Raw genomic sequence first — 55,653 nt, 5'->3', positions numbered from 1 at the left:
CGCGCACGCGCGGAACTCGGCGGGCCTCGCCGCGCTCCCGGCGGAGGTCCGGCTGCGCGGCGTCAAGCACCGCGCCGAGCGCGTGACCTGAGCGGGCCGGTCAGAACCCGCTGCGCATCCCGCCGTCGACCGGGACCATGATGCCGGTCAGGTACGAGGCGGCGGGGGAGAGCAGGAACGCGGCCGTCCTGCCGAACTCCTCCGGCGTGCCGTAACGGCGCAGCGGGATACGCGACTCGTTGGCCGCGCGGGTGGCCTCCGGATCGGCCGACAGACCGTCCAGCTCGCGGACGCGGTCCGTGTCGATGCGCGAGGGCAGCAGCCCGACGACACGGATGCCGCGCGGGCCCAGCTCGTCCGCGAGCGACTTGGCGAAGCCCGCGAGGCCCGGACGCAGGCCGTTGGAGATGGTGAGCCCGCCGATCGGCTCGTACACCGACCCGGAGAGCACGAAGCCCACGGCGCCGCCCTCGCCGAGTTCCGCGGAGGCCGCGCGGGCCAGCCGTACCGCGCCGAGGAAGACCGACTCGAAGGCGGCCGTCCACTGCTCGTCGGTGTTGTCCGCGGCGAAGCCCGGCGGCGGGCCGCCGACGCTGATGAGGATGCCGTCGAAGGCGCCGAAGTGCTCCCGGGCGGCGGCGATCAACCGGTCCGGGGCCTCCGGGTCGGCGTTGTCCGCCGCCACCCCGACCGCGTTCGGGCCGAGCGCGGAGGCGGCGTCGGCCGCGCTCTTCGCGTCGCGCCCGCTCAGGACCACCTTCGCGCCGTCGGCGACCAGTTCCCGCGCGGCGGCGTTGCCCAGGCCACGGGTGGCACCCGTGACGACGTACACACGATCCTTCAGTCCAAGATCCATGGCGCCCATCCTCTCCCATGCCGGAACCCGCCTCCAGGGCGGCGGCCCACCGCCCTACGGCGCCTCCAAAGACGCCGGGTCCTCCCCGCCCTCCGGCGGCTTCGCGGGCCGCACCCCGAAGAGGCTGAGGGCGCTCACCACCAGGCCGATGTGGCTGAACGCCTGCGGGAAGTTGCCGAGCTGGCGCTCCGCGACGGGGTCGTACTCCTCGGACAGCAGACCCACGTCGTTGGTGAGACCGACCAAGCGCTCGAACAGCTCGCGGGCCTCCCGCGTACGGCCGGTCAGATACAGCGCGTCCGCGAGCCAGAACGAGCAGACGACGAAGGCGCCCTCGTCGCCCGGCAGCCCGTCGACGTCGTTCGTCGCGGCGCTGTAGCGGCGTACCAGAAGGCCGTCGGGGGCGAGTTCGGCACGGACCGCGTCGACCGTGCCGACCACCTTCGGGTCGTCGGCGGGCAGGAAACCGACGCGGGGGATGAGCAGCAGGGCGGCGTCGAGTTCGGCCGAGCCGTAGGACTGGGTGAACGTGTTCCGCCCGGCGTCGAAGCCGCGCTCGCACACCTCGCGGTGCACCTCGTCGCGCATCGCCCGCCAGCCCTCCAGGTCGCCTTCGAGCGACGGGTCCTCCTCCAGGGTGCGCACGGCGCGGTCGGCGGCCACCCAGGCCATCACCTTGGAGTAGACGAAGTGCCGGCGCGGGCCGCGGATCTCCCAGATCCCCTCGTCCGGCTGCCGCCACGCGACGCGCAGGAAGTCCATCATGGCGCACTGCACCCGCCACATGTGGGGCCTCGACGGCAGGCCCGAACGCCGCGCGAGCCACAGCGAGTCGATGACTTCGCCGTACACGTCGAGCTGCAACTGCTCCACGGCGCTGTTGCCGACCCGGACCGGCGAGGAGCCCGCGTATCCGGGCAGCCACGGGATCTCGTACTCCGACAGCCGGCGTTCGCCCGACAGGCCGTACATGATCTGGAGGTCCGACGGGTCGCCCGCGACCGCGCGCAGCAGCCAGTCGCGCCAGGCCTCGGCCTCCTCCAGATAGCCCGCCGCGAGGAGCGCTCCCAGGGTGAGCGTGGAGTCGCGCAGCCAGCAGTAGCGGTAGTCCCAGTTGCGGACACCGCCGATTTCCTCGGGGAGCGAGGTGGTCGGGGCGGCCACGATGCCGCCGGTCGGCGCGTAGGTGAGGGCCTTCAGCGTGAGCAGGGAGCGCACGACGACATCCCGGTGCGGTCCGTCGTACCGGCAGCGGGCCGCCCATGCCCGCCAGTCCTTGACGCTCGTCTCCAGTGACTCGAAGGGGTCGCTGAGCGGCGGGCGCGGCCGGTGCGAGGGATGCCAGGTCAGGACGAAGGCGACCTTCTCGCCGGCCTCGACGGTGAACTCGGAGTAGGTGCGGAAGTTCTTGCCCCAGGTGGGGACGGGCGGTTCGCTGCGCAGCCACACCGAGTCCGGGCCGGCGATCGCCACCCGGTGACCGTCCGACCGGCGCATCCAGGGCACGACCGACCCGTAGTCGAAGCGCAGCTGGAGCCGGCTGCGCATCCGCACCCGGCCGCTGAGCCCCTCGACGACGCGTACGAGATCGGGGGCGTGCTCGCGCTGCGGCATCAGGTCCGTCACCCGGACGGACCCCTCGGCGGTGTCCCACTCGGTGTCGAGCACCAGGGTGTCCGGGCGGTACGCGCGCCGGGTGCACACGTCGGCACCCTCGGGCGCGATCCGCCAGTGGCCGTTGTCCTCGTCGCCCAGCAGGGCCGCGAAGCAGGCGGCGGAGTCGAAGCGGGGAAGACACAGCCAGTCGACGGACCCGTCGCGGCCCACCAGAGCGGCGGTCTGTTCGTCCCCGATGAGCGCGTAGTCCTCGATGCGTCGGTGCACGCAGGACGGGTTCCCGACCGGGGCGGGCGCCAATCGGGCCGCCGGAGTGGCAGGAGCGGCCGGGGTGACCCCGGGCGGGCGCCGCTAGACGCTCGCCGGCTCCGCTTCCGCTTCCGGCGCCGTCTCCGCGGCCGCCGCCTCCAGGCGGTCGCGGCGCTCACGGCGGACCAGGACCACCCAGCCGAACGGGATGCCCGCGGAGAACAGCCACCACTGGATCGCGTACGCCATGTGGGGGCCGATGTCGCTGTGCTCGGGGTCCGGGATCAGTTCGGGGGAGTCGCCCTTGGGGCGCGGTGCCGTCTGCTCGACGTAGCCGCCGAGGACCTGCCGGCCGAGCCGCTGCGCCTGCTGCTCGCTGTTGATCAGCATGACCTGACGGTCGGGCAGGCCGCGGACGTTCTTGATGCCGCTGTCGGCGGTCGTCTGGTCGGCCATCAGCCGGCCGGTGACGGTGACCTCGCCGCGCTCGGGGGCGGGGATCTTCGGGAAGGCGGTCTGCGCGCCGTCCGCCGGGACCCAGCCCCGGTTGACCATGAGGACACGGCCGTCGGCCAGCACGAACGGCGTCAGGACGTGATAGCCGACCTCGCCGTCGGAGTTGGTGCGGCGGCGGACGACCTCTTCGTGCGCGGTGTCGAAGTGGCCCTTGGCGCTGACCCGGCGGTACAGGTCGTCGTGCCGGATGTGCTGTCCCGGCGCGGTGAGCGTCTCGGCGGGCACCGGCTTCGCCGCCAGCGAGTCGGAGATCACCGTGTTCAGGGCGACCTTGTGCTCGTGCCGGTGGAGCTGCCAGAAGCCCAGCTTGATCATCGTGGGGATGAGCGCGAGGGCCACGAGGGTGAGGATCACCCACTGCCGGGACAACAGGAAGCGGTACACCCCATTGACGGTACTCGGCACGGTTTCGGCCCCCGACGGGAGGGTCCCGCCGAGGGCCGCGCCCGGCCTGTTCCCGAGGTGGTCCGGGGCTCAGACCTTGTCGACGATCCCCGCCCTCCCCTCAGCGCGGGCGCAGTGCCCGCCGCAGTACCAGTGGCCCTCGACCTCGACGCCCTGGCCGATGACCTGCACGCGACAGTGCTCGCAGATCGGGGCCATCCGGTGGATCGCGCAGGAGAAGCAGTCGAAGACGTGCACCGCGCCCTGCGCGTGCACCTCGAAGCTCATTCCGTAGTCATTGCCGCATACTTCGCATCTCGCCATGCGCCACAGGGTGGGGTGCCGTCGCGGCGCGGGCGAGCGGGGGCGGGGCGAGTCGCGCGTCAATCACCCGTACGCCCGTCACCCTCCCGTGCCCGTTCGGTCACCCGTACGTCCGTCACCTCCGCGACGCGGGTTCGACGTCGCGCAGCAGCTGTCCGAACGCGGCCTCGTCGATCACCGGTGTGCCGAACTGCCGGGCCTTGACGACCTTCGACGTGGCGGCGTCCGGGTCGTTCGTCACGAGCAGGCTGGTGAGCCGGGACAGGCTCGTCGCGACGTGCAGTCCGGCCTCGACGGCGCGGTCCTCCAGCAGTTCGCGGTCGACGGAGGTGTCCCCGGAGAACGCGACGCGCATGCCCTGCTTGAGCGGTTTGCCCGCGTCGTACCGCCCCGGGTTGGGATAGGGGCATGCGGGACGCTTGCGGGAGGGGCGCCAACTCCCCGAGGGGTAGCCGCCGGACGCGTAGCCACCGGCCTGGCGTCCGATCCGGGGTGCCGAGGTGCTGCCGGCCCACTCCTTGAGCGGCAGGCATTCGAGGAGCGGCAGGCGCACCCCGTCGCGTGCCGCGGCCCGCAGGCTCGGCCGGAACGCCTCGGCCAGCACGCGGGCGTCGTCCAGCGCGTGGTGCGCGCGCTGCTGGACGACCCCGAAGTGCGCGGCCAGCGACTCCAGCTTGTGGTTGGGCAGCGGCAGACCCAGCTCCTTGGACAGGGCGATGGTGCACAGCCGCTGACGCACCGGGGCCTCGCGCTCGGCGCGCGCGTACTCGCGGGCGATCATCGACCAGTCGAAGACCGCGTTGTGCGCGACGAGTACACGGCCGTCGAGCCGAGCGGCGAATTCCTCGGCGATCTCCGGAAAGAGGGGGGCTCCTTCGAGCATGTCGCTGGTGAGCCCATGGATCCACACCGGGCCCGGATCGCGCTCCGGGTTGACCATCGTGTACCAGTGGTCCTCGACCTCGCCGCGCGCGTCCAGCCGGTAGACGGCGGCGGAGATTATCCGGTCGTCGCGGGCCAGCCCTGTGGTCTCCACGTCAACGACCGCGTATCCCTGCGGATACGCGGCCGGCCAGGAGGCTGGGGACGCTGCGGTCGTGAGGTCTTCGAGCATGGTCACTGAGGATACGGGCCGTGACTGACAGCTCCGCTGCCGCCTTCCCGGAACACGGGACCTCCCGGGCCCCGGACGTGCCCCGTGCGCGTGGGTCCCTCGCAAGGGCGCCGCACGCCCCCGAGTTGACGCCGCCGCCCGCTCGCGGCGGCCTCTCGGCGGGCGGGCGCCGCCTCCCCGCCGAGAGGCCGCGCCCCTCAGCCGAGCGCCGCCACGAGGTCCCCGGCCGTCAGCGGCTCCAGACCGCAGCCGTCGACCGGTCCGGGCAGCAGCCGGTACACGGACCCGGTCGCGCCCTCCGGAGCGACGCCACCGTGCACGAGGGCGAGCAGCGCGTGCCGCTTCGCGACCGCCCCCGCGGCCGTCGCCTCCGCGTCCGGTGAGGCGCACCGCCGCTCCGGGGCCGCCAGGGTCCGCACGCGCACCGCGAAGGCCAAGTCGGTCTCACCCGCGTGGCGGTGGTAGTGCCACAGTTCGTCGGACGGGCGGGCGCGCCGGAGCACGACGACCTCGTCCGTCCGGGCCGCCGCGTGCCAGACGGCCAGATCCCACAGCGTCGTACGTCCGGAGGCGAAGTACTGGAACAGGTCCCTGCCGATCCGCCCGAGGTCGTCGCTGTGCCGGTGGACGCTGTGGAAGCCGTCCGAGGGCGGCAGGTGCAGGTCCGTCCACAGGAACGTCCGGCGCTCCAGGTCGACCAGCATCGGGATGTGGACGCGCGACTCGCCCTCCAGGTCGTAGCGCTGGCGCACGGTCCGGGGGTCGTACGAGGCGTCCCGGTCCTCCTTCGAGGGGAGCGCCATGAAACCGGCGAAGGCGTCGAGGAGTTGCTCGAAGGGGACGTTGTTGAAGCTCAGGACGACGGGTACGGCGTAGCGCACCCGGCCGTCGGCGAGTGACCCCAGGTCGAGGTCAACGTACTCGGTCGCTCCGTCCGGCGCGGGAGCCGAGGTGAGGTCCCCGGAGTGCACGGCGGCCCGGTCCCCGTGCACGAGGTTGGTGTAGTCGCACACGCCCGCGAACGTCCAGTCGTCGTCGTACAGCGCGACGGACAGATCGAGGTCCACGCGTGTCCTGTCGGGCTGTGTCCAGTGAAGGAAGAGCCGCAGGATGTCGCCCGCGGGCAGCGGCTGGCTGCTGCCGCGCGGTACGGAGACGAGCCCCTTCGCGGACGCGCGTTCCGCCGAGGGGACGGCGAGGCCCGCGAGATCCGCGTCGAGGACGGCGACGTCGAAGCGCCCTGCCGTGGACAGCCGGCGCAGCGCCTCCGCCTCCAGGAGCGCGCACACCCCCTCGGTGACCGCCTCGGCCAACGGCGCCCGGGTGTCGTCCATGGTGAAGGAGTGCGTCACCTGTCCGCGCGGGAAGAACACCCGTCGCTCGCCCGGGCGGTGCCGGTCGCGCAGCCGTCCCAGCGCCGCGAGCAGCGGGCCGGGACCGGCCTGAGGCAGCACCCGCCGCACCGTGTCCGCGAACCCCTCCGGCAGCGCGCTCAGCTCGTTCAGACGCAGCAAGTGGTCCATCCGCCGCAGCAGTTCACCGGGGCGTCGGGCCAGCAGGGCGAGCGCGGCGGCGGCATCGCCCTCCCGCAGGGTCTGTTCGGTTCGCGTGCCCCAGGTGTCCGCCTTCAGACGTGTGCCGTCGACGCGTACCGCCTCGGGGTGCGCGGCCGCCGTGCGCAGCAGGGCCTCACCGAGTGGTGTGCCGGAGGTGTCCGTGGCGCGCAGGACCGCGAAGGCGAGCGCCGCCCGTGGGTGACGCGCGTGCTCCTCGTACGGGTGCAGGATCTGTGCCGCGCGCTTCCAGGCGGCCGGATGCCGCTGGACGTCTTCGACCAGCGACGGGACGTCCAACCCGTCGAGCACGACGAGGAGTTCGCGGCGCAGCGCGCGGGGCAGGGAGCGGAAGCGCCGCAGCTCGAGCAGGTCGGCCTCGCCGCCCGACCAGACGTGCAGCAGCCGCAGGACGTCGGTCGCGGTCGTGAGGTGTGCGCCGAGCAGTGGGCGCACGGCCGCGCGGGTGCGCCGGTCCAGCAGGAGACAGCCCAGGACCAGCGCCTTCGTCTCGCGGACCGGGATGTCTCCGGGCAGCCAGTCCAGTGCGCCGGAGGTGTGGGCGAGCAGCAGCTTCACGTCGTCGCGGTCCTGCGGCGGCAGCGGTGTACGCCGGGCCAGCAGCCGCAGCAGTGCCTTCGTGGCGTCGGCGTTCCGGTCGGTGCCGAGGGCGAGCGGCTTCAGTGGGCCGGTCGGCACGTCGAGGCGGCGGCGGGGTTCGGCCGGCTTCAGGAACGGGTCGCCGCCGTCGAGGCGCCGGTGGCACAGCGGGCAGCCGGCGTAGTCGGCGCCGTCCCAGCAGGTACGGCACACGAGGTGGGCGCAGGGCGACACCGGGTGCACGCTGCCGACGGTGCCGCACAGAACGCACGGCTGGGCCGGCCACTGGAGCAGCAGGCTGAAGACGCGGTCCACGTACAGCTCGAAGGTGTCGTCCGGCACCGAGGCCGGGAAGCTGCGGAACAGCGGCATGTGCGTGCGGTCGGCGCCCAGTTCGGCGTCGAGCTGCCGGATCAGGGAACTCCCCGCGTCCGCGAGTCCCGCGGGACCGAGCCAGGCGAGCGCGGTGCGCAGCGCCGCCGTCGGGGCGAAACCCCGGTCGAGCAGCTCGGCCTCCAGGGCGGTCAGCCCCTCGGTGGTCGCCCTGTCACCCGGGCGTGGTCCGGCCTGGTCGACGTAGACGGTTCGGAGGCGGCGGAGCAGCACGGACGACAGCACGGACAAACGGAATTCCCCCCGGAGAAAGTGTGTGAGGCGGGGGCGGGGAGTGAGCGCGCTACGGGTTTCATAGAAAGAGAGAGAAGGAAGCACGCTTGCGGAGCCGCCCCCGCGGTCACGGAGTCTAGGGAGACGGCGGTCCGGCGCACCACCGATTATTCTCCGCGTCCCGGTCGGGGGCTGAGCAGCGCATCCACCAGCGCCCTCACGGACATGACGAAGAGCCTCTCCGGGTCGACCGGGCGGCTCAGCGCGCGGGCCAGGGCCGGGTCGCCCTGTGCGGTCCGCGCGTCCCACAGCTCCTCCTCGGCGGGCCGCTGCACGGGCGCGCGCTCCCGGTTGCGCTCGACGAGGACGAAACCGACGACCTGGAACAGCACCGCGCGGACGACCTCGGCGGCCCGCGGACCGCGCAGCCCCGCCGCGTGCACCTCGCGCACCAGGGCCTGCCGCGCGGGCAGGAACATCCGCTCGGTGAGGCCGCGTTCGTGGACCATCGCGACGAGGTGGGGGTGCTCGCGCAGCTGCCGGCGCAGGGTCCGGGCGACCGAGACGACGCGGGCGGCCGGTGTGCGCCCGGCGGGACGGATCTCGCCGAGGTCGGCCACGGTGCGGTCGACGAGGGCGTCGAGGAGCGACTCGCGGTTGCCGACGTGCCAGTAGATCGAGGTGACGGCGGTGCCCAGCTCGGCGGCGAGCCCCCGCATCGTCAGGGCGTCAGGACCGTGCCGCTTCACCAGACCCGCGGCCGTCTCCAGGACCTCCTCGCGGGTGAGCGCGGGTCTTCCCATGGTGCTCCCCAACTCCGTGCTGCACGAGTATTCACCCTTCGAGCAGTCTGCTGTAACTGTGTTACAGGCGCCAGTGACGGACCATCAGAAAGCTGCTGCTTCCCCCGCGAAGGGCGGTACGACATGGCACGAGTGAGGTACGGGGCACGCACCGAGGCGGAGATCGCCGCCGCGCGCACCGCGAACTCCCGGCTCCCCGACATCTGGTCCACCGGCGTGGTGGCCGTCTGGGAGAGCGACCCGGACGCGGTCGCGGCGGTCCTGCCGCCCCCGCTGAAGCCCACCGCGCGGCCGCTGGTCCGCGTGAACATCAGCAAGGTCGATCTGCCCGGATATCCCCTGGGCGCGGGCTCGTTCGCCGTCGCCGCCGCGCACGACGGCGTCGAGGGCTGGTACCCGCTGGTCATGCCGATGACCCACGAACGGGCCCTCACCGGCGGGCGCGAGGTCTTCGGGGAGCCCAAGAAGCTGGGAGAGGTGACGGTCGAACGCGACGGGCTCGTGGTGCGCGCCGTCCTCGCCCGGCACGGCATCGCCTTCGTCGAGGTGCGCGGCGCGGTGAGCGGCGACCTGCCGCTGCCGCAGCCCACGCGGAAGACCGACTTCTACTTCAAGTTCCTTCCCGCGGTGGACGGTTCGGGATTCGACCTCGATCCCGTCCTCGTGCACTGCGTACGCAACGAGAAGGTCCGCCGGCTGGAGCGCGTCACCGGCGACGTCGTCCTGCGCGAGTCGATGTACGACCCGGTCGCCGACCTCCCCGTCCGCCGGCTCGTCGAGATCACCATCGGCGAGAAGACCACCGACCAGCAGGGCAGGGTCGTCGAACGCGTCAGCGCGCAGGCCCTGTTGCCCTACGTCCACCAGCGCTACGACGACCCGCGGCAGATCCTCGACGGGCCGCCCGAAGGGAGCCTGTGATGGAACTGCGCGCGGGACAGGTCGCCGTCGTCACCGGAGCGGCGGGCGGCATCGGGCTGGCGATGGCACGACGGTTCGCGGCCGACGGTCTGAAGGTGGTCCTCGCAGACGTCGAGGAGGGCGCCCTCGGCAAGGCCGCCGCGGAACTGCGCGAGGAGGGCGCCGACGTGCACGCGCGGGTGGTGGACGTCGGGGAGCGTTCCGAGGTCGCCGCGCTCGCCGAGGACGCCTACACCACGTACGGCGCGGTGCACGTGCTGTGCAACAACGCGGGTGTCGGCTCCGGCGCCGAGGGCCGTATGTGGGAGCACGATCCGAACGACTGGAAGTGGGCCTTCGCCGTCAACGTGTGGGGTGTCTTCCACGGCATCCAGGCGTTCGTCCCCCGGATGATCGCCGCGGGCGAGCCGGGCCACGTGGTCAACACCTCGTCCGGGGACGGCGGGATCGCCCCGCTGCCCACCGCCTCCGTCTACGCCGTCACCAAGGCGGCCGTGGTGACGATGACCGAGTCGCTGTACGCCCATCTGAAGGCGGAACGCGCGCGCGTGGGCGCCTCCGTGCTGTTCCCCGGACCCCACATGCTCCGCACCGGCCTGTGGGAGTCGCACCGCAACCGTCCCGAGCGCTACGCCAAGGCGCGGCCCCGCAGAACCCCGTACCGCAGCCTCGACCAGTGGGAGGCCGCGATGAAGGAGGCGGGCCACGACGTCCAGTTCACGCCCGTCGAACAGGTCGCCGACCTCGTCGCCGAGGGAATCCGCGACGACCGTTTCTGGCTGCTGCCCGAGAGCGAGCACAGCGACCGGCAGATCCGTGCCCGGTCGCAGTCGATGCTCGACCGGGCCGATCCGTCCTACCTGGAAAGCTTCATCCTCGACTGAGGGGGCGCGGTGACCGCACAGGACCCGTATCTGATCATCTCCTCCGACTGCCACGCCGGACTCCCCACCGAGGAGTACCGGCCCTACCTTGACTCCCGGTTCCACCGGGACTTCGACGAGTTCCTCGCGGGCCAGGGCCGGCGCCGCGACGAGATGACCCGCCTCGGCATCCGCAACGAGACCTTCGCCGACAAGTGGTTCGAGGACAACGAGGAAGGCCTGCGGGGCGGTTGGGACACCGCGCAGCGCCTCAAGGAACTCGACGGCGACGGAGTGGCCGCCGAGGTCGTCTTCCCCGACGCGGACGCCGTCGACAGCCGCACGGCCGCGCCCTTCGGCGTCGGCCTCGGCCTCTCCGGCGACCAGGACCCGGACCTCGGCATGGCCGGCGCGCAGGCCCACAACCGCTGGCTCGCCGAGTTCGTCTCCGAACACCCCGAACGGCACTGCGGGGTGGCGCTGCTGCCGATCACGGGCGAGACCGGCCGGGTCGTCGCCGAGGTGTACCGGGCCAAGGAGTCGGGCCTCGGCGCCCTGATGATCCCGTCCATGTGGGTCGACAAGGAGCCCTACCACGACCGGCGTTACGACCCCGTGTGGGCGGCGGCCGCCGAGTGCGGCATGCCCGTGGTCACCCACTCCGGAGCGGCCCCCCGCCACGAGTACGGCGACCACCTCGGGATCTACGTCTCCGAGGTCACCTGGTGGCCGGCACGCCCCCTCTGGTTCCTGCTCTGGTCGGGAGTCTTCGAACGCCACCCGGGTCTCCGCTTCGGCGTCGCGGAGTCCGGCTGCTGGTGGCTGCCCAACCTGCTGTGGTTCATGGACCGGCTCTACCTCGGCGCGCACGGCGGCAAGAAGCTCTCACCCTTCGCCGAGCTCGAACGGCCCCCGCACGAGTACCTGGACCGGCAGGTGTTCGTCTGCGCGACCAATACCAAGCGCCGTGAACTCGCCCAGCGCTACGAGATCGGCGTCGACAACATCCTCTGGGGCAGCGACTTCCCGCACCCCGAGGGCACCTGGCCCGACACCCGGGCCTGGCTGGCGAGGACCTTCCACGACATCCCGGTGGCCGAGAGCCGCCGCATGCTCGGACTCGCCGCGGCCGAGGTCTTCGGCTTCGACGTCACCCAACTCGCCCCGCTCGCACGGCGGATCGGACCCACACCCGCCGAACTGGGCCAGCCGGAGGACCAGTCGGCGGTCGAGGCGTCCTGGGCGCGCTCGCGCGAGGTCGGCCGCCACTGGCTGACCGACCACGACTTCCCCGACCTGGGGGTGACCCCGTGAGCGCCGACGACCGCTACACCGTCATCTCCGCCGACTGCCACGCGGGCGCCGATCTCCTCGACTACAAGCCGTACCTGGAACGCGCGCACCACGACGACTTCGACACCTGGGCGGCCGGCTACGTCAACCCCTACGAGGACCTGCTGGCCGACACCGCCGACCGGAACTGGAACTCCGGGCGGCGCCTCGCGGAACTGGAGGAGGACGGCATCGTCGCGGAGGTGGTCTTCCCGAACACCGTCCCGCCCTTCTTCCCCTCGGCGTCCCTGATGGCACCGGCCCCGACGGCAGCCGAGTTCGAACAGCGCTGGGCGGGCCTGCGCGCCCACAACCGGTGGCTCGCTGACTTCTGCGCGGCGGCACCCGGCCGGCGCGCGGGCGTCTTCCAGATCCTCCTGAACGACGTCGGCCGGGCGGTCGAGGAGATCCACCGGGCCGCGGACGCCGGCCTGACGGGCGGCCTGCTGCTGCCCGGCACACCCCCCGGCTCCGGCCTGCCCGAGCTGTACTCGACGGCGTACGACCCGATCTGGGCGGCCTGCGCCGAACGGGGCGTCCCGGTCAACCACCACGGAGGCTCGGCCTCACCGCCCCTGGGAGACGAACCGGCCGCCCGCGCCGTCTTCATGGTGGAGACGACCTGGTTCTCCCACCGGGCCCTGTGGCACCTGGTGTTCGGCGGGGCGTTCCGCCGCCACCCCGGCCTGCGCCTGGTCCTCACCGAACAGGGCTCGGGCTGGATCCCCGGCGTGCTCGACATGCTGGACTACTACCACCGCCGGCTGGTCGCGGCGGCCGGCCGGGCGGCGACGGCCGAGTCCAGGTTCGGCGCCGGGCTGGGCGAGGCGATGGGCGAGGGCCCCTCCCAGGTGTGGCGGGACCACTGCTTCGTCGGCGCCAGCTTCATGCGCCCCCACGAGGTTCCGCTGCGTGAGCGCATCGGCCTCGACAAGATCATGTGGGGCAGCGACTACCCGCACGACGAGGGCACCCACCCCTACACCCGTGAGGGCCTGCGCATCGCCTACGCGGGACTGCCCCGCGAGGAGGTCGCGGCCATGGTCGGCGGCAACGCGGCCCGCGTCTACGGGTTCGACCTCGCCCACCTCGACGAGATCGCCGCGAAGGTCGGCCCCACGGTGGCCGAGATCGCCGAGCCGCTCGTCACCCCGCCCGCCGACGCGACGAGCCCGACGTTCGCGAGAGGAGGCTCGGTCCGCGTGTGGTGAGGGCCGCGGCGACACCCCGGCGGCTCCCCGGCGCCGTACGGACCGGCGGACCACCGGGTCGGTACGGCGCACCCCGCCTCCGGGGTGCGATCCGCCCCGTGTGACGGAACCGACGCACGACGAGGCCCACGGCGGCACACTCGGCTCGCGGCTCAACTGGCTCCGGGCCGCTGTCCTCGGCGCGAACGACGGCATCGTGTCCACCGCCGGCCTCGTCGTCGGTGTGGCCGGTGCCACCGACGACCGCGCCGCCCTGCTCACCGCGGGCCTCGCGGGACTGCTCGCCGGGTCGATGTCGATGGCGGCGGGCGAGTACGTGTCCGTCTCCACCCAGCGCGACTCGGAACTGGCCGCGCTGGCCATGGAGCGACGCGAGCTCAGGGACGAGCCCGAGGCGGAACTGGAGGAGCTGACCGAACTCCTCGAACAGCGGGGCCTGTCACGGCAGGTGGCCCGCGAGGCGGCCGAACAGCTCACCGAACGCGACGCCTTGAAGGCCCACGCGTCCGTCGAACTCGGCATCGACCCCGACGACCTCACCAACCCGTGGCACGCCGCCTGGGCGAGCTTCCTCGCGTTCACCGTCGGCGCGCTGCTGCCGCTGCTCGCGATCGTCCTGCCCCCGGCGGCCTGGCGGCTCGGTGTGACCGTGGTCTGTGTGCTGGCCGCGCTCGCCCTCACCGGCTGGAGCAGCGCCCGCCTCGGCGCGGCGCACCCGTGGCGTGCGGTGCTGCGCAACATGGCCGGGGGAGCGCTCGCCATGGCCGTGACGTACGCGGCCGGAGCACTGCTCGGCGCGGCGGGCGTGTGAGTGCCCGGGCCGGCGCCGGAGGGGCGTGAGCGCCCGCGCCGGGACCGTGGCGCCGCGCGGCGAACGCGGGCGCTGCTGAGGGGTGATCACCGCGAGGCCTGCGCGTACCGCCGGTCATACTTGTCGGTAACAACCCCTGGCGGCAGGCGGCCGGCGCCTCTACGGTGCATCCATGCCGAACCTGCCCGACGTCGTGCTGTGGTCGATACCCGCCTTCGTGCTGCTCGCCGTGATCGAGATGGTGAGCGTCCGGATCCATCCGGACGACGACGCCGCGGGCTACGAGCGGAAGGATGCCGCCACCAGCCTCGGTATGGGCCTCGGCAGCCTCTTCTTCGACTTCCTGTGGAAGATCCCGATCGTCGCGGTCTACGCGGCGCTCTACGAGCTGACACCGCTGCGCGTACCGCTCCTGTGGTGGACGGTCCCGCTGATGCTGCTCGGGCAGGACTTCCTCTACTACTGGGCGCACCGCGGACACCACGTCGTCCGCGTCCTGTGGGCCTGCCACGTCGTCCACCACTCCAGCCGGAAGTTCAACCTCACCACCGCACTGCGCCAGCCCTGGACCGGCTGGACGTCCTGGCCCTTCTACCTCCCGCTGGTCGCGCTCGGCGTGCACCCCGCCGCCCTCGCGTTCTGCTCGTCCGTGAACCTCGTCTACCAGTTCTGGATCCACACCGAGCGCATCGACCGGATGCCCCGCTGGTTCGAGTTCCTCCTCAACACGCCCTCCCACCACCGCGTCCACCACGCGTCCCAGGGCGGCTACCTGGACCGCAACTTCGGCGGCATCCTCATCGTCTGGGACAGGCTCTTCGGATCATGGGTCGCCGAGACCGACCGGCCCGTCTACGGGCTCACCAAGAACATCACCACCTACAACCCGCTGCGCGTGGCCACCCACGAGTACGCCGCCATCGCCCGGGACGTGAGGGCGGCGACGACCTGGCGCGAGCGCGCCGGACGCGTTCTGCGGGGCCCCGGCTGGCAGCCCGCGCCGCCTGCCACGGCCCCCGCCGCCTCCGCCGCCACGACCTCCGCCGCCACGACCCCCGCCCCGGCCCCGGTGACCGAGCCCGCCGCGTGACCCCGCGCACCGTCCGGCTCCTGCTCGGCTCCCTCGCCCTCGCGGCGGCCGTGGACGTCCTCTCCCTCGCCGTCGGGTTCGAGCCGGGGCATCTGATCGCCAAGCCGCTCCTGATGCCCCTGCTCGCGGGGTACGCGGCCCTCCGCGGCGGACCACGGCTGCTGATCGCCGCACTGCTCCTCGGCTGGGCCGGCGACCTGGCCCTCCTCTCCGACGCCGACACGGCCTTCCTCGCCGGCATGGCCTCGTTCGCGGCGGGGCACGTCTGCTACCTCGTGCTCTTCCGGCGGACGGCCCGAGCCCGCGGTCCCTGGCCGCCCGGCGCGTACGCCGTCGTCCTCGCCGTCCTCGTCGTCCTGCTGTGGCCCGGGCTGCCCGCGGGGCTCCGCGTGCCCGTCACCGGCTACAGCCTGCTGCTGACCGCGATGGCCTGCGGAGCCACCCGCCTCGGGCCCGTCGCCGGGCTCGGCGGCGCCTTCTTCATGCTCTCCGACACCCTCATCGCCACCGGTGTCGCCGACTGGCCGCAGCCCCCGAACCCGGCCTTCTGGATCATGCTCACGTACGCGGCGGCCCAGTTCCTGCTGGTCCGAGGCGTGCTGGAACCCCTCGGCGGCTCAGCCGCGTCCGCGGCGGCGTACGGTGGTATGCGCTCAACCACCCCCTGAGCCGACCCCGCACACCGCACGAGAGGGACCCTCGCCATGCGCGCCACCACCATCCACGCCCCGTTCGACATGCGGGTGGAGGACGTGCCCGAGCCGATGGTGCAGCTGCCCACCGACGCCGTCGTGCGCGTGCTGCGCTCCTGCATCTGCGGCAGCGACCTGTGGGCGTACCGCGGCGAGGCGGCCCGCCAGGCCGGCCAGCGGATCGGGCACGAGTTCCTCGGCATCGTCGAGGAGACCGGCTCCGAGGTGACCGGCGTCCGGCGCGGCGACCTGGTCGTGGCGCCCTTCATGTGGTCCGACGGCGTCTGCGACTACTGCCGCGAGGGACTCACCACCTCGTGCGAGCACGGCGGCTTCTGGGGCGCCGTCGGCTACGACGGCGGCCAGGGCGAGGCCGTCCGCGTCCCCTTCGCCGACGGCACGCTCGTCCAGCTCCCCAAGGAAGCGGCCTCCGACGACCACCTGCTCTCCGCGCTGCTGACGCTCTCCGACGTTCTCGGCACCGGCCACCACGCGGCCCTCGGCGCGGGCGTCCGCAAGGGCTCCACCGTCGCCGTCGTCGGCGACGGCGCTGTCGGTCTGTGCGCCGTGCTGGCCGCCAAGCGCCTCGGCGCCGACCGCATCATCGCCCTCGGCCGCCACGAGGCGCGGACGGACATCGCGCGCCGCTTCGGCGCCACGGACGTCGTGGCCGAACGCGGTGACGCGGCCGTCGAGGCCGTGCGCGAGCTGACCCGCGGCCAGGGCGCCCACTGCGTCGTCGAGGCCGTCGGCACCGAGCAGTCCATGCGGACGGCCGTCAACATCACCCGCGACGGCGGCGCCATCGGCTTCGTCGGTGTGCCGCACGGCAGCGGAACCGGCCTCGACCTCGGTGTCATGTTCGACCGGAACGTCGCCCTGCGCGGCGGCGTCGCCCCGGTGCGCTCCTACATCCCCGAGCTGCTTCCCGACGTCCTCGACGGCACCATCGACCCGTCGCCGGTCTTCGACATGACCGTCGGCCTGGAGGGCGTGCCCGAGGGCTACAAGGCGATGGACGAGCGGACCGCGCTCAAGGTCATCGTCACGAGCTGAAGCCGCCGGCCGGGCTCGCCGCTCACCAGCGGATGGGCAGCGGCAGCGCCGTCAGCAGACCTGACACCGCGACGACCACGCCCAGCACGACGACCTCCGCGCGCGCGGGCGAGCGGGCGCCGAGCGGATCCCGCGCGCGGCGCAGCCGCAGCCGCGCGCAGAGCGCCAGGACGGCGACGGCGGTCACGAGGAGCACCTTCGCCAGCAGGGTGCGCCCGTACGCCGTCGTCGTCAGCTGGTCCATGACCGTGCCGGCCGGCATGCGGCGCAGCGAGCTCCAGACGCCGCTGGCGGTGATCACCGCGAACAGGACGGCCGCCACGCGCGCGTAGCCGCCGAGCAGCGCTGCACCGGCCGCCGAACCCGCCGAACCCGCCGCGGTCCCCGGCCCTGCGCCGCCGCCGGCGTCCGCCGCACGCCAGGCGCGCAGCAGCCGCAGGACGTGCAGCAGACCGCCCGCCCACAGCGCGGCGCAGATCACATGGACGAGCGTGAGACCGGAGCCGGTCAGCGCCGCGTGCTCGGCCGCCGGATGCGCGCGCAGCGCCTCCGCGAGCGCGACCGCGGCCAGCGGCCACACCTGTGCGCCGTACCGGCGCGACCGGGCGCAGAACCAGGCCACCGCGAACGCGTTGACCTCCAGGAGCGCCAGCCGCCCGTCGCGGCTCGCGTAGAGGCCGCCCAGGTCCAGGTCGGCGACATGACGCGGCACCAGATTGCCGGTCGCGACCACGGAGGCGAGCCCCAGCGCGGCGACGAACCCGGCGACCGCCGCGTACGCCGCCCAGCTTTGCGGAGCGTCCACCCGGGGCGCTCCGGGCACCCGACGGGCCAGCCGGGCCGCGAACAGTTCCCCGGCGGGGACGCACAGCGCCGCGAACAGCACCGCGCGCAGCAGGGCGATGCCCGCGACCCCCGGTGCGGCGGCCTCTCCCGTGCCCGTCAGCGCGGTGCGCGGGCCGAGCAGCGGGATCAGGGCCGCGACAGCCACCAGCGCGAGCAGGGCGAGGGCCCTGCGGGTGGCCTGCCGCCGGGCCGCCGCCCCCGCGTCCGCCGCGTCGGCCGTCGGTCGTGTCAACGTCACCTCACGATGCTCACCAGCCGCCGCGTACCCGGCAACTCACGTTAGCCCGTCCGACGTTGGAGGTCCGGACACCGGGAGAACCGGCGTACGGGGGCCGCTTGCGGTGTACGTGCGGGCTCTCGCGCCGTCTCCTCGGTCCCCCGTCACAGCCAGCGCGGTGCGTCCGTTCCCCAGGGGCCCGGCGGGCGGGACCAGTCGGTGGGGCCGTCGGTGAAGGCGATCGGGGGGAGGGCGTACCGGAGGTGGCCGATCGGGCTGTCGCGGTCGGAGAGCCGGCTGTCCGGGCTGTCGTGGGCGAGGCCCGTCATCCGGTTCTCCGTCCCGGGTTCCGCGGGGCCGCCGGTGTCCTGCCCGATGCCGTCCGTCAGCCACGCCGCCGTCCGTGCCAGTGCCAGGCGTACGAGGCGGCCCCGGCCGTCCTCGGACCGCTCGGTCAGGGCCCGCAGGACGGCCGCCGCCAGCAGGTAGCCGGTGCCGTGGTCGAGGGCCTGTGCGGGCAGCGCACCGGGGTCCTCGGCCGAACCCTGGGTGACGGCGATCCCCGTCGCCGCCTGCACCAGGCTGTCGAAGCCCCGCCGGCCGCCCCAGGGCCCGTACGCGCCCCACGCCGACAGCTGGGCCACGACCAGGCCCCGCCCGCGCTCGGCCAGCGCCTCGGGGGTGAGCCCGAACCGGTCGAGCGCGCCCGGCCGGTACCCCGTCACGACGACGTCGGCCGTCGCCAACAGTTCCTCGAACCGACGCCGGTCGACGGCCAGGTCCAGCGTCGTCGACCGCTTCCCGAAACCGGTGTCGGCGTGCGCGTCGGCCGACTCGGGCAGACGCGGCGCGTCCACGCGCAGCACGTCGGCGCCCAGCAGCGCCAGCGTGCGGGTGGCGACCGGGCCCGCGATGACCCGGGTCAGGTCCAGCACCCGCACCCCGGCGGCGGGCAGCAGCGGGCCACTGCCGACATCGAGCGGGGCGAGGGCACGCGCGGGCGCGCCGTCGAGCAGGCCGCGTTCGATCAGCGGCCGGGCCGCCACCGAGCGCCCTTGCGCGTGGGCGGCCCACTCCGCGGGCGTGCGCACAGCGACGGCGAGGCCGCCGGCCGCGTACACCGTCTCCTCGACCTCCGGCGCGGGCCGCTCCGCGAGCGCCGCGGCCACGTCCCGTACCGTCGCGTCGTCCGCCAGATCCAGCGCCGTGAGCAGCCGTGCCCGGTGATGGGGATAGTTCGCGTGCGTGCGCACCCAGCCGTCCGCCGTCCGCCAGAAGCGGGACAGCGGCGCGAAGGACGCCGGCGCGCGCCCGTCGACGAGCAGATGCCGCTCGCTGACGAACGCCGTGGCGACGGAGCCGTCGTCCACCGTCACGTGCGGGACCCCGGCGCGTCCGGTCCGCCGAGCCGCCAGCTCGGCGGCGGCCAGCGCGCACCCGCCCACGCAGGCCCGCGCCATCTCCCGTACGGGCAGCCGGGCCTCCAGCGCGTTCGCCCGCACCACGGTCGAGACCCCTTGAAGCTGGGCGGAGTCCCCGCCCAGCTCCCGCCACACGGCATCTATCGGTGATTGCGTCATACGGCCACTGTGCGGCGTGGACCGGATCAACATGTGCGCCGGGCCCCCGAAGGGTGGCGGGCGGCGGTCGACCGGTGAGGGCGGCGCGCAACGACGTGGCCCCGGCCGCCGCGACGGGCGACGACCGGGGCCACGGAGGCGTCGGTGGCGGCTACTTGACCGCCCGCAGCGCGTTGACGATCCCGAATCCGTAGAAGCCGTTCACGTGCTTGCCGCCCACGCAGGTCGCGTCGACGACACCGTCACCGTTCCCGTCGTACGGCTCGGCAGGGCAACCTGGGTTGTCCGCCTGGGCCTTGAGGAGGATCTGGAGCTGGGCGGGTGTCGCCCAGGGGTACTTGGACTTGAGCAGCGCGGCCACACCGGCGACGTGCGGCGTCGCCATCGAGGTGCCCTGGAGGTAGCCGTAGGTGTTGTTCGGCAGCGTCGAGAGGATACGGCCGTTCTGCGACGGCGTGTCCGGGATCTGGTAGCGGTCGCCGCCCGGCGCCGCGACGTCGATGACGCCCTCGCCGTAGCTGGAGAAGTACGACTTGGCGCCCTTGACGCCGGTCGAGGCGACCGTGACGACACCCGGCAACTGGGTCGGGATGTCGAAGCACTTGTGCGGGTCGACCGTCCGCGTCGTCGCCGTCGAGTCGTCGGGGCTGGACGCGTCGGTCAGCGCGTCCGAGTCGAGGTCGTCGTTGGAGTTGCCCGCCGCGGCGACGTTCAGCGTGCCCTTGTGCTGCGCGTACAGCTGGGCCCGGTTGACCGCGTCGACGATCGCCTTCTGGTCGGGGTCGTCGACGCAGTTGTACAGCCACGGGTCCACGTAGTAGCTGTTGTTGGTGATCTCGACGCCGTGGTCGGCGGCGAACACGAAGGCGCAGACGACGCTCTCCGGGTAGAACAGCTGGGTGGAGTCCGGCTGGGCCACGGTGATGCCGGCGACCTTCACGCCGGGCGCGACACCGGCGACGCCGACGCCGTTGCGGGCCGCCGCGATCTCACCGGCGACGTGGGTGCCGTGGTAGTGGTCGGCGTCCACCGGACGCCAGGAGCCGTACGTCGTGTCCGGCTTGCCGCCCACGCAGTTCGCGGACTGCGAGGCGGAGAAGTTCGGCGCGATGTCCGGGTGCGTGTCGTCGACGCCGACGTCGATCACCGCGACGGTGACCTTCTTGCTGCCCGGGTTGACCGCGGCCGCCTTGTCGGCGCCTATCGCGCGCAGATCCCACTGGTCGGCCTCCAGCGGTTCTTCGCCCGGGGCGGCCGTCTTCGCGACCTTGGCGGCCTCCGCGGCCGACAGCACCTGCGCCGCGCCCTCGTCCGTCGTTCCGGCGGGCGTCAGGGCCGAGGTGCGCGTGGCACCGGCCGACTGCACTCCGCGCGCCGCCCGGATCTGCCGCCCGAAGTCCGGGTTGGCGGAGTGGACGACGATCACACCGATCTGCTCGTACGCGATGACGACGCTGCCGCCGGCCGCGGTGATCGCCCGCTGCACCGACGCGATGGTGCGGTGGTCCGCCCGCGTGTTGACCACGTAGGAGAGGTTCGGCCCGTCCGCGGCCGTCACGGCGGGCGCGGTGGCGGGAGCGGCGGACGCGACACCCGGCAGGAAGCCCAGCGAGGCGGTGAGCGACAGAACGACCGGCACGGCGAGGGCGAGACGGCGTCTGGAACGCAGATGAGCCATGGGATCTCCACATCATCCGGAAAACGGAGCTGCCCGAACACAGGTGGTGCCCGGGCAGGTACATGACGGAAATGGCGCAGGCTGAAGCTATCCTCCCGCCGCCCGGGCCAGCAATGACTTCCGGCGACGACTTCCTGGAGAAGGCGACTTCCCGAAAGAACTCAGGGGAGTTGAACCGGTCCACGCGTGGCGCCGTGACCTTGGGCAGGAAGCCCGTGGACGATCGGGCTCCCTGCTGGATCACGGAACAGAGTCGCGACATCGCACCCCGTCACGTGATCCACGTCACTGTGAGGTCAGCCGCATGTCCGTACCCGAACCGTCCCCGTCCGCGAGCACCGGCTCGCCCCCGCCCGCCGTCGCAACCGCACCCGCAACGCGAGGAGACACCGTGGCCACCGACGCACCGCCACCCGCGAACGACGCCCCTCCGCCCGCGAGGACCGGCGCCCCTCTGCCGTCCACCGAGGAGTTCATGGAGGTCCAGCAGAGCGCCGAATTCGGTGAACTGCGCCGATCCCACCGCTCGTTCGCCTTTCCGCTGACCATCGGCTTCATCCTCTGGTACCTGCTGTACGTCCTGCTCTCGAATTACGCGGGCGACTTCATGGGCACCAAGCTGGTCGGCAACATCAACGTCGCCCTGGTGCTCGGCCTCGGCCAGTTCCTCACCACGTTCCTCATCGCCTGGTGGTACTCGCGGCACGCCGCCGCCCAGCTCGACCCCAAGGCCGACGCCATCAAGTCCCGGATGGAGGGCGGCGCATGAGCTCCGTACAGACCAGCCTGCACACGACGGTGCTGGCCGCCGGCGAGGCCAGTGAGCACCGGCCGCTGATCATCACCCTGTTCGCGGTGTTCGTCGCCGCGACCCTCGTCATCACCGTCTGGGCGGGCCGCCAGACCAAGGACGCCGCCGACTTCTACGCGGGCGGCCGCCAGTTCACCGGCTTCCAGAACGGCCTCGCCGTCTCCGGCGACTACATGTCCGCCGCGTCCTTCCTCGGCATCGCCGGCGCCATCGCCCTCTTCGGCTACGACGGCTTCCTGTACTCCATCGGCTTCCTGGTCGCCTGGCTGGTCGCCCTGCTCCTGGTCGCCGAGCCGCTGCGCAACTCCGGCCGCTACACGATGGGCGACGTCCTCGCGTACCGCATGCGCCAGCGCCCCGTCCGCACCGCCGCGGGCACCTCGACCATCGTCGTGTCGATCTTCTACCTGCTGGCCCAGATGGCCGGCGCGGGCGTCCTCGTCTCGCTGCTCCTCGGCATCACCAGCGACAGCGGCAAGGTCGGCATCGTCGCGCTCGTCGGCGTCCTGATGATCGTGTACGTCACCATCGGCGGCATGAAGGGCACCACCTGGGTCCAGATGGTCAAGGCCGTCCTGCTGATCATCGGCGCCCTGCTGCTGACCTTCCTGGTGCTGCTGAAGTTCAACTTCAACATCTCCGACCTGCTCGGCAAGGCGGCCGAGAACAGCGGCAAGGGATCCCCGTTCCTGGAGCCCGGCCTCAAGTACGGCGCCACCTCCACCACCAAGCTGGACTTCATCTCGCTCGGCATGGCGCTGGTCCTCGGCACCGCGGGCCTGCCCCACATCCTGATCCGCTTCTACACCGTGCCCACCGCCAAGACCGCGCGGAAGTCCGTCAACTGGGCCATCGGCCTCATCGGCGCCTTCTACCTGATGACCCTCGCCCTCGGCTTCGGCGCGGCCGCGCTGATCAAACCGGACGAGATCATCGCCTCCAACAAGGCGGGCAACACGGCGGCACCCCTGCTCGCCCTGCATCTCGGCGGCGTCGACTCCAGCTGGGGCGCGATCCTCCTCGCCACCATCTCCGCCGTCGCCTTCGCCACCATCCTCGCGGTCGTCGCGGGACTGACCCTGGCCTCGTCCTCGTCGTTCGCGCACGACATCTACGCGAACGTCATCAAGAGGGGCCAGGCCACGGAGAAGCAGGAGATGAGGGCCGCCCGCTACGCGACGGTCGGCATCGGCGCCGTGTCGATCCTCCTCGGCGCCCTCGCCCGCGACCTCAACGTCGCCGGCCTGGTCGCACTCGCCTTCGCCGTCGCCGCCTCGGCCAACCTGCCCACGATCCTCTACAGCCTGTTCTGGAAGAAGTTCACCACCCAGGGCGCACTGTGGTCGATCTACGGCGGTCTGGTCACCGCGGTCGGCCTGGTGCTGTTCTCCCCGGTGGTCTCGGGCAAGCCCACGTCGATGTTCCCGGACGTCGACTTCCACTGGTTCCCGCTGGAGAACCCGGGCCTCATCTCGATCCCGGTCGGCTTCCTGCTGGGCTGGCTCGGCACCCTGCTGTCGAAGGAGGAGCCCGACGCCGGAAAGTACGCCGAGCTGGAGGTCCGCTCCCTGACGGGCACCGGAGCGCACTGAGGCACCGGCATCGCGCGGGCCCGTCGTAGGCCGCTGGTGGATCACCACTAGTAGGTCCCTACGACGGGCCCGCGCCGCGTCTCGTGGGATCGGGCCGCTGTCCTTGTCGGCGGTGTCACGTAGGCTCGCACTGTCCGGAAAACGTGATCGGCATCGAGGGAGGGGGCCCACGTGCTCATCGACAAGTTCGGCCGAGTAGCCACTGACCTGAGGGTTTCCCTGACAGACCGGTGCAACCTCCGCTGTACCTACTGCATGCCCGAAGAGGGCCTGCAGTGGCTCGCCAAGCCCGATCTGCTCACGGACGACGAGATCGTCCGGCTGATCGACATCGCGGTCACCCACCTCGGCATCGAGGAGGTCCGCTTCACCGGCGGCGAACCGCTGCTGCGCCCCGGCCTCGTCGGCATCGTCGAGCGGGTCGCGGCCCTCGCGCCCCGCCCCCAGATGTCGCTCACGACCAACGGCATCGGCCTCAAGCGCACCGCCGCCGCCCTGCAGGCCGCGGGCCTGGACCGGGTGAACGTCTCGCTGGACACCCTCCGGCCCGACGTCTTCAAGACCCTCACGCGCCGCGACCGGCACAAGGACGTCATCGACGGACTCGAAGCCGCCCACGCCGCGGGCCTGACCCCCGTGAAGATCAACTCGGTCCTGATGCCCGGCCTGAACGCTGACGAGGCACCGGACCTCCTCGCCTGGGCCGTCGCCCACGACTACGAACTCCGCTTCATCGAGCAGATGCCGCTGGACGCCCAGCACGGCTGGAAGCGCGACGGCATGGTCACCGCCGGCGACATCCTCGCCTCCCTGCGTACCCGCTTCGAGCTCACCGAGGAGGGCGCGGGCGCGCGGGGTTCCGCGCCCGCCGAGCGCTGGACCGTCGACGGCGGCCCGCACCAGGTCGGTGTCATCGCCTCGGTGACCCGCCCGTTCTGCGCGGCCTGCGACCGTACGCGTCTGACCGCCGATGGGCAGGTGCGCACCTGCCTGTTCGCCACCGAGGAGACCGACCTGCGGGCGGCGCTGCGCTCGGACGCCGCCGACGAGGAGATCGCCCGGATCTGGCGGGTCGCGATGTGGGGCAAGAAGGCGGGGGCGGGTCTGGACGACCCGTCGTTCGTACAGCCCGACCGCCCGATGTCGGCGATCGGCGGCTAGGCCGGTCGTCCGGCGCCGCTCAGGCCTCCGGGGACTCCCATTCCTCCAGCCGGACCACGTCCTTCAGGAACCCGCGGATGCCGAGGAACGTCGACAGGTGTTCGCGGTGTTCGTCGCACGCGAGCCAGGTCTTCCTGCGCTCGGGCGTGTGCAGCTTCGGGTTGTTCCACGCGAGTACCCACACGGCATCCGCGCGGCAGGCCTTGGCCGAGCAGACGGGGGAGGCGGGGTCGGAGCCGGGCACGTTCAGAATCACGCCGCCGACCCTAGCCGAGGCCTCACTTCACGCGTCCCGCGCGGTCGGCCGGTGTCCTCGGAAGAGCCCTCCGACGGGCCTTCGGCACCCCTGCAAAGGCGACGCCGAGCAGCCACGGGGGGAGCTGCCCGGCGTCGGTCTGTCGCTCCGACGGGGGATGCGGAGCGCGTACGAAGTATGTCACGGCCGACCCGCCGCCCGGCACCTGAACAACATGATTGATCTGAGGTTTTCTTGAGCTTGGAGCATGGCCGGATTCCGTGTTCGAAGGCTCCTCCGGGGCCGTTTCCGAGGGCGTGACGGGGCCTGCCCGGAGGCGTTCCACAGACGGTTCCCGCGCCGTGGCGGACCCGTTTCGCGTCAGCTCGGATCGTGCTGATCGGGCCGTGACGGCATCCCCGGATCGGCGGCGACGCCCTCCGGGTCCGGTGCCGCGGGACCGTCCTGGCGCGGCGGCGCGATCATCGGCCGGGAGGGCGCGGCGACGAACGTCGACGGGAGCCCCGGCGCGTTCTCGCGGCCCGCGTTGGCGATGACGACGGCCACGTAGGGGAGGAGGATGCCGAGCACCAGCGCGACGATCGCCACGTGCCGCTCGACGTTCCACAGGGCCGCCCCGAGGATGACCGCGACCGTGCGGACGGACATGGAGATGATGTAGCGGCGCTGCCGGCCGCGGACGTCCTCGTCCAGTCCCTGCCGCGCTCCGGTGATCCGGAAGACCTGGACGTCGCTCTGCTTCCTGATCACATTCCACCACCCGCCTGTCTCGGACGTTCCCCGGTCCGTACCCGGTACGAACCCGTCGACAGCGGGCCCGGACAGCCTCCACGGTACGCCGCGGCTGCGCCGCCTTCGAGACCGGGGCACGTCCCCGGCGAGTGGATCGGGTGCGCGGTACCGCGTATGGCTCCGCCCGACATGCGACGTATGACCGCCACCACGAGACTGGCGGTACTGCTCACGGAGAGCCGTACTAGGAGGCAGACATGGGCTGGTTGTGGGCGATCATCGTCGGGTTCGTGCTGGGCCTGATCGCCAAGGCGATCATTCCGGGAAAGCAGCACAGCCCGCTCTGGCTGACGACCATCTTCGGCATCCTCGGCGCCATCGTCGGCAACGCGATCGCACGCGGCATCGGCATCGCCGAGACCCGGGGCATCGACTGGGGCCGGCACGCGCTGCAGCTCGCCGCCGCGATCGTCATCGTCTTCCTCGGCGACATGCTCTACATGGCGGTGCGGGGCAACAAGGTGAAGGCGACCCGGTGACTCCCACCCGGTGAACGACGAAGAAGGGGCGGCCCCGGTCAGGGAGCCGCCCCTCTTCGTCGTACGTCACACCGCGCGGGCGGTGCCTCAGGCGCCGGTGACCTCGACCGCGGCCAGGCTCTTCTTGCCCCGGCGCAGAACCAGCCAGCGTCCGTGCAGCAGGTCCTCCTCGGCGGGGACCGCGTCCTCGGCGGCGACCTTCACGTTGTTCACGTAGGCCCCGCCCTCCTTCACCGTGCGCCGGGCGGCCGACTTGCTGGCCACCAGACCGACCTCGGCGAAGAGGTCCACGACGAGACCCGGCTCGGTGACCTGGATGTGCGGCACCTCGGAGAGGGCCGCGCTCAGGGTCCGCTCGTCGAGCCCGGCCAGCTCGCCCTGTCCGAAGAGCGCCTTGGACGCGGCGATCACGGCGGCCGTCTGGTCGGCGCCGTGCACCAGCGTCGTCAGCTCCTCGGCCAGCGCGCGCTGCGCGGCGCGCGCCTGCGGCCGCTCCTCGGTCTGCCGCTCCAGCTCCTCCAGCTCCTCACGGGACTGGAAGGACAGGATCCGCAGGTACGTCGAGACGTCCCGGTCGTCCACGTTCAGCCAGAACTGGTAGAAGGCGTACGGCGTCGTCATCTCGGGGTCGAGCCAGACGGCGCCGCCCTCGGTCTTGCCGAACTTGGTGCCGTCCGCCTTCACCATCAGCGGCGTCGCCAGCGCGTGCACCTGGGCCTGCGGCTCCAGACGGTGGATCAGGTCCAGGCCCGCCGTGAGGTTGCCCCACTGGTCGCTGCCGCCCTGCTGCAGCGTGCAGCCGTACCGGCGGTACAGCTCCAGGAAGTCCATCCCCTGGAGCAGCTGGTAGCTGAACTCCGTGTAGCTGATGCCCTCCTCCGACTCCAGCCGCCGGGCGACCGAGTCCTTGGTGAGCATCTTGTTCACGCGGAAGTGCTTGCCGATGTCCCGCAGGAACTCGATGGCCGACAGACCGGCCGTCCAGTCCAGGTTGTTCACCATGACCGCGGCGTTCTCGCCCTCGAAGGACAGGAAGGGCTCGATCTGCGAGCGCAGGCGCGTCACCCAGTTCGCGACCGTCTCCGGGTCGTTCAGCGTGCGCTCCGCCGTGGGGCGGGGGTCACCGATCTGACCCGTCGCCCCGCCGACCAGCGCCAGGGGCCGCAGGCCCGCCTGCTGGAGCCGGCGCATCGTGAGCACCTGCACCAGGTGGCCGACGTGCAGGCTCGCCGCGGTCGGGTCGAAGCCGCAATAGAACGTGACGGGACCGTCCGCGAGCGCCTTGCGCAAAGCATCTTCGTCAGTGGACAGGGAGAAAAGCCCCCGCCACTTCAGCTCGTCGACGATGTCCGTCACGGTTCTCGTATCTCCTTGGGTGGTCGCGTGGATCAGGTACGAGGTTATACGCCCTGGCTGACAGAGCTCATATTGAAGTCCGGCACCCGCAGGGCGGGCATCGCGGCCCGGGTGAACCAGTCGCTCCACTCGCGCGGCAGCGTCTTCTCCGTCCGCCCCGCCTCGGTGGCCCGCCCGAGCAGGCCCACCGGCGACTCGTTGAAGCGGAAGTTGTTCACCGCGCCGACGACCTCGCCGTTCTCGACGAGATAGACGCCGTCCCGGGTGAGCCCGGTCAGCAGCAGCGTCGCCGGGTCGACCTCGCGGATGTACCAGAGGCAGGTGAGCAGCAGACCGCGCTCGGTGGCGGCGACCATCTCCTCCAGCGACCGGTCCTCGCCGCCGTCCAGGACGAGGTTGCCGATCGACGGTGTCACCGGCAGCCCGGTCAGGTCCGCGCTGTGCCGGGTGGTGGACAGGTGCCGCAGCTCGCCCTGGCGGATCCAGTCGGTGGCCGTCAGCGGCAGCCCGTTGTCGAACACGGAGGCGTCGTCGCCCGAGGAGTGCGCGAGCACGAACGGCGCGGACTCCAGACCCGGCTCGTTCGGGTCGCTGCGCAGCGTCAGCGGCAGCTCGGTGAGCCGCTCGCCGATGCGGGTGCCGCCGCCCGGCTTGCTGAAGACCGTCCGGCCCTCGGCGGCGTCGCGGGCCGCCGCCGACCACATCTGGTAGATCATCAGGTCGGCGACGGCGGTCGGCGGCAGCAGCGTCTCGTAGCGCCCGGCGGGCAGCTCCACGCGCCGCTCCGCCCAGCCGAGCCGTACGGCCAGCTCCGCGTCGAGCGCGGCCGGGTCGACGTCCTTGAAGTCCCGCGTCGAGCGCCCCGCCCACGCCGACCGCGTCCGGTCCGGGGACTTGGCGTTCAGCTCCAGCGTCCCGTTCGGCTGGTCGTGCCGCAGCCGCAGCCCGGTCGACGTACCGACGTAGCTGGTGACGAGTTCGTGGTTGGCGAAGCCGTACAGCTCCCGGCCGCCGGCCCGGGCGCGGGCGAAGGACTCGCCCAGCGCCGGCGCGAAGTCGGCGAACACCGCGGACGAGGTCTCGGCCGGCGCGTCCGTGAAGTCGGGGGACTCGGCCACGCCCGCGACGAGCGGCCGGCCGTCCTCGGCGGGACCGGCACCCCGGGCCGCCGCCTCGGCGGCCCGCACCAGGGGCTCCAGCTCCTCGGCGGTCACGGCCGAGCGCGAGACCACGCCGGACGCGGTGCCCTCCCGGCCGTCGACCGTGGCGATCACGGTGAGGGTGCGCCCGCGGGTGACCCCGTTGGTGGTCAGCGCGTTGCCCGCCCAGCGCAGGTTGGCGGAGGACTCCTCGTCGGCGATCACCACGCAGCCGTCGGCCCGGGACAGTGCGAGGGCGCGCTCGACGATCTCGTGCGGCTTGTTCTGCTGGCTGGAGCGAGCGCTCATCGACCGGCCTCCTGGGTCGTGTTGAGGATGTTGACACCCTTGAAGAGGGCGGAGGGGCAGCCGTGCGAGACCGCGGCGACCTGGCCCGGCTGGGCCTTGCCGCAGTTGAAGGCACCACCCAGGACGTAGGTCTGCGGACCGCCCACCGCGGCCATCGACCCCCAGAAGTCGGTGGTCGTGGCCTGGTACGCGACATCCCGCAGCTGGCCCGCGATCCGGCCGTTCTCGATCCGGAAGAAACGCTGGCCGGTGAACTGGAAGTTGTAGCGCTGCATGTCGATGGACCAGGAGCGGTCACCCACGACGTAGATGCCGCGGTCGACGCCCCCGATCAGGTCCTCTGTGGACAGACCGCCGGGGTCCGGCTGGAGAGAGACGTTGGCCATCCGCTGCACCGGCACGTGCCCGGGGGAGTCGGCGTACGCGCAGCCGTTGGAGCGGTCGAAGCCGGTCAGCTTCGCGATGCGCCGGTCCAGCTGGTACCCGACGAGCGTGCCGTCCCTGACGAGGTCCCAGGACTGGCCGGCGACCCCTTCGTCGTCGTACCCGATCGTCGCGAGGCCGTGCTCGGCGGTGCGGTCACCGGTCACGTTCATCAGCTCCGAGCCGTACCGCAGCTTGCCCAGCTGGTCGAAGGTGGCGAACGACGTGCCCGCGTACGCCGCTTCGTAGCCGAGCGCGCGGTCCAGCTCGGTGGCGTGCCCGATCGACTCGTGGATCGTCAGCCACAGGTTGGACGGGTCGACGACCAGGTCGTACACCCCCGCCTCGACGCTCGGCGCGCGCATCTTCTCGGCGAGCAGCCCGGGGATGCTCTCCAGTTCGGTGTCCCAGTCCCAGCCGGTGCCCCGCAGGTACTCCCAGCCGCGTCCGACCGGCGGCGCGATCGTCCGCATCGAGTCGAACTCGCCGCTCGACTCGTCCACGGCGACGGCGGTGAGCTGCGGATGCAGCCGCACCCGCTGCTGCGTCGTCACGGTGCCCGCGGTGTCCGCGTAGAACTTGTTCTCGTGCACCGACATCAGTGACGCGTCGACGTGGTTGACGCCGTCGGCCGCCAGCAGCCGCGCGCTCCAGTCGGCGAGCAGCCCCGCCTTCTCCTCGTCCGGAACCGAGAACGGATCGATCTCGTACGAGGAGATCCACGTCCGGTCGGCGTGCACCGGCTCGTCCGCCAGCTCGACACGCTCGTCGGAACCGGCCGCCTTGATCACCTGGGCCGACAGCTTCGCCATCGCCACGGCCTGCGAGGCGACCTTCGCCGCCGCGTCCATCGTCAGATCGACGCCCGACGCGAACCCCCAGGTCCCGCCGTGCACCACACGCACCGCGTAGCCGAGGTCCGTGGTGTCCGACGACCCGGCCGGCTTGGCGTCGCGCAACCGCAGGGTCGCGCTGCGCACCCGCTCGAACCGGAAGTCCGCGTGCTCCGCGCCGAGCGCCCGCGCCCGCGCGAGCGCGGCGTCCGCGAGGGCGCGCAGCGGCAGCGCCGTGAACGCTTCGTCGATGGAATGAGGCACCGAGGTCTCCCTGCTGTCGTGGCCTGTCGGGTCCGATCATGTCGCGCGGGCGGGCTCCGGGGCCACGCCTTTCGTGCGACCGGGCGCTTTTTCGGCCGGGCCTCCCCGGCTTTCTGTAGGGACCCGACAGAGGGCGCCCGAACCCACTGTCGGTGCCCGATTCTCTGACAGGCCGGACGGACCGATAGGTTTTCGAGGTAGGCGCCTGTCATGCAGGGGTTCCAGTCCGCTATCGAAAGGGTGATCCGTTGAGCCGCTCGGTTCTCGTCACCGGAGGCAACCGAGGCATCGGCCTCGCCATCGCCCGCGCGTTCGCCGACGCAGGCGACAAGGTCGCCATCACGTACCGGTCCGGTGAGCCGCCGGCCGCCCTGACGGAATTGGGGTGCCTCGCCGTCAAGTGCGACATCACCGACACCGAGCAGGTGGAGCAGGCCTACAAGGAGATCGAGGCCCAGCACGGCCCGGTCGAGATCCTCGTCGCCAACGCCGGCATCACCAAGGACCAGCTCCTGATGCGCATGTCCGAGGAGGACTTCACCTCGGTCATCGACACCAACCTGACCGGCGCCTTCCGTGTCGTGAAGCGCGCCAACCGCGGCATGCTGCGGGCCAAGAAGGGCCGCGTCGTCCTCATCTCCTCGGTGGTCGGACTGCTCGGCTCCGCGGGCCAGGCGAACTACGCCGCCTCCAAGGCCGCCCTGGTCGGCTTCGCGCGCTCGCTCGCCCGGGAACTCGGCTCGCGCAACCTCACCTTCAACGTCGTCGCGCCCGGCTTCGTCGACACCGACATGACGCAGGCGCTCACCGACGAGCAGCGCGCGAACATCGTGTCGCAGGTGCCGCTGGGCCGGTACGCGAAGCCCGAGGAGATCGCCGCGGCGGTGCGGTTCCTCGCCTCGGACGACGCCTCGTACATCACTGGAGCCGTCATCCCGGTTGACGGCGGACTGGGAATGGGTCACTGATCACCATGAGCGGAATTCTCGAGGGCAAGCGCGTCCTGATCACCGGTGTGCTGATGGAGTCCTCCATCGCCTTCCACACCGCCAAGCTGGCCCAGGAGCAGGGCGCCGAGATCATCCTGACCGCGTTCCCGCGGCCCACGCTGACCGAGCGCATCGCCAGGAAGCTCCCGAAGCCCACCAAGGTCATCGAGCTCGACGTCACCAACGACGAGCACCTCGCCCGTCTCGCCGAGCTCGTCAGCGAGGAGCTGGGCGGCCTCGACGGTGTCGTGCACTCCATCGGCTTCGCGCCGCAGGACGCCCTCGGCGGCAACTTCCTCAACACGCCGTTCGAGTCGGTCGCCACGGCCATGCACGTCTCGGCGTTCTCCCTGAAGTCGCTGACCATGGCCTGCCTGCCGCTGATGCAGAACGGCGGCTCGGTCGTCGGCCTCACCTTCGACGCGCAGTACGCCTGGCCGCAGTACGACTGGATGGGTCCGGCCAAGGCCGCCCTGGAGGCCACCAACCGTTACCTCGCCCGCGACCTGGGCAAGCAGAACGTGCGCTCGAACCTCATCTCGGCCGGCCCCATCGGCTCGATGGCCGCCAAGTCCATCCCGGGCTTCAGCGAGCTGGCCTCCGTGTGGGACTCCCGCGCCCCCCTGGAGTGGGACATCAAGGACCCGGAGCCCGCGGGCAAGGGCGTCGTCGCCCTGCTGAGCGACTGGTTCCCGAAGACCACCGGCGAGATCATCCACGTGGACGGCGGGCTGCACGCCATCGGCGCGTAACCCCCACGCCCGGTCAGGACGCCCCGTTTCCCGCGGTTCGCGGGCGACGGGGCGTCCCCCGTTCGGCCCATTCGGCCGGGCGCCGGGAGCACCGCACCACGCACTCTGGGAGTACGCACCGCCCCGCAGCCGTACGGCCGAGGAGGTCCCCTTGTGCGCCTGTCCCGCCGCATTGCCCCGGCGTTCGCCGCCGTCGCCCTGGTGATGGCCGTTCCGTACGACGCGATACCCCGGACGCTCGCACACCAGGACGACGCCGGGACCTCACGACCCTCCGGATCCCAGCCCTTCGGCGCCGAGTGCCGGACGACCGTCACCGGCTCGCACGTGGTGGCGTACTGCCACAACCCCTATGTGGACACCGACAGCGTCCGGCTGCACGTCGAGTGCGCCCGCTGGTGGGACATCGACACCGACAGCGCCTCCGTCGACGTCGGACCCGCGACGACGGTCCGGCTGTCCGGGCGGTGCTGGAAGGAGATCCGCGCCGTCTGGATCACGCACGGCACCTGACGGTCAGCCGCGCCCGGCACCCGGCGCCCCGCCCCCGGCGTCCAGCCGTCCCGGCCGGCACATGAACGCGTAGCTCCCCGCCTCCTCGGCGGCCGCCTCCGAGGCGCCCGAACGGATCGCGTCGACCAGCCGGGCGTGGTCCATGTGGCTCTCCGGCGTCAGCTCGGCGCCCACGTCCTCGCGCAGCCAGTCGCGCAGCACCTCGCCCAGGTCCGCGTACATCGCCGTCATGACGTCGTTGTGGGACGCGGCGACCACGGCCAGGTGGAAGGTCGCGTCGGCGGTCACGAAGGCCTCCGTGTCGCCCGACTCCCAGGCTTCCTCCCGGCGTACGAGGAGGGCGTCCAGCTGCTTGAGATCGCGCTCGGTGCGGCGCTCGGAGGCCAGCGCCGCGGCGCTCGACTCCAGCGTGGACCGCAGTTCGGCGATGTGCCGCGGATCGGCGTCCGCGAACCTGCGGTGCATCACACCCGCCAGCTCACTGGTCGCCACCACGTAGGTGCCCGAGCCCTGCCGGATGTCCAGCAGACCGTTGTGGGCGAGCGCGCGGACGGCCTCGCGCACCGTGTTGCGGGCGACCCCGAGCTGGTCGACGAGTTCCGGCTCGGTGGGGATGCGGGAGCCCACCGGCCACTCGCCGGAGGTGATCTGGTTCCGCAGCTCGGCGATGACCTGCTCGGACAGTGCCGAACGGCGGGGGTGGCTCAGCGGCATGACGGTCCTTCGTACGGGCCCGGGTGCGGTCGGTCGCGCGGGCCGGAGATTCCGGAGATTAACGCAGCGGGATTGGACAGCCAATCATCCCATGATTCTATGATGGGCGACATGGCAAGCGAGGAGACCCGGACGACGATGACGTCCCCACCGACACACCGCCCCACCGAGAGCACGGCGACCCGGCCGCCAGCCCCGCGCGCGTGGACGACGCGACTCGTGATCGTCGGCATCGTCCTCACCGCCCTGAACCTGCGCCCGGCCATCACCAGCCTCGGCGCCCTCCTCGAAGAGGTGCGCGACGGGCTCGGCATGAGCGGCAGCGTCGCCGGACTGCTCACCTCCGTACCGCCGCTCTGCTTCGCCGTCTTCGGCGTGATGGCTCCCCGGCTCGCCCGCCGCTTCGGTCCCGCCGCGGTCGTCTGCGCGGGCATGGCCGCCATCACGGCCGGCCTCGCGCTGCGCCCCTTCATCGGCGGGACGGCCGGGTTCCTGGCCGCCAGCGCGCTCGCGCTCATGGGCATCGCCGTCAGCAACGTCCTGATGCCCGTGATCGTCAAGCGCTGGTTCCCGGACCGGGTCGGCTCCATGACGGGCCTCTACTCGATGGCCCTCGCGCTCGGCACCTCGCTCGCCGCCGCGATCACCGTGCCCATGACCGACGCCTTGGGCGGCTCCTGGAGGTCCGGACTCGTCGTCTGGGCGGGCCTCGCCGCGGCGGCCGTCCTTCCGTGGATCGCGCTCGTCCGCGCCCGCGGGGCGGCTCCCGGCTCCGGCGAACCGGCACCGTCCCCCGCGGACGCCCGCCAGGAGGCCGCCGGACTGCGCATCACCCGCAGCCGTACGGCCTGGGCCCTCGCCGTCTTCTTCGGCCTCCAGGCCACCGCCGCCTACATCACGATGGGCTGGATGGCGCAGATCTTCCGCGACGCGGGCGTCGCCGCGGGCACCGCCGGACTGCTCCTCGCGGTCACCATGGTGATGGGCGTGCCGCTCGCCTTCGTCATACCGCGCCTCGCCACCCGGCTGCCCCACCAGGGGCCCATCGTGGTCGCCCTCGGCGTCTGCGGACTCGCCGGCTACGCGGGCCTCTACCTGGCCCCGGCGGGCGGCGCCTGGGCCTGGGCCGTCCTCCTCGGCATCTCCAACTGTGCGTTCCCGCTGGCCCTCACCATGGTCGGCATGCGGGCCAGGACCGGCGCCGGCGTCGTCCAGCTGTCGGCGTTCTCCCAGAGCACCGGCTACCTGCTGTCCATCCCCGGCCCGCTCCTCGTCGGCGTCCTCTACCAGCACAGCGGCGGCTGGGGCCTCCCGATCGCGCTCATGGCCGGCCTGATGATCCCGCAGATCGCGGTCGGCATCCTGGCGGGCCGCGACCGGACGGTCGAGGACGAGCTGGCCGGCTGACCCCGGCCGGCGCGGGCCGCGAACCGGGACCCGGCGGCGGCCGGCCCCACCCGGGGTGCGAGACTGACGTCATGCCTGTGCTCGACCCGAACCCCCAGAACGGCCAGAAGAAGCTGCTGCTCGTGCTCGGCGCGATGCTGGCCATCACGGTGATCATCGGCATCATCGCGTCCATCGCGTCGCCGTGAACGACTCCGCCCGCCGACCGGTGAACTGAACCCGCGCCCGGTCCACGACCGGGCCGCCGTGCCGTGAGCCCCAGGGCCCCCTCCACCGCTCTCCCGACCCCGCCGCTTCCCGCGCCGGGACGCCTCCGCGCCGGGGGGTAGGGCTAACCCCCCGTCCCCTAGGGGGCGAGTGTCAGGGTCAAGTGGGTGGATCACCGGATGGGTCGGGGGCCGTGCGGTCCGTACCTTCGAATCGTGGCCGCGAGGAGTGGCCCGCGACCACTCGAAGACCCACGGAGGCGGCATGTCGGCCCGTACGCACACCCGGATCCACCCGGCGACGCCCGGCCGCGTGGACATCCGCCTCCCCTGGTGGGCCCTCGCTCTCCCCACCCTCGCCTTCGTCACGCTGCTGCTCATGATCCTCAACCCGTCGGATGCGCACGCCGCGGGCGGGGACCCGGCCCTCACGCACGTGTTCGAGCGCATCCAGACGGTGCTGCACACGGCCCCGTGACCGCAGGGCACACGGCCCCGTGACCGCACGGCACACGGCACCGTGACCGCGCGCCCCCGGGCTCCTGGAGGGACTACTGCCCGGCCGCCAGGCGCCCGCCGCCGCTCGCCGCGTGCCCCTCCGAGCCCTCCGCCTTCTCCGGCACCAGCACCCACCCACCCACCACGACCAGCCACGCTGACACTCCACGCCACCACGACACCGCATGCCACCGGGACGCCTCATGCCACCCGTGCGCGGAGCGCGCCGCCGATCCCGCGCGATGTCCCGCACCCGACACCCGCACGCCACCCAGAGCGACCGCTCCACCCCTCTCGGGTACGGCATCACCCCTGACGGGGGAGGGCGTCACCCGTGCCGGGGGAGCACGTCAACTCCCTGCGCCTCGTGGCATGTTTCGTGCGAAGCTGGGACGCATGAGCGTCGCAGAACCCCGCAGGATCGTCCTCTTCCGGCATGCGAAAGCCGACTGGCCGCAGATGTCCGACCACGAGCGGCCGCTCGCCGACCGGGGCCGTATGGACGCCGCCGTCGCCGGGCGCAGGCTCGGCGAGACCGGTATCCCCTTCGATCTGGCCCTCTGTTCCACGGCGATCCGGACCCGTGAGACGTGGAAGCACGCCGTCCAGGAGCTCCCGCACCGGCCGAAAACGGTCTACGAGGAGCGGATCTACGAAGCCTCGCCCGGCGAGCTGATCGCGGTACTCAACGAGACCCCGGACGACACGCAGAGCGTGATCCTGATCGGTCACAACCCGGGTGTCCACGGCCTCGCCGACATCCTGGCGGGTCAGGCCGAGGACGACACCCGTGAACGGATGAAGGCCCAGGGCTTCCACACCGCCGCCTTCGCGGTGCTGACCTTCGACGGCCCCTGGAAATCCCTGGAACCCGGATCGGCCTCGCTGACCGAGTACTGGGCGCCCACGGAGTAGACCTGCTTCTGGACATCGACGGGGCCGGCACCACCAGGTGCCGGCCCCGTCCGCGTTGCGCGTGCCGCCTCAGTGCGCGGCGGCGTCCTCGTCCTCGTGCATGTCGGCCGCCTCGACCTCTTCACGCGTGACGCCCAGCAGGTACAGCACCGTGTCGAGGAACGGGAAGTTCACCGCGGTGTGCGCGGCCTGGCGCACCACCGGCTTGGCGTTGAAGGCGACCCCGAGGCCGGCGGCGTTCAGCATGTCGAGGTCGTTCGCCCCGTCGCCGACCGCCACGGTCTGGGCCAGCGGCACCCCGGCCTCGGCAGCGAACCGGCGCAGCAGGCGGGCCTTGCCGGCCCGGTCCACGATCTCCCCCGTCACCCGGCCGGTCAGCTTGCCGTCGACGATCTCCAGGGTGTTGGCGTGGGCGAAGTCGAGCCCGAGCCGCTCCTTCAGATCGTCGGTCACCTGCGTGAACCCGCCTGACACGACGCCGACTTGGTAGCCGAGCCGCTTCAGCGTACGGATCAGGGTGCGGGCGCCGGGTGTCAGCCGTACCTGCTCGCGCACCTTCTGCACGACCGACTCGTCGAGCCCGGCGAGAAGCGCCACGCGTGCGTGCAGCGACTGCTCGAAGTCCAGTTCACCGCGCATGGCTGCCTCGGTGACCTTGGCGACCTCGTCCTCGCATCCGGCGTGCCCGGCGAAGAGTTCGATCACCTCGTCCTGGATGAGCGTCGAGTCCACGTCCATCACGACGAGACGCTGGGCACGCCGGTGCAGGCCCGCGGCCACGACGGCGATGTCGACGCCGAGCGCGGCGGCCTCGGTCACCAGCGCGGTCCGCAGCGTCTCGGTCTCGGCGCCGGACACCGCGAACTCGACTGCTGTCACCGGGTACTTGGCGAGGCGGAAGATGCGGTCGATGTTGCCGCCGGTCCTGGTGATCCTGGCGGCGATGGCGGCGGTCGACTCCGCGGTGAGGGGGTGCCCGAGCACCGTCACCAGCGAACGCCCGGAGCCGCGCGGCCGGTTGTCACCGAGGCCGGAGAGGATCTCCGCCTGCATCTTCATCGACTCCGCCCAGCTGTGGACGGTGGCCCTCAGATCACCTTCGAGACCGGGGGTCGGCTCGGTCACGAGCGCGCACAGCACCATGCGGCCACGGGTGACGACCTGCTCGATGTCGACCACGTCGACGGAGTAGGCGGCGAGGGTGTCGAAGAGTCCGGCGGTGATGCCCGGGCGGTCCTTGCCGAAGATCTTGACGAGGAGAGTGGGCACATCAGAGGTCTGCGAAGCGCTCATGGTGATCCCACCGTATCCGGCACTGCGTGCCGTCCGCCCGCCTGGTCCGCCTGACGGACACAGAACACTGGGCAACACCTGGGCATCCCCCGGATGACCCCCGGCCCCCTGCCCTGCGCACCCCGCCCCGCCCCTCCACCACCACCGTGCCGCGCCCGCACGCGCCAGGGCCAACCGCCGGCCCCTCCCGCAGCGACCACCCCCGGCAGCCCCGCCGGCGACCACCCCCAGCAGCCCCGCCTGCGACCACCCCTGGCAGCCCCGCCGGCCACCACCCCCAGCAGCCCCCGCCGACAACCACCGCCTCTCTCGCCCCCTCCGCCCCTACCCTTCCCACCCCTGGGGGCTCCGCCCCAGACCCCGCTCCTCAAACGCCGGAGGGGCTGGGTTCTCCCGCAGGACCGCGCGCCCGCGGAATTCGCGGCGTCCGTGGCCCGCAGCCGCAGTCCATAGCCCCGCATTCGGCATCCGACATGCGGCGTGAGGGGGTCGAACCCCGTCCCCCTCTGCCCGCGGTCGCCGTCCGGCGGAAGGGGCCGTGCCGGTACATCGGATGCCCGTCGCTCACGTCCGGATGTACCGGCACGGCCCCGACCCACCCGCAGGTATCCGCGATCGGCCTGACCCACCCACCGGCACCACCGCCCGGCCCGCCTCAACGCCGGGGCCTTCCCGACGGAGGTGCGGGCGGTGGTGCCGGAGGAGGCGGAGGAGGCCCTCCGTCGGGCCCGTCCGGCCGCCGCTTCGGCAGCGGCCCCATCGGCCGCACCACCGTCGGCGCACCGTACACATCCCGGGGCCCCGCCCCGGGCCCCGGCTCCGCCCCCGGCCGCCGATCCTCCGGCTCCGGCCCCCGCAACTCCTCCGGCACCATCAGGTACGGATTGGTGTCCGGATTGGGCGCCCGGTACGACCCCCGAGGCCGATACGGTCCAGCGTCTTCACCCACACCGGAGCCCCCGCCGGCCCCAGCCGGAACACCCGCGCCCCCCAGGGCCCCCGCGCCCCCCGAGCTCCGCACCACTCCCAACATGGCCACCCGCCGCCCCGCCGCCCCGCTCGCGCAGGCCAGCAACGCCCCCACGCCCCCGGCCCCCGCCCCCCAGAGCGCACCGAGGACCAACGCCGTCCCCAGCTGCCCGTGCAGCAGGATCCCCGCCCCGAACGCGTCGAACCCGAGGACCGACAGCGACGCGTCCACCGACACGTCCGTCAGCCACGCGAGCAGCGGCAGTGCCAGTGCGGTCACAACGCCGAGCCGAAGTGCGCAGAGACCGGCGAACCGCAGCGCACCCCCGCCTCGTGCAGAGGTGTCACCCGGTGCCCCCGCAACGGCTGCATCCCGGGCCCGTACGAATGGCGTACGCACGGCCGTCAGGACGCCCGCGTACAGCATCATGAGCGCGGTCGCCACGGCCAACAGCCAGACGCGGCCGTCGAGTTCGGCGAGGCGGCTCAGGGTGACGGGCCGGTCGGTGCCGGTGCTGAGCAGGCGGTCGAGCGGGTCCGGCAGCAGCTTGGCGAGTTCGCCGGTGGCCCGGCCGTCCCAGGGGACGAAGAGCCCGAGCGGGACGGCGAGCCACACCCCGTTGGGTGCGCCGAGCAGCGCGGCCCCCGCGATCCGCTTCGGATGGTCGTCGCCGACCGCCGCGTACGCAGCCGCCGCGAGCCCGGCGAGGACCGCGACGAGCAGGACGGTGACGAGGGAGGCGACGGCCGGCCGTACGACGCGGTGCACGGCGTCCCAGCCGGGCGGCAGGGGCGTACGCCGGGAGGCGAGCAGGGCGATCAGCAGGACGCCGGCGGCCCACGCGGCTCCGCCGAGGAGGGTCGGCGCGGTGTCGACGGAGAAGCCGACGGCCGCCTTGGCCTTCACGAGGTCGCCGACCTTGTCGGGCAACAGCCCGCCGAGGTCCCCCAGATCCCCCAGCCCTCCCGGCAGTTTGTCCGTGATGTCACCGAGTCCGCCGTCTCCGCCGGTGACCTTGTCGAGCCCGAGCTTGCCGCCGTCGATGGTGATGACGTCGTGGCCGGCCCAGGCGAGCCCGCCCAGGGTGGCGACGAAGAGGACGACCACCGAGCCCGCCCGCGCCAGGAGTTCGGAGGGCGCGATCACAACTCCTGCTCCGCGCAAGGAGCGGAGGAAGAACCACGCCATGAGGAGGGCGCCGACGAGCCCGACGCCGAGCGGGGTGATCTGGATGGCGGTGTGGGCCTGCGCGCCCTGGAGGCCGAAGGCGGACACGTCACCGGAGGGGGTCACCGAACCGTTCGCCCCGAGGGCCACGACGGCAGCGGTCATGGGGCCGAGCGACCCCGCGGTGTCCGCTCCGAGCAGATGCAGGCCGAGTGCCGCGGTGCCCGCCATGCCGATCAGCGCCCAGCTCACGGAGGCGATCGCCGACAGCAGCACATCCCCCCACGGCACACTCCCGGTGCCTCCGCCGTGCCGCTCGGTCCCGTTGCCCATCGCCAGACCCCCCGATCCGCGCCGCGGTGATCCCGCGTATGTCCCCCTCGCGGGGGATTACCACTCTCCGGTCCGGTTTCAACCCCGTCAACGGAAACGGGCAACCCGCCCGTACCCATCGTTCACATGGCCCGACTTTCGGTCAGGGGGCTCCTACTGAAATAGTTCCCCACGATGTTCGACATCCCTAGACTCCCTGTGTTGGGGGTAACTCGGGGGACAACACAGTGGGGCTGGAGTGCCGGAACTCGTACTGGAATTGAATGGACGGACCTGGACGCTCGATGCCTCCAGGTCCTACGCCCTCGGACGCGATCCGCAGGGGGACATCGTGCTCGACGACGCCAGGGTGTCCTGGCGTCACGCCACGATCAGCTGGAACGGCCGCAGTTGGGTCATCGACGACCACGGGAGCACCAACGGCACGTTCGTACAGGGGCAGCGCGTCCACCAGACGGAGATCGGCCCCGGTTCGGCCGTGCACCTCGGCAACGCGACCGACGGTCCGCGGCTGAGCCTGTCCGGCACGGCGGCCTCCGTCGCACAGTCGCAGCCGCAGCAGCAGCCGTACGCGGCGCAGGGCGCGAGCCCCGGGTGGGCTCAGCCGCCGACGCCGCAGCAGGCTCCGGGCCAGGGCGGCCAGCAGCCGCCGCGGCAGGCGGCGGGCATCCCGCAGCAGCAGGGACCCGGCGGGGGCGCGGGGGCGCCGCCGGTCTACGGAGACCGCAGCCCGACGACGTTCCACCAGTTCTCGCTGGGGCGCGTGATGCGCATCGGCCGTGCGCTGGAGAACGAACTGGTGGTCTCGGACCTCCAGGTCTCCCGGCACCACGCCGAGTTCCACGCGACGCCGGACGGCCGCTTCGAGATCCGCGACCTCGGTTCGCACAACGGCACCTACGTCAACGGCATGCCGATCGCCAAGGGCGGCTCGACGCTGCTCGGCCCGAACGACATCGTCGGCGTCGGCCACTCCACCTTCCGCCTGGTGGGGGACCGTCTCGAGGAGTTCGTCGACACCGGTGAGGTGTCCTTCTCGGCCCGTCATCTGACGGTCACCGTCGACGGCGGCAAGCAGATCCTCAAGGACGTCTCCTTCGGCGTTCCCGAGAAGTCGCTCGTCGCGGTGATCGGCCCGTCGGGCTCCGGCAAGTCGACGCTCCTGAAGGCGCTCACGGGCTACCGCCCCGCCAACCAGGGCGACGTCCTCTACGACAACCGAAACCTGTACAAGCAGTTCGCCGAGCTGCGCCAGCGCATCGGTCTGGTCCCGCAGGACGACATCCTGCACAAGGAACTGACCGTCAAGAAGGCCCTCAAGTACGCGGCCAAACTGCGCTTCCCCGCGGACACCACGGGTCAGGAGCGCGAGGCCCGGATAGACGAGGTCCTGCGCGAGCTGAAGCTGGACGTCCACAAGGAGAAGAAGGTCACCTCCCTCTCCGGCGGCCAGCGCAAGCGGGTGTCGGTGGCGCTGGAGCTGCTGACCAAACCGTCGCTGATCTTCCTGGACGAGCCGACCTCCGGTCTCGACCCGGGCATGGACCGCGACGTCATGCAGCTGCTGCGCGGCCTCGCCGACGACGGCCGTACGGTCCTGGTCGTCACGCACTCGGTGGCCGAGCTGGCGATCTGCGACAAGCTCCTCGTGATGGCGCCGGGCGGCTCCGTGGCCTACTTCGGCCCTCCGGAGGAGGCGCTGAACTTCTTCGGCTACGAGACCTGGGCCGACGTCTTCTCGGCGTTCGAGAACTACCGCGACTACGACTGGGCGGGCCGCTGGAAGGGCTCGCAGCACTACCAGATGTACGCCGCGGACATCGACGCCGTCGCCCCGCAGTCGACGCAGATGCCGCCGGCGCAGGCGATGAAGCCGCCGAAGCCGCAGAGCTGGGGCTCCCAGCTGACGACGCTGATCCGGCGCTACGCCTCGGTGATCGCGTCCGACAAGGGCTTCCTGGCGCTGACGGTGATCCTGCCCGCGGTGCTCGGCTCGGTGAGCCTGCTCATCGACAGCGGCAAGACCCTGCTGGTCAACGACAAGGTGCTGCCCTCGGGCGTCCATGTCGCGAACGGCACGGCGACGACGGTGCTGCTGATCCTCGCGGTCGGCGCGTGCTTCGCGGGTGCGGCCAACTCCGTCCGTGAGCTGATCAAGGAACGGGTGATCTACGAGCGGGAACGGGCGACCGGTCTGTCACGGTCCGCGTACCTGATGTCGAAGGTGATCGTCCTCGGCGTGGTCACGCTGCTGCAGGGTGCCCTGGTCGGCGCGATCGGCTTCGGCAGCCGTACGGTCCCGGACGAGGGCCTGATCCTCAAGAGCCTGCCCAAGGTCGAGCTGACCATCCCGATCATGGCGCTGGGCTTCGCGTCGATGATGTTCGGCCTGGTCATCTCCTCGCTGGTGAAGACCGCCGAGAAGACGATGCCGCTGCTGGTCATGTTCGCGATCGTCCAGGTCGTCTTCACCGGCTGCCTGTTCATCCTGAACGGCACTCCGGGTGTCAACCAGTTCTCGTACCTGATGCCGGCCCGCTGGGCGGTCGCCGCGTCCGGCACGACGCTGGACTTCAACAACATCTTCCCGAACCAGGACGATCCGTCGAACACGGACCCGCTGTGGAACCACACGGCGGGCGCCTGGACCCTGGACATGGTCGCGCTGATCGCGCTCGGCGTCGCCTGCGGGTTCCTCGTGGCCCGCTTCCTGCGCCGCCACGAGCCCGAGGTCATGCGTAAGTAGCTTCCGCGTCCGAGGAGAGCGCGAGGGCGGCACCCCGGTCGGGGTGCCGCCCTTCGGCGTCTGTGACGGGAGCTCCGCGCTCGGCCCTCAGTACGCGCTGTTGACGTTGTCCATCGAGCCGTACTTGTCGGCCGCGTAGTTGGCGGCGGCGGTGATGTTGGCGACCGGGTCGTAGATGTTCCACGACGTGCCGGCCACGTGGTACGCGGTGAAGGTCGGCGGGATGACCTGCAGCAGGCCCTTCGAGGGGATGCCGTTGATCGCGTTGATGTCCCAGTCGTTGATGGCCTTCGGGTTACCGGAGGACTCACGCAGGATGTTGCGGTGCAGCCCGTTGTAGGAGCCCGGGATGCCCTTCGACTTCATGATGTCCAGGGACTGGCGGATCCAGCCGTCGAGGTTGTTCGCGTACGTCTTGGCTGCGACGGGCTGGACCTTGATCCGCTCGGAGGAGCGGCTCGCGGCGGCCTTGGAGCGCGCCTGGGCTGCCTTCTTCGCGGCTGCCTTCTTCTTTGCGGCGACTGCCTCGGCGGCCTTCTTCTTCGCCGCGGCGGCGTCGGCCGCCTTCTTCTTCGCGGCGATCGCCTGAGCCTTCAGGTCCGCGCCGGCCAGCTGGTCGGTGACGCTGCCCTTGACGTCCTTTATCTGCTTGTCGCTGTAGGCGACCTTCGCGGTGGAGACGGCGGCGTCGTTCGTGGTGGTGTGGGAGTTGTCCGGCACCAGGGAGAACGCGAGGGTGGCGGCACCGAGGGTGGCCACGCCGGCGATCGAAAGCTTGTGGAGCTTGGTCAGCTTCGGACTATGTCCAGGAGTGGTGATGTTCTTGGGCATGACTGAGACCTCTTCGAATAGCGCGGAGGTCGCTCGCGGTCCGAGGGGACATTGCATCGTTGCGTTTCCGGACGAACGCCCTGGGGTAGAACCCGAGGCGCTGAGCGACGAGGGCAATTCTTAGCGGCCGCAAAATGCTGTGGCAAAGGTGTGACGTACGAAGCCAGGTAGTGGAGACGGAAAGGGCAAAACGGGGCAGACTGGCACGTCTGCCCCGCTCATCTAGGGTCCGCTTGTCTCCTATGTCCGTTCGTACGTGATGTGCACCCTATGTGCGGGCTCACATCGAGGGCGTTGCGATCTCACCAAGAGTTGCTGGCGCAACGCTCTGTGTGAGGGGCCTCCTCCGGGAGGATGAGGTGCACGTCGCCGAACTCGTGCCAGAGGTAGAGCCCGGCCAGCGCGGCCTCGTATCCGCGGTCCACGGCAGCCCTTCCGGCGACCGCCTCCAGCATGAGGAGATGCGAGGCCTCCGGCTCGTGCAGCCCGGTCAGCAGCCCGTCGACGACCCGTACACCCCGCTCCGGGGTCACCACCAGGTCCGTCCAGCCCCGCGCCGCCCGCACCAGCCCGTCCGGCCCGGCCGCGGACTCCACGGCACGCACGGCCGTCGTCCCGACCGCCACGATCCGGCCCCCACCGGCCCGCGCCGCGTTGATCAGCCGCGCCGACGTCTCCGGCACGGCGTACGGCTCCGGATACGGCGGCTCGTGCGCCTCCGCCGACGCCACCCCCGTGTGCAGCGTGACCGGCGCGAACTGCACACCCCGGCTCACCAGCTCCGCCACCATGCGCGTGGTGAAGGGGCGGGCGGCGCTCGGCATCTCCGCGCTGCCCGCCCCGTCGTCCGACGGCAGCGCGAACACCGTCTGGTAGACGGACAGCGGCTGGTCCCGTTCCGTGTAGGAGTAGCGGATGGGCCGCCCGTGCCGCCGCAGCAGCCCCAGGACGTCCGCGCCGCCCCGCACCCGCGCCCACCACAGCCGCGGCCCACGGGCGCTCAGCGGCTCCTCCAGGACGAGGCGTACGTCCCCGGGCAGCCTCACCACTGTCCCCGCGGGCCCGCCCGCCCGCGCACGCGTGGTGCCCGCCCCGTCGGGATCCCGCAGCTCGACGGCCCACCGCCCGTCGTCCCCGCGCGTCGAGAAGTGCACCACCACGCGCGCGTGCCCGGCCCGCCCGTCCACGGCCGCCGCCAGGGTGGCCGACGTGTTGACGATCAGCAGGTCCCCTGCCGCGAGCTGCCGCGGCAGCTCCACGAACGCGTGATGCGACACCTCGCGGCCGCGCGACACCAGCAGCCGTACGGCATCCCGGTCGCTCCCCGCTCCCCGCTGCTCGGCCGGCACCCGCGCCGACAGCTCCTCCGGAACCTTCCCCCACGACCGGCCGCGCCCGACCGGAGACACCCCCGTCGCCGTCCTCATCGCTCCTCCAGCAGGGCCGGAGCGGCGTAGCGCCCACTGGCCGGCCGTTCGTCGAGCAGCCGCAGGAACGCCGGAACCACCCGGTCCGGCGCCGGCCGTGGACCGTCGTCGCCGGGCACGGCCGCCCGGTAGAGGTCCGTGCCCATGTCCCCGGGGTCCACGGCCCAGACCCGCAGCCCGGGCTCCTCCTCACCGAGTACCGCCGACAGATGGTCGAGAGCAGCCTTCGAGGCGCCGTAGCCGCCCCAGGTCTCGTACGCCTCCGCCGCCGCGTCCGAACTGACCGCGACGACCGCACCCGCCTCCGCCGCCCGGAGCAGCGGCAGCGCCTCCTGGACCAGGCCCAGCGCGGCGACCACGTTGACCTCCAGCGCCCGCCGCAGCCCGTCCAGACCCAGCTCCTCCAGACGCACCAGCGGCTCGGCACCCAGCGCGCTCGCGTTGTTCACCAGCAGGTCGACCCCGCCCAGCTTCCCGGCCGCCGCCACGAGAGCGGCACGGTGAACGGCGTCCGTCACGTCCCCGGGCAACGCCTCCACCCGCGTCCCGTGCGCGGACAGGGCCACCGCGGTCTCCTCCAGCACCTCGGCCGTTCTCGCGTCCAGCACCAGATCCCAGCCGCGCCGCGCCAGGGCCGCCCCCAGCGCCCGCCCCAGTCCCTTCGAAGCCCCCGTGATGATCGCTACCGGCATGACGTCCGTCCCCTCGTCCACGACCCGCCCTGCGGCGGATGCCCTCACGCTAGGAACGGGACCCGCCCGGCCGCCTCGTGCGCGGGCCGCAATGATCGGGGTCCCTTCGTCCTAGGTCCGGACGGACGCGGGAGCGGACCGGACCTAGGCCCAACGGCCCAGGTCGGCGCCGACACCGGCCCGATACGCGGTGTCACCGCCCGCCGGTACGTTGGGGGCATGAGCCAAGGACCCCGGTCGGGCCTGTACGCGGTGAGCACCGCGCTGCTGGCCATGAGCCGGCACCTCGAAGTGCGCGACGTCCTCAAGACGATCGTCGCCTCGGCCCGCGAACTGCTCGACGCGCAGTACGCGGCCCTCGGCGTGCCCGATGACCACGGGGGCTTCGCCCAGTTCGTCGTCGACGGCGTCAGCGACGCCCAGTGGAAGGCCATCGGCCCGCTCCCGCGCCAGCACGGCATCCTCGCCGCGATGCTGAGCGAGGCCCGCCCCGAGCGCCTCGCCGACGTGCGCGAGGACCCCCGCTTCGAGGGCTGGCCCTCCGCCCACCCCGACATGTCCGACTTCCTCGGGCTGCCCATCCGCGACGGCGACGAGACGATCGGCGCGCTCTTCCTCGCGAACAAGCGGCCCGCGGGAGACGATTCCGCGCGGTCCGGCGCGGACACCTGCGGCTTCACCGAGGAGGACGAGGAACTCCTCACCATCCTCGCCCAGCACGCCGCGATCGCCCTCACCAACGCCCGCCTCTACGAACGCAGCCGCGAGCTGACCATCGCCGAGGAGCGCTCCCGCCTCGCGCACGAACTGCACGACGCCGTCAGCCAGAAGCTGTTCTCCCTGCGCCTCACCGCCCAGGCCGCCGCGACCCTCGTCGACCGTGACCCCTCCCGCGCCAAGGGCGAACTCCAGCACGTGGCCGCCCTCGCCGCCGAAGCCGCCGACGAACTGCGCGCCGCCGTCGTCGAGTTGCGCCCCGCCGCACTCGACGAGGACGGCCTCGTCGCCACCCTGCGCACCCACATACAGGTCCTCGACCGCGCCCACTCCGCGCGCGTCACCTTCGCCGGCCGCGGCGTCCGGGCGCTGCCCGCCTCCCAGGAGGAGGCGATGCTGCGCGTCGCCCAGGAGGCACTGCACAACGCGCTGCGCCACTCCGGCGCCGCCCGCGTCGACGTCACCGTGGAGAAGCGCGGCCCCGGAGCCGTCCTGTACGTCGTCGACGACGGCAGCGGCTTCGACCCCACCGCGACGCGCGCCGCCGGCCGCCACCTCGGCCTGGTGTCGATGCGGGACCGGGCGAGCGGCGTCGGCGGCACACTCACCGTCGAATCGGCGCCCGGAAAGGGCACCACGATCGAGATGGAGGTCCCTGGTGGCTGACGCAATCAAGGTGCTGCTCGTCGACGACCACCAGGTCGTCCGCCGGGGCCTGCGCACCTTCCTGGAGGTGCAGGACGACATCGAGGTCGTCGGAGAGGCGTCCGACGGCGCCGAAGGCGTCGCCCGCGCCGAGGAGCTGAAGCCCGACGTCGTCCTGATGGACGTGAAGATGCCGGGCATGGACGGCATCGACGCGCTCCGCAAACTCCGTGAACTCGCCAACCCCGCCCGCGTGTTGATCGTCACCAGCTTCACCGAGCAGCGCACGGTGGTGCCCGCCCTGCGCGCGGGCGCCGCCGGGTACGTGTACAAGGACGTGGATCCCGAAGCGCTGGCCGGCGCCATCCGCTCCGTCCACGCGGGGCACATCCTCCTGCAACCCGAGGTCGCGGGGGCCCTGTTGTCCCAGGAGGAGGCGAACTCGGGCCAGGGGAGGAGCGGTTCGCTCACCGAGAGGGAACGCGAGGTGCTCGTACTGATCGCGGACGGCCGCTCCAACCGCGAGATCGCCCGCGCTCTCGTCCTCTCCGAGAAGACGGTGAAGACCCACGTCTCGAACATCCTGATGAAGCTCGACCTCGCCGACCGCACCCAGGCCGCGCTCTGGGCCGTCCGGAACGGCATCGCGGGCTGATCACCACGGGCCGGTCACCAGCGGATCCGTGCTCCGGCGCGCCTCTCCCGCGCGGCCGGGGCCACCGGCCGACGGGAGGGTTCCGGTCCGGAATGAGATTCATACCGTCGGGTGTATGTCCCCCGAACGGCGCAACCTCCGCGAGGTGGAGCCGTTCTCCAGTGCGTGCTGCGGCGATCCTGCCGCGGTGTTCGCAAGGAGGGGTTTCAGAAGTGAAGAACCTGAAGAAGGTCACCGCTGTCGCGATGGTCGCCGGTGGCCTGGTCGCCGCCGGCGCCGGTATGGCTTCGGCCTCCGACGGATCGCTGGCGGTCGGCAAGGCCGAAGGTTCCCCGGGCGTCATCTCGGGCAACACCATCCAGGCCCCGATCCACGTCCCGGTGAACGCGGTCGGCAACAGCGTGAACGTCATCGGCGTTCTGAACCCGGCCTTCGGCAACCTCGGCCTCAACCGCTGAGGTCCGCCGCCTGACGGTCGTGACCACCGGCTCCCGGGGATTCCCCGGGGGCCGGTCTGTTTGTCGACTCATCAGGGGAATGCATCGAACGGGGCAATCACGGCGGCCTCCCGTGCCGTCCCGGCCTCCACGGCGTTGCTCAGCGTACGACCCGCGGGCCGGGTCGGATCCGTATACGCAGGAGGAACGCTTCTCATGAACATCGCCAAGAAGGCCGCCCTGGCCATCACCGTCGCCGGTATCGCCGCCGGAGCTTCCGCCGGTGCCGCTGTCGCCGACTCGGGTGCCGAGGGCGCGGCCGTGAACTCGCCGGGCGTCGCCTCGGGCAACGTCGCTCAGCTCCCGATCCACGTGCCGGTGAATGTCGTGGGCAACTCCATCAACGTCATCGGCCTGCTCAACCCGGCGTTCGGCAACGCCGGCGTCAACGGCTGACGCACCACCTGGAAGAGCCCCGCGAACGGAAACGTTTCGCGGGGCTCTTCCGCGTCCTGGCCCGGCACCGCGCACCCCGGCCGGATCGAGAACTCCCGGGCCGGCCGACACGGACCGCCTGCCCACCCGGCCCGACAACGGGGCACGGCTGGGCAGGCGGTCCGGTGAACCTCACCCGCATCCCGGTGCGGGCCCCTGAGTCGCGGACGGGTGCCGGCGCCCCGAAGCGGACCTGGTTCAGCGGACGCCCCGCTCCCGCTCCTCCACGAACGCGTTGTACGCCGCCACCTGTGCCCGACGCGCCGTGCGCTCCACCGGCCGCAGCGCCTCGGCCCGAGCGGCCATCTCCGAGGCGCTCACCGCCCCGCCGTGCCCGTTCTCGTACGCGACCGAGATCAGCAGTCCCACCCGCTGGGCCAGCTCCAGCACGCGCACCGCTCGGGGCGGGTAGCCGGGAGCCAGTACCTCCCGCCCGCGCTCGGCCCGTGCCCGGTACGCGTCCACCGCCGCCTCGGCGACCGGCCCCGACCCCGCCACGTCGAGCCGCGACAACACCTCCGTCGCGTCGCGCAGCGCCTCCGCCAGCTCCCGCTCGGCCTCCCCGAGCGAGGGCACGTCGGCGGGCGGCGCCTCCCGTACGGCGAGACAGTGCCAGACGACCTCGACGTGCACATCGCCGTCGGGGCCGGCCTCGTACACCTCCGGGACGAGCCCCAGCGCCGAGCCGTGGCACACGACGGCCTCCTCGGCGTCCAGGGCGCGTGCGTTGAAGGCGGGCGGGCCACTGAGTCCGAGGGGGTGGCCCGGCGCGGGCAGCGCCACCCGCAGCCCGGTCACCCCGAGCGCGCGCAGCCGGCCGAGGGCGAGCGTGAGCCCGACGGGCCCCGACTCGCCCGGCAGCCCCTCGACCCGGTGCACGGCGTCGTCACCGACGATCGCGAGCACGGCGTCGTCCGGCGAAACAAGTCCGGCCAATAGGGCATTTCCCCATGCGGCCAGTTGTCCTGAGCGTGGTTCCGAGAGCATGCCTCCACCCTAAGGACCGGCCGATGGATCGGTGCGGCCGACCGGTGGCGTAGGTTTTCCCTGGGGGCTGCGTCCACAGACGTAAGCGACGGCCGAGACTGCAATGGGAGACAACGCGCTCATGAGCGATGTACTGGAGCTGGAGGACGTATCCGTGGTCCGCGAGGGCCGGGCTCTGGTGGACCAGGTCTCCTGGTCGGTCAAGGAGGGCGAGCGCTGGGTCATCCTCGGCCCCAACGGCGCCGGGAAGACGACCCTGCTGAACGTCGCCTCCAGCTACCTCTTCCCCAGTGCGGGTACCGCCACCATCCTCGGCGAGACCCTCGGCAAGGTCGACGTCTTCGAGCTCCGCCCGCGCATCGGTATCGCCGGCATCGCGCTCGCCGAGAAGCTCCCCAAGCGCCAGACCGTCCTGCAGACCGTCCTCACCGCCGCGTACGGAATGACCGCCGGCTGGAACGAGGACTACGAGGACATCGACGAGCGGCGCGCCCGCGCCTTCCTCGACCGCCTCGGCATGAGCGAGTACCTGGACCGCAAGTTCGGCACCCTCTCCGAGGGCGAGCGCAAGCGCACCCTGATCGCCCGCGCCCTGATGACCGACCCCGAGCTCCTCCTCCTCGACGAGCCCGCCGCCGGACTCGACCTCGGCGGCCGCGAGGACCTCGTACGCCGCCTCGGCCGCCTCGCCCGCGACCCGATCGCCCCCTCCATGATCATGGTCACGCACCACGTCGAGGAGATCGCCCCCGGCTTCACCCACGTCCTGATGATCCGTCAGGGCAAGGTGCTCGCGGCCGGACCCCTGGAGCTCGAACTCACCTCGCGCAACCTCTCGCTCTGCTTCGGCCTCCCGCTCGTCGTCGACCAGGTCGGCGAGCGCTGGACCGCGCAGGGCCTCCCGATGGCCTGACGCCCCGGGCGCACGGACGCGCACATCCCGTCAGGAGCAGGCGAGTTGATCGCGCGCCCTGTCCGCGGGAGGAGCGCGGACCTACCATGACCACGTGGACGACATCGACGCATGGGTGTGGTGGCTGATCGGCGCCGCAGGACTGGGCATCCCGCTCGTGGTGACGGCGATGCCGGAGTTCGGCATGTTCGCCGTGGGAGCCGTCGCCGCGGCGGTCACCGCGGGCCTAGGCGCCGGAATCGTCGCCCAGGTCCTCGTCTTCGTGGCCGTGTCGGTCGCCCTCATCGCCGTCGTACGGCCCATCGCGGCCCGGCACAGCGCACAGCGCCCCCAACTCGCCACCGGAATCGACGCGTTGAAGGGCAGGCAAGCCGTCGTCCTGGAGCGCGTGGACGGTTCGGGCGACGGCAGGATCAAGCTCGCCGGAGAGATCTGGTCGGCACGGGCCCTCGACGCCGGACAGGCCTACGAGGTCGGCCAGGAAGTCGATGTCGTGGACATCGACGGAGCCACGGCGATCGTCATGTGACCTCGGACAACGCAAGTGAACCGAACGCCCCACGCGGCAGACGACGTTCTGTCAGACTCGTCCAGCAAGATCTTCAACAGCCATAAGATCTTCCGGAATTACCGAGTGGAGAAGGGTACGGGGAGCATCGATGGAACCGATCATCATCGTCCTGATCATTCTGGTGGTGTTGGTCTTCATCGCCCTGATCAAGACCATCCAGGTCATCCCACAGGCGAGCGCCGCCATCGTCGAACGCTTCGGCCGCTACACGCGGACACTGAACGCCGGCCTCAACATCGTCGTCCCGTTCATAGACTCGATCCGCAACCGCATCGACCTGCGTGAACAGGTCGTCCCCTTCCCGCCCCAGCCGGTGATCACCCAGGACAACCTGGTCGTCAACATCGACACGGTCATCTACTACCAGGTCACCGACGCGCGCGCCGCGACGTACGAGGTCGCCAGCTACATCCAGGCCATCGAGCAGCTCACGGTCACCACACTGCGCAACATCATCGGCGGCATGGACCTGGAGCGGACCCTGACCTCCCGCGAGGAGATCAACGCGGCTCTGCGCGGAGTCCTCGACGAGGCCACCGGCAAGTGGGGCATCCGCGTCAACCGCGTCGAACTCAAGGCGATCGAGCCGCCCACCTCCATCCAGGACTCGATGGAGAAGCAGATGCGCGCCGACCGCGACAAGCGCGCCGCGATCCTCACCGCGGAAGGCATCCGGCAGTCGCAGATCCTCACCGCCGAAGGCGAGAAGCAGTCCTCGATCCTCCGCGCCGAGGGTGAGGCCAAGGCCGCGGCCCTGCGCGCCGAGGGCGAGGCCCAGGCCGTCCGTACGGTCTTCGAGGCCATCCACGCCGGCGACCCGGACCAGAAGCTCCTCTCCTACCAGTACCTCCAGATGCTCCCGAAGATCGCCGAGGGCGACGCCAACAAGCTGTGGATCGTGCCCAGCGAGATCGGCGACGCACTCAAGGGCCTGAGCGGCGCCATGGGCAACTTCGGTGGCCTGGGCGGCGGTTCGGGCAACAGCGGAAACTCCGGGAACTCCGGGAACTCCGGGAACTCCGGCGGGAACGAACGCCGCGAGAAGCCGTCCATCACGGACTGACGCCGTACGACACCGGGGCCCACCTCCCTGCAGGGAGGTGGGCCCCGGTCGTTCACGAAACTAGGCGGCGGGCTGGACCAGCCACTCCGGAAGGGCCTTGAAGTCGTCCTGGCCGAGCGCCAGCAGCATGGCGTCCGCCGGCGTCGGCTCGAACGGCTGCCGCAGCAAGGGCATCTCGGCCTGCTCCGGCGTACGGGCCGCCTTGCGGTGGTTGTCCTCGGCGCACGAAGCCACGGTGTTCAACCACGAGTCCTGACCACCCTGGGCCCGCGGCACCACGTGGTCCACGGTCGTGGCACGGCGTCCGCAGTAGGCACACTTGTGCCGGTCGCGTATCAGCACACCCCGCCTCGACCACGGCGCTTGTCTTCGGAACGGCACCCTGACATACCGGCAGAGCCTGATCACCCGGGGCACGGGGATGTCCAGGGCGGCTCCGCGCATGCGCAGTTCGGGGTGGGCCTGCTCGACGACGGCCTTGTCCGTCAGCACCAGAACGACGGCTCGGTTCAACGTCACCGTCGACAGCGGCTCAAAACTCGCGTTCAGTACCAGCGTGTCCCGCATGCAGCCCACCTCCTCTTGCGCACCGGCCCACCTGCGGCGGGCTGGGATCAACTTTGGCCGGGCACGACGAGATGGACAACGCAATAAAAAATGCCCGCCCCTGATCACTTCCAAGACCAGAGGCGGGCAAACGTTCCGTGAACGTCAGTCTTCTGCGGGAGCCGTGTACTCACCGATCAGCTGGGCGCGCGACAGCGTGTGGAACCGGAGGTTGAAGCCCACCACGGCCGGCGACGCGTCCGCGTCGGGACCGAGCTTCTCCTGATCCACCGCGTACACCGTGAACACGTACCGGTGGGCGGGGTCCCCGGGGGGCGGAGCGGCGCCGCCGAAGTCCCGCGACCCGTAGTCGTTGCGGGCCTGGACCGCGCCCTGAGGCAGTCCCTCGAAGGTGCCGCTGCCCGCGCCCACCGGCAGCTCCGTCACGGAGGCCGGGATGTCGAACACGACCCAGTGCCAGAACCCACTGCCCGTCGGGGCGTCCGGGTCGAAGCAGGTCACGGCGAAGCTCTTGGTCTCCGCCGGGAACCCCTCCCAGCTCAGCTGGGGAGAGGTGTTCCCGGCGGCCTGGACCTGTGCGTCCCTCAGTACGGCACCCGGCCCGACGTCCTCGCTGGTCACCGTGAACGCCGGCACCGGCGGATGAAAAGCGTGCGGGAGCGGCGCCCTGTTGAGCTCGGTCACGTCATACCTCCTGAACGGCGGAATCTGTGGGTCCGAGCCTAGGGCGTGACCGCGAGGTCAGGCCGCCGACCCCGCGCCCCGGGCGGACGACGCGACCTTGCGGACACGCCCCGGGACAGCCTTCAGAACCAGCTGCGCTTGCTGCCGACCTCGGACAGCCACTGGTTCAGATACCCCGCCCAGTCCGTGCCGTGGAAGTCCTGCAGGCCCACCTGGAAGGAGCGGAAGGAGTCACTGCCCTCGCTGAAGAGGCCCGGCTTCTTGTCCATCTCCAGGATGACGTCCATCGCACGGTCGTCCGCGACGAAGCTCAGCTCGACCTGGTTCAGCCCGCGGTACTGCGACGGCGGGTAGAACTCGATCTCCTGGTAGAACGGCAGCCGCTGACGCGTGTTCCTGATGTGGCCGCGCTCCATGTCCGCGTTCTTGAAGCGGAAGCCCAGCTGGATGAACGCGTCGAGGATGGCCTTCTGCGCGGGCATCGGGTGCACGTTGATCGGGTCGAGGTCGCCCGAGTCGATCGCGCGGGCGATCTCCAGCTCGGTGGTCACCCCGATGTTCATGCCTCGCAGGCTCTGTCCGTCGATCATGGTGATCGGCGTCTCCCACGGGATCTCCAGCCCGAACGGAACCGCGTGCACGGCACCCGCCTGCAGCTCGAAGGCCCCGCCGAGCCGCAGCTTCGCGAAGTCGATGTTCTGCTTGTACTCCTGGTCGTCGTGCCCCTCGACCTCGACCCTGGCCTGCAGGCCGACCGACAGACCCTCGATCGCCTGGTTGACCGATCCGCCCTGGATCCGCACCTCACCCTGGACGACGCCGCCCGGAACGGTGTTCGCCTCGGTCAGCACCGTCTCGACCGAAGCCCCACCGGCCCCCATGCTCGCAAGAAGCCGCTTGAACCCCATGTCACTTCCTCCCCAGGCAACGCCTGTTCCGTCCTGTGTCCGTGTGGATCCCTTGATCCCTACAAACGCGATCCGGGCCCGACCGGTTCCGTGTCCTCACCCTTACAAGGGAGAGGACACCTGACCACCCCGTCGGCAGCCATCCGTCAGAACCACGGCGCCGCTCCGGCCCTCGCCCGGCGGACCGGCCGGCTCGACTACGCTCGGACGCCATGATCGCGGCCCCTGACCGTACGCCCCTGACACGGGACTTCTTCGACCGCCCCGTACTGGAGGTGGCCCCCGATCTCCTGGGACGCCTCCTCGTACGAGCCACCCCGGACGGTCCCATCGAACTGCGCCTGACCGAGGTCGAGGCGTACGACGGACCGGACGACCCCGGCTCACACGCCTACCGCGGCCGTACGGCCCGCAACGGCGTGATGTTCGGTCCACCCGGTCACGTGTACGTCTACTTCACTTACGGCATGTGGTTCTGCATGAACCTGGTCTGCGGTCCCGAGGGCCGGCCCAGCGGTGTCCTCCTGAGAGCCGGCGAGGTCACTGTGGGCGCGGATCTGGCCCGCAAACGTCGACTCTCGGCCCGGAACGACAAGGAACTGGCCAAAGGGCCGGCACGCCTCGCCACCGCACTCGACGTGGACCGATCACTCGACGGCACGGACGCCTGCGGCCCCGGGGGCTCGCCCGTGACCATGCTGACCGGGACACCCGCCCGTCCCGACCAGGTGAGCAGTGGTCCGCGCACCGGGGTCTCGGGCGACGGGGGCGTTCATCCCTGGCGGTTCTGGATCGCCAACGACCCGACGGTGAGCCCCTATCGAGCCCATGCGCCCCGTCGGCGCTCAACTTGACTCGCCCTTGCGGGAACCGTAATGTAGCCCGAGCCGCTTGACCCGGGTACGGCGTTCAGCCAGCAGCCGGAAGTGGCCAACCCACTACCTACGACTTCCCCTCCGCGGGGGCACATTCGGCATGTCCGCATGCCTGAATTCGAACTCGCGGGACTCGATTATGAGTCACCGAGGGAATCGGTTAGCGTAGTGAATGTCGAAAGGCCGACGAAACGCGAAAGCTTTCCAAAGCCCAAAGGCAACCCCGGCCGACCGGGAATCGGGCCCGAAAGGATCTGATAGAGTCGGACTCGCCGGAAAGGGAAACGCGAAAGCGAAAACCTGGAAAGCGCCGAGGAAATCGGATACGGAAACGGTCTGATAGAGTCGG

Annotated in this window: 54 protein-coding genes (1 of these 54 only partly in view); 29 read left to right on the top strand and 25 right to left on the bottom strand. The window is 71.7% G+C overall.

Features of this window, described 5'->3' with window-relative positions; all coding sequences use genetic code 11:
- Positions 1-91, top strand: partial view of an alkaline shock response membrane anchor protein AmaP gene (gene amaP, locus ABZT74_RS32225; RefSeq protein ID WP_356174090.1) — the 3' portion only. It extends 497 nt beyond the left edge of the window; 91 of the gene's 588 nt are visible here — the last part of the coding sequence; the start codon falls outside the window, past its left edge; it ends in the stop codon at positions 89-91.
- A gap of 9 nt (positions 92-100) precedes the next feature.
- On the opposite strand, the gene ABZT74_RS32220 is transcribed toward amaP, so the two are convergent.
- The 7 genes from ABZT74_RS32220 to ABZT74_RS32190 form a co-directional block, all read right to left on the bottom strand.
- A complete protein-coding gene (locus ABZT74_RS32220; RefSeq protein WP_355876647.1) occupies positions 101-856 on the bottom strand; it encodes an SDR family oxidoreductase in 756 nt (251 codons plus the stop codon).
- A 54-nt stretch (positions 857-910) separates the two neighbouring features.
- On the bottom strand, positions 911-2,740 hold the full coding sequence (locus tag ABZT74_RS32215; RefSeq protein ID WP_356174095.1) for a glycoside hydrolase family 15 protein: 1,830 nt from the start codon (positions 2,738-2,740) through the stop codon (positions 911-913).
- Between the two features lie 84 nt (positions 2,741-2,824).
- Positions 2,825-3,622 (bottom strand): SURF1 family protein, encoded by a 798-nt coding sequence (locus ABZT74_RS32210; protein ID WP_356440724.1) that lies wholly within the window; start codon positions 3,620-3,622, stop codon positions 2,825-2,827.
- Between the two features lie 90 nt (positions 3,623-3,712).
- Complete coding sequence (locus tag ABZT74_RS32205) at positions 3,713-3,946, bottom strand: hypothetical protein (RefSeq protein ID WP_014156997.1); 234 nt, start codon at positions 3,944-3,946, stop codon at positions 3,713-3,715.
- 115 nt (positions 3,947-4,061) lie between these two features.
- Entirely contained in the window at positions 4,062-5,060 is a 999-nt protein-coding gene (locus tag ABZT74_RS32200; protein WP_356440721.1) for a DEDDh family exonuclease, read from the bottom strand.
- Positions 5,061-5,257: 197 nt separating this feature from the next.
- Positions 5,258-7,837: an MXAN_6230/SCO0854 family RING domain-containing protein gene (locus tag ABZT74_RS32195; protein ID WP_356440718.1), complete on the bottom strand. Its 2,580-nt coding sequence runs from the start codon at positions 7,835-7,837 to the stop codon at positions 5,258-5,260.
- 149 nt (positions 7,838-7,986) lie between these two features.
- On the bottom strand, positions 7,987-8,622 hold the full coding sequence (locus ABZT74_RS32190; RefSeq protein ID WP_356440715.1) for a TetR family transcriptional regulator: 636 nt from the start codon (positions 8,620-8,622) through the stop codon (positions 7,987-7,989).
- 123 nt (positions 8,623-8,745) lie between these two features.
- On the opposite strand from ABZT74_RS32190, the gene ABZT74_RS32185 reads away from it, so the two are divergent.
- From ABZT74_RS32185 to ABZT74_RS32150, 8 genes are all read left to right on the top strand, one after another.
- Positions 8,746-9,543 (top strand): acetoacetate decarboxylase family protein, encoded by a 798-nt coding sequence (locus ABZT74_RS32185; RefSeq protein ID WP_355876658.1) that lies wholly within the window; start codon positions 8,746-8,748, stop codon positions 9,541-9,543.
- Entirely contained in the window at positions 9,543-10,427 is an 885-nt protein-coding gene (locus ABZT74_RS32180) for an SDR family NAD(P)-dependent oxidoreductase (RefSeq protein WP_356440711.1), read from the top strand. The genes ABZT74_RS32185 and ABZT74_RS32180 overlap by 1 nt, the downstream gene beginning before the upstream one ends.
- 9 nt (positions 10,428-10,436) lie before the next feature.
- Positions 10,437-11,720: an amidohydrolase family protein gene (locus ABZT74_RS32175; RefSeq protein WP_356440708.1), complete on the top strand. Its 1,284-nt coding sequence runs from the start codon at positions 10,437-10,439 to the stop codon at positions 11,718-11,720.
- Entirely contained in the window at positions 11,717-12,949 is a 1,233-nt protein-coding gene (locus ABZT74_RS32170; protein WP_356440705.1) for an amidohydrolase family protein, read from the top strand. Before ABZT74_RS32175 ends, ABZT74_RS32170 begins: the two co-directional genes overlap by 4 nt.
- A gap of 100 nt (positions 12,950-13,049) precedes the next feature.
- On the top strand, positions 13,050-13,760 hold the full coding sequence (locus tag ABZT74_RS32165; RefSeq protein WP_356440702.1) for a VIT family protein: 711 nt from the start codon (positions 13,050-13,052) through the stop codon (positions 13,758-13,760).
- 172 nt (positions 13,761-13,932) lie between these two features.
- On the top strand, positions 13,933-14,850 hold the full coding sequence (locus ABZT74_RS32160; RefSeq protein ID WP_356440699.1) for a sterol desaturase family protein: 918 nt from the start codon (positions 13,933-13,935) through the stop codon (positions 14,848-14,850).
- Positions 14,847-15,518, top strand: coding sequence for a lysoplasmalogenase (locus tag ABZT74_RS32155; RefSeq protein WP_356440697.1), 672 nt, complete (start codon positions 14,847-14,849; stop codon positions 15,516-15,518). The genes ABZT74_RS32160 and ABZT74_RS32155 overlap by 4 nt, the downstream gene beginning before the upstream one ends.
- A 36-nt stretch (positions 15,519-15,554) precedes the next feature.
- Positions 15,555-16,598: a zinc-dependent alcohol dehydrogenase family protein gene (locus tag ABZT74_RS32150; RefSeq protein WP_355876678.1), complete on the top strand. Its 1,044-nt coding sequence runs from the start codon at positions 15,555-15,557 to the stop codon at positions 16,596-16,598.
- Positions 16,599-16,620: 22 nt separating this feature from the next.
- Here ABZT74_RS32150 and ABZT74_RS32145 read toward each other — a convergent pair whose 3' ends face one another.
- From ABZT74_RS32145 to ABZT74_RS32135, 3 genes are all read right to left on the bottom strand, one after another.
- Positions 16,621-17,682, bottom strand: a complete 1,062-nt coding sequence (locus ABZT74_RS32145; RefSeq protein ID WP_356440695.1) for a CopD family protein — start codon at positions 17,680-17,682, stop codon at positions 16,621-16,623.
- 143 nt (positions 17,683-17,825) lie between these two features.
- Positions 17,826-19,241, bottom strand: a complete 1,416-nt coding sequence (locus ABZT74_RS32140) for a CoA transferase (RefSeq protein WP_356440693.1) — start codon at positions 19,239-19,241, stop codon at positions 17,826-17,828.
- Positions 19,242-19,392: 151 nt separating this feature from the next.
- Positions 19,393-20,919, bottom strand: a complete 1,527-nt coding sequence (locus ABZT74_RS32135) for a S8 family serine peptidase (RefSeq protein ID WP_356440691.1) — start codon at positions 20,917-20,919, stop codon at positions 19,393-19,395.
- Positions 20,920-21,310: 391 nt separating this feature from the next.
- On the opposite strand from ABZT74_RS32135, the gene ABZT74_RS32130 reads away from it, so the two are divergent.
- From ABZT74_RS32130 to moaA, 3 genes are all read left to right on the top strand, one after another.
- A complete protein-coding gene (locus ABZT74_RS32130; protein WP_355876690.1) occupies positions 21,311-21,688 on the top strand; it encodes a DUF485 domain-containing protein in 378 nt (125 codons plus the stop codon).
- The gene (locus ABZT74_RS32125; protein ID WP_355876693.1) at positions 21,685-23,322 is read left to right on the top strand and encodes a cation acetate symporter; all 1,638 of its coding nucleotides are present in this window, start codon (positions 21,685-21,687) and stop codon (positions 23,320-23,322) included. The genes ABZT74_RS32130 and ABZT74_RS32125 overlap by 4 nt, the downstream gene beginning before the upstream one ends.
- A gap of 171 nt (positions 23,323-23,493) precedes the next feature.
- Entirely contained in the window at positions 23,494-24,483 is a 990-nt protein-coding gene (moaA, locus tag ABZT74_RS32120; RefSeq protein WP_356174142.1) for a GTP 3',8-cyclase MoaA, read from the top strand.
- Positions 24,484-24,502: 19 nt separating this feature from the next.
- On the opposite strand, the gene ABZT74_RS32115 is transcribed toward moaA, so the two are convergent.
- Positions 24,503-24,739, bottom strand: a complete 237-nt coding sequence (locus ABZT74_RS32115) for a hypothetical protein (protein ID WP_355876699.1) — start codon at positions 24,737-24,739, stop codon at positions 24,503-24,505.
- A 360-nt stretch (positions 24,740-25,099) separates the two neighbouring features.
- A complete protein-coding gene (locus tag ABZT74_RS32110; RefSeq protein WP_356174195.1) occupies positions 25,100-25,486 on the bottom strand; it encodes a DUF3099 domain-containing protein in 387 nt (128 codons plus the stop codon).
- A 242-nt stretch (positions 25,487-25,728) separates the two neighbouring features.
- Between ABZT74_RS32110 and ABZT74_RS32105 the strand changes: the two genes are divergently transcribed.
- Positions 25,729-26,010, top strand: coding sequence for a GlsB/YeaQ/YmgE family stress response membrane protein (locus ABZT74_RS32105; RefSeq protein WP_355876702.1), 282 nt, complete (start codon positions 25,729-25,731; stop codon positions 26,008-26,010).
- An 87-nt stretch (positions 26,011-26,097) separates the two neighbouring features.
- Here the strand turns inward: ABZT74_RS32105 and tyrS are convergent, their stop codons facing one another.
- The 3 genes from tyrS to ABZT74_RS32090 are packed head-to-tail and all read right to left on the bottom strand — an operon-like array spanning position 26,098 to position 30,334.
- A complete protein-coding gene (tyrS, locus tag ABZT74_RS32100) occupies positions 26,098-27,366 on the bottom strand; it encodes a tyrosine--tRNA ligase (protein WP_356174144.1) in 1,269 nt (422 codons plus the stop codon).
- Between the two features lie 44 nt (positions 27,367-27,410).
- Complete coding sequence (locus tag ABZT74_RS32095; RefSeq protein ID WP_355876707.1) at positions 27,411-28,814, bottom strand: metallopeptidase TldD-related protein; 1,404 nt, start codon at positions 28,812-28,814, stop codon at positions 27,411-27,413.
- Positions 28,811-30,334, bottom strand: a complete 1,524-nt coding sequence (locus tag ABZT74_RS32090; protein ID WP_356174147.1) for a TldD/PmbA family protein — start codon at positions 30,332-30,334, stop codon at positions 28,811-28,813. Before ABZT74_RS32090 ends, ABZT74_RS32095 begins: the two co-directional genes overlap by 4 nt.
- 248 nt (positions 30,335-30,582) lie before the next feature.
- Between ABZT74_RS32090 and fabG the strand changes: the two genes are divergently transcribed.
- The 3 genes from fabG to ABZT74_RS32075 all read left to right on the top strand — a co-directional run bounded on the left by fabG (position 30,583) and on the right by ABZT74_RS32075 (position 32,588).
- Positions 30,583-31,302, top strand: a complete 720-nt coding sequence (gene fabG / locus ABZT74_RS32085; RefSeq protein ID WP_355876713.1) for a 3-oxoacyl-[acyl-carrier-protein] reductase — start codon at positions 30,583-30,585, stop codon at positions 31,300-31,302.
- Positions 31,303-31,307: 5 nt separating this feature from the next.
- Positions 31,308-32,075: an enoyl-ACP reductase FabI gene (gene fabI / locus ABZT74_RS32080; RefSeq protein WP_355876716.1), complete on the top strand. Its 768-nt coding sequence runs from the start codon at positions 31,308-31,310 to the stop codon at positions 32,073-32,075.
- A gap of 153 nt (positions 32,076-32,228) precedes the next feature.
- Complete coding sequence (locus ABZT74_RS32075; RefSeq protein ID WP_356174149.1) at positions 32,229-32,588, top strand: hypothetical protein; 360 nt, start codon at positions 32,229-32,231, stop codon at positions 32,586-32,588.
- A 3-nt stretch (positions 32,589-32,591) separates the two neighbouring features.
- Here the strand turns inward: ABZT74_RS32075 and ABZT74_RS32070 are convergent, their stop codons facing one another.
- A complete protein-coding gene (locus tag ABZT74_RS32070) occupies positions 32,592-33,302 on the bottom strand; it encodes a FadR/GntR family transcriptional regulator (RefSeq protein WP_356174152.1) in 711 nt (236 codons plus the stop codon).
- 99 nt (positions 33,303-33,401) lie between these two features.
- Between ABZT74_RS32070 and ABZT74_RS32065 the strand changes: the two genes are divergently transcribed.
- The 4 genes from ABZT74_RS32065 (at position 33,402) to ABZT74_RS32050 (ending at position 36,328) form a co-directional block, all read left to right on the top strand.
- Positions 33,402-34,709 (top strand): MFS transporter, encoded by a 1,308-nt coding sequence (locus tag ABZT74_RS32065; RefSeq protein ID WP_356174153.1) that lies wholly within the window; start codon positions 33,402-33,404, stop codon positions 34,707-34,709.
- A 71-nt stretch (positions 34,710-34,780) separates the two neighbouring features.
- A complete protein-coding gene (locus tag ABZT74_RS32060; protein ID WP_263974370.1) occupies positions 34,781-34,897 on the top strand; it encodes an SGM_5486 family transporter-associated protein in 117 nt (38 codons plus the stop codon).
- A 283-nt stretch (positions 34,898-35,180) separates the two neighbouring features.
- Positions 35,181-35,393, top strand: a complete 213-nt coding sequence (locus ABZT74_RS32055) for a hypothetical protein (protein WP_355876729.1) — start codon at positions 35,181-35,183, stop codon at positions 35,391-35,393.
- Between the two features lie 416 nt (positions 35,394-35,809).
- Complete coding sequence (locus tag ABZT74_RS32050) at positions 35,810-36,328, top strand: histidine phosphatase family protein (RefSeq protein ID WP_356174156.1); 519 nt, start codon at positions 35,810-35,812, stop codon at positions 36,326-36,328.
- Between the two features lie 69 nt (positions 36,329-36,397).
- On the opposite strand, the gene serB is transcribed toward ABZT74_RS32050, so the two are convergent.
- A complete protein-coding gene (gene serB, locus ABZT74_RS32045; protein WP_355876735.1) occupies positions 36,398-37,621 on the bottom strand; it encodes a phosphoserine phosphatase SerB in 1,224 nt (407 codons plus the stop codon).
- 655 nt (positions 37,622-38,276) lie between these two features.
- Positions 38,277-40,091, bottom strand: a complete 1,815-nt coding sequence (locus ABZT74_RS32040; RefSeq protein ID WP_356174159.1) for a streptophobe family protein — start codon at positions 40,089-40,091, stop codon at positions 38,277-38,279.
- 238 nt (positions 40,092-40,329) lie between these two features.
- Here ABZT74_RS32040 and ABZT74_RS32035 point away from each other — a divergent pair, with 238 nt between their 5' ends.
- Positions 40,330-42,837 (top strand): FHA domain-containing protein, encoded by a 2,508-nt coding sequence (locus ABZT74_RS32035; protein ID WP_356174160.1) that lies wholly within the window; start codon positions 40,330-40,332, stop codon positions 42,835-42,837.
- Between the two features lie 87 nt (positions 42,838-42,924).
- On the opposite strand, the gene ABZT74_RS32030 is transcribed toward ABZT74_RS32035, so the two are convergent.
- The 3 genes from ABZT74_RS32030 to ABZT74_RS32020 form a co-directional block, all read right to left on the bottom strand.
- Entirely contained in the window at positions 42,925-43,668 is a 744-nt protein-coding gene (locus ABZT74_RS32030) for a transglycosylase SLT domain-containing protein (RefSeq protein WP_356174163.1), read from the bottom strand.
- A gap of 302 nt (positions 43,669-43,970) precedes the next feature.
- The gene (locus ABZT74_RS32025) at positions 43,971-45,095 is read right to left on the bottom strand and encodes an S-adenosylmethionine:tRNA ribosyltransferase-isomerase (protein ID WP_356174166.1); all 1,125 of its coding nucleotides are present in this window, start codon (positions 45,093-45,095) and stop codon (positions 43,971-43,973) included.
- Complete coding sequence (locus tag ABZT74_RS32020) at positions 45,092-45,787, bottom strand: SDR family NAD(P)-dependent oxidoreductase (RefSeq protein ID WP_355876750.1); 696 nt, start codon at positions 45,785-45,787, stop codon at positions 45,092-45,094. The genes ABZT74_RS32025 and ABZT74_RS32020 overlap by 4 nt, the downstream gene beginning before the upstream one ends.
- Before the next feature lie 219 nt (positions 45,788-46,006).
- Here ABZT74_RS32020 and ABZT74_RS32015 point away from each other — a divergent pair, with 219 nt between their 5' ends.
- The 4 genes from ABZT74_RS32015 (at position 46,007) to ABZT74_RS32000 (ending at position 48,697) form a co-directional block, all read left to right on the top strand.
- Positions 46,007-47,170, top strand: a complete 1,164-nt coding sequence (locus ABZT74_RS32015) for a GAF domain-containing sensor histidine kinase (RefSeq protein WP_356174172.1) — start codon at positions 46,007-46,009, stop codon at positions 47,168-47,170.
- Complete coding sequence (locus ABZT74_RS32010) at positions 47,163-47,804, top strand: response regulator transcription factor (RefSeq protein WP_355884705.1); 642 nt, start codon at positions 47,163-47,165, stop codon at positions 47,802-47,804. The genes ABZT74_RS32015 and ABZT74_RS32010 overlap by 8 nt, the downstream gene beginning before the upstream one ends.
- A 212-nt stretch (positions 47,805-48,016) precedes the next feature.
- Positions 48,017-48,262, top strand: a complete 246-nt coding sequence (locus ABZT74_RS32005) for a chaplin (RefSeq protein WP_355884703.1) — start codon at positions 48,017-48,019, stop codon at positions 48,260-48,262.
- A gap of 195 nt (positions 48,263-48,457) precedes the next feature.
- The gene (locus ABZT74_RS32000; protein WP_355884701.1) at positions 48,458-48,697 is read left to right on the top strand and encodes a chaplin; all 240 of its coding nucleotides are present in this window, start codon (positions 48,458-48,460) and stop codon (positions 48,695-48,697) included.
- Positions 48,698-48,934: 237 nt separating this feature from the next.
- Here ABZT74_RS32000 and ABZT74_RS31995 read toward each other — a convergent pair whose 3' ends face one another.
- Positions 48,935-49,723: a hypothetical protein gene (locus ABZT74_RS31995; RefSeq protein WP_356440688.1), complete on the bottom strand. Its 789-nt coding sequence runs from the start codon at positions 49,721-49,723 to the stop codon at positions 48,935-48,937.
- A gap of 121 nt (positions 49,724-49,844) precedes the next feature.
- Here ABZT74_RS31995 and ABZT74_RS31990 point away from each other — a divergent pair, with 121 nt between their 5' ends.
- The 3 genes from ABZT74_RS31990 (at position 49,845) to ABZT74_RS31980 (ending at position 52,270) form a co-directional block, all read left to right on the top strand.
- The gene (locus ABZT74_RS31990; RefSeq protein ID WP_355884698.1) at positions 49,845-50,636 is read left to right on the top strand and encodes an ABC transporter ATP-binding protein; all 792 of its coding nucleotides are present in this window, start codon (positions 49,845-49,847) and stop codon (positions 50,634-50,636) included.
- Between the two features lie 94 nt (positions 50,637-50,730).
- Positions 50,731-51,165, top strand: coding sequence for an NfeD family protein (locus ABZT74_RS31985; protein WP_355884696.1), 435 nt, complete (start codon positions 50,731-50,733; stop codon positions 51,163-51,165).
- 130 nt (positions 51,166-51,295) lie between these two features.
- Positions 51,296-52,270, top strand: a complete 975-nt coding sequence (locus ABZT74_RS31980; protein WP_356440686.1) for an SPFH domain-containing protein — start codon at positions 51,296-51,298, stop codon at positions 52,268-52,270.
- 60 nt (positions 52,271-52,330) lie between these two features.
- On the opposite strand, the gene ABZT74_RS31975 is transcribed toward ABZT74_RS31980, so the two are convergent.
- The 3 genes from ABZT74_RS31975 to ABZT74_RS31965 form a co-directional block, all read right to left on the bottom strand.
- On the bottom strand, positions 52,331-52,837 hold the full coding sequence (locus tag ABZT74_RS31975) for an HNH endonuclease (RefSeq protein WP_355884692.1): 507 nt from the start codon (positions 52,835-52,837) through the stop codon (positions 52,331-52,333).
- Positions 52,838-52,981: 144 nt separating this feature from the next.
- A complete protein-coding gene (locus ABZT74_RS31970; protein ID WP_356440684.1) occupies positions 52,982-53,521 on the bottom strand; it encodes a YbhB/YbcL family Raf kinase inhibitor-like protein in 540 nt (179 codons plus the stop codon).
- A 122-nt stretch (positions 53,522-53,643) separates the two neighbouring features.
- Positions 53,644-54,429: a sporulation protein gene (locus ABZT74_RS31965; RefSeq protein ID WP_355884688.1), complete on the bottom strand. Its 786-nt coding sequence runs from the start codon at positions 54,427-54,429 to the stop codon at positions 53,644-53,646.
- 212 nt (positions 54,430-54,641) lie between these two features.
- On the opposite strand from ABZT74_RS31965, the gene ABZT74_RS31960 reads away from it, so the two are divergent.
- Entirely contained in the window at positions 54,642-55,283 is a 642-nt protein-coding gene (locus ABZT74_RS31960; RefSeq protein WP_356440682.1) for a DNA-3-methyladenine glycosylase, read from the top strand.
- Positions 55,284-55,653 lie beyond the last annotated feature (370 nt).

The sequence above is a fragment of the Streptomyces sp. NPDC005302 genome (assembly GCF_040607345.1).
Taxonomy (GTDB): domain Bacteria; phylum Actinomycetota; class Actinomycetes; order Streptomycetales; family Streptomycetaceae; genus Streptomyces.
The sequence above is the reverse complement of the archived record's forward strand: the minus strand, read 5'-3'. Positions and strand labels throughout refer to the sequence as shown.

Bases quoted from the DNA above. Each gene is read 5' to 3' on its own strand.
- fabI (WP_355876716.1), top strand. From the start codon at position 31,308: ATGAGCGGAATTCTCGAGGGCAAGCGCGTCCTGATCACCGGTGTGCTG.
- ABZT74_RS32070 (WP_356174152.1), bottom strand. From the start codon at position 33,302: ATGCCGCTGAGCCACCCCCGCCGTTCGGCACTGTCCGAGCAGGTCATC.
- ABZT74_RS32015 (WP_356174172.1), top strand. From the start codon at position 46,007: ATGAGCCAAGGACCCCGGTCGGGCCTGTACGCGGTGAGCACCGCGCTG.
- ABZT74_RS32185 (WP_355876658.1), top strand. From the start codon at position 8,746: ATGGCACGAGTGAGGTACGGGGCACGCACCGAGGCGGAGATCGCCGCC.
- ABZT74_RS31975 (WP_355884692.1), bottom strand. From the start codon at position 52,837: ATGCGGGACACGCTGGTACTGAACGCGAGTTTTGAGCCGCTGTCGACG.
- ABZT74_RS32060 (WP_263974370.1), top strand. From the start codon at position 34,781: ATGCCTGTGCTCGACCCGAACCCCCAGAACGGCCAGAAGAAGCTGCTG.
- ABZT74_RS31960 (WP_356440682.1), top strand. From the start codon at position 54,642: ATGATCGCGGCCCCTGACCGTACGCCCCTGACACGGGACTTCTTCGAC.
- ABZT74_RS32160 (WP_356440699.1), top strand. From the start codon at position 13,933: ATGCCGAACCTGCCCGACGTCGTGCTGTGGTCGATACCCGCCTTCGTG.
- ABZT74_RS32190 (WP_356440715.1), bottom strand. From the start codon at position 8,622: ATGGGAAGACCCGCGCTCACCCGCGAGGAGGTCCTGGAGACGGCCGCG.
- ABZT74_RS32105 (WP_355876702.1), top strand. From the start codon at position 25,729: ATGGGCTGGTTGTGGGCGATCATCGTCGGGTTCGTGCTGGGCCTGATC.
- ABZT74_RS32065 (WP_356174153.1), top strand. From the start codon at position 33,402: ATGATGGGCGACATGGCAAGCGAGGAGACCCGGACGACGATGACGTCC.
- ABZT74_RS32050 (WP_356174156.1), top strand. From the start codon at position 35,810: ATGAGCGTCGCAGAACCCCGCAGGATCGTCCTCTTCCGGCATGCGAAA.
- serB (WP_355876735.1), bottom strand. From the start codon at position 37,621: ATGAGCGCTTCGCAGACCTCTGATGTGCCCACTCTCCTCGTCAAGATC.
- ABZT74_RS32040 (WP_356174159.1), bottom strand. From the start codon at position 40,091: ATGGGCAACGGGACCGAGCGGCACGGCGGAGGCACCGGGAGTGTGCCG.
- ABZT74_RS31965 (WP_355884688.1), bottom strand. From the start codon at position 54,429: ATGGGGTTCAAGCGGCTTCTTGCGAGCATGGGGGCCGGTGGGGCTTCG.
- ABZT74_RS32180 (WP_356440711.1), top strand. From the start codon at position 9,543: ATGGAACTGCGCGCGGGACAGGTCGCCGTCGTCACCGGAGCGGCGGGC.
- ABZT74_RS32200 (WP_356440721.1), bottom strand. From the start codon at position 5,060: ATGCTCGAAGACCTCACGACCGCAGCGTCCCCAGCCTCCTGGCCGGCC.
- ABZT74_RS32055 (WP_355876729.1), top strand. From the start codon at position 35,181: ATGTCGGCCCGTACGCACACCCGGATCCACCCGGCGACGCCCGGCCGC.
- ABZT74_RS31990 (WP_355884698.1), top strand. From the start codon at position 49,845: ATGAGCGATGTACTGGAGCTGGAGGACGTATCCGTGGTCCGCGAGGGC.
- ABZT74_RS32030 (WP_356174163.1), bottom strand. From the start codon at position 43,668: ATGCCCAAGAACATCACCACTCCTGGACATAGTCCGAAGCTGACCAAG.
- ABZT74_RS31995 (WP_356440688.1), bottom strand. From the start codon at position 49,723: ATGCTCTCGGAACCACGCTCAGGACAACTGGCCGCATGGGGAAATGCC.
- ABZT74_RS31980 (WP_356440686.1), top strand. From the start codon at position 51,296: ATGGAACCGATCATCATCGTCCTGATCATTCTGGTGGTGTTGGTCTTC.
- ABZT74_RS32095 (WP_355876707.1), bottom strand. From the start codon at position 28,814: ATGAGCGCTCGCTCCAGCCAGCAGAACAAGCCGCACGAGATCGTCGAG.
- ABZT74_RS32135 (WP_356440691.1), bottom strand. From the start codon at position 20,919: ATGGCTCATCTGCGTTCCAGACGCCGTCTCGCCCTCGCCGTGCCGGTC.
- ABZT74_RS32220 (WP_355876647.1), bottom strand. From the start codon at position 856: ATGGATCTTGGACTGAAGGATCGTGTGTACGTCGTCACGGGTGCCACC.
- ABZT74_RS32000 (WP_355884701.1), top strand. From the start codon at position 48,458: ATGAACATCGCCAAGAAGGCCGCCCTGGCCATCACCGTCGCCGGTATC.
- ABZT74_RS32150 (WP_355876678.1), top strand. From the start codon at position 15,555: ATGCGCGCCACCACCATCCACGCCCCGTTCGACATGCGGGTGGAGGAC.
- ABZT74_RS32205 (WP_014156997.1), bottom strand. From the start codon at position 3,946: ATGGCGAGATGCGAAGTATGCGGCAATGACTACGGAATGAGCTTCGAG.
- ABZT74_RS32125 (WP_355876693.1), top strand. From the start codon at position 21,685: ATGAGCTCCGTACAGACCAGCCTGCACACGACGGTGCTGGCCGCCGGC.
- ABZT74_RS32020 (WP_355876750.1), bottom strand. From the start codon at position 45,787: ATGCCGGTAGCGATCATCACGGGGGCTTCGAAGGGACTGGGGCGGGCG.
- ABZT74_RS32025 (WP_356174166.1), bottom strand. From the start codon at position 45,095: ATGAGGACGGCGACGGGGGTGTCTCCGGTCGGGCGCGGCCGGTCGTGG.
- ABZT74_RS32140 (WP_356440693.1), bottom strand. From the start codon at position 19,241: ATGACGCAATCACCGATAGATGCCGTGTGGCGGGAGCTGGGCGGGGAC.